General features: G+C 67.9%; 49 protein-coding genes, 4 tRNA genes and 1 pseudogene (1 of these 54 cut by a window edge). 6 read left to right on the forward strand and 48 right to left on the reverse strand.

Going from position 1 to position 45712, the window contains the following annotated elements:
• The 31 genes from rpsH to DY245_RS14180 all read right to left on the reverse strand — a co-directional run.
• Nucleotides 1-208: the 5' portion of a 30S ribosomal protein S8 gene (rpsH, locus tag DY245_RS14020; RefSeq protein ID WP_006604885.1), read on the reverse strand. Its footprint begins 191 nt before the window's first position; 208 of the gene's 399 nt are visible here — the first part of the coding sequence; its start codon is at nucleotides 206-208; the stop codon falls past the left edge of the window.
• Between the two features lie 238 nt (nucleotides 209-446).
• Nucleotides 447-632 (reverse strand): type Z 30S ribosomal protein S14, encoded by a 186-nt coding sequence (locus tag DY245_RS14030; protein ID WP_004571834.1) that lies wholly within the window; start codon nucleotides 630-632, stop codon nucleotides 447-449.
• A gap of 2 nt (nucleotides 633-634) precedes the next feature.
• Entirely contained in the window at nucleotides 635-1195 is a 561-nt protein-coding gene (rplE, locus tag DY245_RS14035) for a 50S ribosomal protein L5 (protein ID WP_033269703.1), read from the reverse strand.
• The gene (rplX, locus tag DY245_RS14040) at nucleotides 1195-1518 is read right to left on the reverse strand and encodes a 50S ribosomal protein L24 (RefSeq protein ID WP_006604883.1); all 324 of its coding nucleotides are present in this window, start codon (nucleotides 1516-1518) and stop codon (nucleotides 1195-1197) included. Before rplX ends, rplE begins: the two co-directional genes overlap by 1 nt.
• A gap of 3 nt (nucleotides 1519-1521) precedes the next feature.
• A complete protein-coding gene (rplN, locus tag DY245_RS14045) occupies nucleotides 1522-1890 on the reverse strand; it encodes a 50S ribosomal protein L14 (protein ID WP_003998823.1) in 369 nt (122 codons plus the stop codon).
• A gap of 107 nt (nucleotides 1891-1997) precedes the next feature.
• Nucleotides 1998-2279: a 30S ribosomal protein S17 gene (gene rpsQ / locus DY245_RS14050; RefSeq protein ID WP_006604882.1), complete on the reverse strand. Its 282-nt coding sequence runs from the start codon at nucleotides 2277-2279 to the stop codon at nucleotides 1998-2000.
• On the reverse strand, nucleotides 2279-2503 hold the full coding sequence (gene rpmC / locus DY245_RS14055; RefSeq protein WP_030062893.1) for a 50S ribosomal protein L29: 225 nt from the start codon (nucleotides 2501-2503) through the stop codon (nucleotides 2279-2281). The genes rpsQ and rpmC overlap by 1 nt, the downstream gene beginning before the upstream one ends.
• Nucleotides 2503-2922 (reverse strand): 50S ribosomal protein L16, encoded by a 420-nt coding sequence (rplP, locus tag DY245_RS14060; RefSeq protein ID WP_006604880.1) that lies wholly within the window; start codon nucleotides 2920-2922, stop codon nucleotides 2503-2505. The genes rpmC and rplP overlap by 1 nt, the downstream gene beginning before the upstream one ends.
• 5 nt (nucleotides 2923-2927) lie before the next feature.
• Nucleotides 2928-3752 (reverse strand): 30S ribosomal protein S3, encoded by an 825-nt coding sequence (gene rpsC, locus DY245_RS14065; protein WP_128507204.1) that lies wholly within the window; start codon nucleotides 3750-3752, stop codon nucleotides 2928-2930.
• The gene (rplV, locus tag DY245_RS14070; RefSeq protein WP_128507281.1) at nucleotides 3752-4099 is read right to left on the reverse strand and encodes a 50S ribosomal protein L22; all 348 of its coding nucleotides are present in this window, start codon (nucleotides 4097-4099) and stop codon (nucleotides 3752-3754) included. Before rplV ends, rpsC begins: the two co-directional genes overlap by 1 nt.
• Nucleotides 4100-4143: 44 nt before the next feature.
• The gene (gene rpsS, locus DY245_RS14075) at nucleotides 4144-4425 is read right to left on the reverse strand and encodes a 30S ribosomal protein S19 (protein WP_018090899.1); all 282 of its coding nucleotides are present in this window, start codon (nucleotides 4423-4425) and stop codon (nucleotides 4144-4146) included.
• Nucleotides 4426-4437: 12 nt separating this feature from the next.
• Complete coding sequence (gene rplB, locus DY245_RS14080; RefSeq protein ID WP_128507206.1) at nucleotides 4438-5274, reverse strand: 50S ribosomal protein L2; 837 nt, start codon at nucleotides 5272-5274, stop codon at nucleotides 4438-4440.
• 39 nt (nucleotides 5275-5313) lie between these two features.
• Nucleotides 5314-5637 (reverse strand): 50S ribosomal protein L23, encoded by a 324-nt coding sequence (gene rplW / locus DY245_RS14085; protein WP_128507208.1) that lies wholly within the window; start codon nucleotides 5635-5637, stop codon nucleotides 5314-5316.
• Nucleotides 5637-6287, reverse strand: coding sequence for a 50S ribosomal protein L4 (gene rplD / locus DY245_RS14090; RefSeq protein ID WP_128507210.1), 651 nt, complete (start codon nucleotides 6285-6287; stop codon nucleotides 5637-5639). The genes rplW and rplD overlap by 1 nt, the downstream gene beginning before the upstream one ends.
• Nucleotides 6288-6295: 8 nt before the next feature.
• On the reverse strand, nucleotides 6296-6940 hold the full coding sequence (gene rplC / locus DY245_RS14095; RefSeq protein WP_018090903.1) for a 50S ribosomal protein L3: 645 nt from the start codon (nucleotides 6938-6940) through the stop codon (nucleotides 6296-6298).
• Nucleotides 6941-6954: 14 nt separating this feature from the next.
• Nucleotides 6955-7263, reverse strand: coding sequence for a 30S ribosomal protein S10 (gene rpsJ, locus DY245_RS14100; RefSeq protein WP_003948644.1), 309 nt, complete (start codon nucleotides 7261-7263; stop codon nucleotides 6955-6957).
• 481 nt (nucleotides 7264-7744) lie between these two features.
• Complete coding sequence (gene tuf, locus DY245_RS14105; protein WP_128507212.1) at nucleotides 7745-8938, reverse strand: elongation factor Tu; 1194 nt, start codon at nucleotides 8936-8938, stop codon at nucleotides 7745-7747.
• A 158-nt stretch (nucleotides 8939-9096) separates the two neighbouring features.
• On the reverse strand, nucleotides 9097-11217 hold the full coding sequence (fusA, locus tag DY245_RS14110) for an elongation factor G (RefSeq protein ID WP_128507215.1): 2121 nt from the start codon (nucleotides 11215-11217) through the stop codon (nucleotides 9097-9099).
• Between the two features lie 39 nt (nucleotides 11218-11256).
• Nucleotides 11257-11727 (reverse strand): 30S ribosomal protein S7, encoded by a 471-nt coding sequence (gene rpsG, locus DY245_RS14115; protein ID WP_030986135.1) that lies wholly within the window; start codon nucleotides 11725-11727, stop codon nucleotides 11257-11259.
• A gap of 2 nt (nucleotides 11728-11729) precedes the next feature.
• A complete protein-coding gene (gene rpsL, locus DY245_RS14120; RefSeq protein ID WP_003948652.1) occupies nucleotides 11730-12101 on the reverse strand; it encodes a 30S ribosomal protein S12 in 372 nt (123 codons plus the stop codon).
• A 421-nt stretch (nucleotides 12102-12522) separates the two neighbouring features.
• The gene (locus DY245_RS14125) at nucleotides 12523-13008 is read right to left on the reverse strand and encodes a DUF1707 and DUF4190 domain-containing protein (RefSeq protein ID WP_128507282.1); all 486 of its coding nucleotides are present in this window, start codon (nucleotides 13006-13008) and stop codon (nucleotides 12523-12525) included.
• A gap of 258 nt (nucleotides 13009-13266) precedes the next feature.
• Nucleotides 13267-17166, reverse strand: coding sequence for a DNA-directed RNA polymerase subunit beta' (locus DY245_RS14130; protein WP_128507217.1), 3900 nt, complete (start codon nucleotides 17164-17166; stop codon nucleotides 13267-13269).
• A gap of 106 nt (nucleotides 17167-17272) precedes the next feature.
• Nucleotides 17273-20758, reverse strand: a complete 3486-nt coding sequence (gene rpoB, locus DY245_RS14135) for a DNA-directed RNA polymerase subunit beta (protein WP_128507219.1) — start codon at nucleotides 20756-20758, stop codon at nucleotides 17273-17275.
• A 620-nt stretch (nucleotides 20759-21378) separates the two neighbouring features.
• On the reverse strand, nucleotides 21379-21762 hold the full coding sequence (gene rplL, locus DY245_RS14145; RefSeq protein ID WP_128507221.1) for a 50S ribosomal protein L7/L12: 384 nt from the start codon (nucleotides 21760-21762) through the stop codon (nucleotides 21379-21381).
• A gap of 110 nt (nucleotides 21763-21872) precedes the next feature.
• The gene (rplJ, locus tag DY245_RS14150) at nucleotides 21873-22403 is read right to left on the reverse strand and encodes a 50S ribosomal protein L10 (RefSeq protein WP_128507223.1); all 531 of its coding nucleotides are present in this window, start codon (nucleotides 22401-22403) and stop codon (nucleotides 21873-21875) included.
• 325 nt (nucleotides 22404-22728) lie between these two features.
• A complete protein-coding gene (locus DY245_RS14155) occupies nucleotides 22729-23589 on the reverse strand; it encodes an SCO4651 family lipoprotein (protein WP_342354190.1) in 861 nt (286 codons plus the stop codon).
• Between the two features lie 147 nt (nucleotides 23590-23736).
• Nucleotides 23737-24453, reverse strand: a complete 717-nt coding sequence (rplA, locus tag DY245_RS14160; RefSeq protein WP_128507225.1) for a 50S ribosomal protein L1 — start codon at nucleotides 24451-24453, stop codon at nucleotides 23737-23739.
• A gap of 80 nt (nucleotides 24454-24533) precedes the next feature.
• Nucleotides 24534-24968 (reverse strand): 50S ribosomal protein L11, encoded by a 435-nt coding sequence (gene rplK / locus DY245_RS14165; protein WP_128507227.1) that lies wholly within the window; start codon nucleotides 24966-24968, stop codon nucleotides 24534-24536.
• A gap of 168 nt (nucleotides 24969-25136) precedes the next feature.
• Complete coding sequence (gene nusG, locus DY245_RS14170; RefSeq protein ID WP_128507229.1) at nucleotides 25137-26036, reverse strand: transcription termination/antitermination protein NusG; 900 nt, start codon at nucleotides 26034-26036, stop codon at nucleotides 25137-25139.
• Between the two features lie 73 nt (nucleotides 26037-26109).
• On the reverse strand, nucleotides 26110-26406 hold the full coding sequence (secE, locus tag DY245_RS14175) for a preprotein translocase subunit SecE (protein ID WP_128507231.1): 297 nt from the start codon (nucleotides 26404-26406) through the stop codon (nucleotides 26110-26112).
• Between the two features lie 107 nt (nucleotides 26407-26513).
• Nucleotides 26514-26586: transfer RNA gene (locus tag DY245_RS14180), tRNA-Trp, on the reverse strand.
• A 183-nt stretch (nucleotides 26587-26769) separates the two neighbouring features.
• On the opposite strand from DY245_RS14180, the gene DY245_RS14185 reads away from it, so the two are divergent.
• Nucleotides 26770-28005, forward strand: a complete 1236-nt coding sequence (locus DY245_RS14185) for a pyridoxal phosphate-dependent aminotransferase (protein WP_128507233.1) — start codon at nucleotides 26770-26772, stop codon at nucleotides 28003-28005.
• A gap of 105 nt (nucleotides 28006-28110) precedes the next feature.
• A complete protein-coding gene (locus DY245_RS14190; protein ID WP_425329382.1) occupies nucleotides 28111-29172 on the forward strand; it encodes an adenosine deaminase in 1062 nt (353 codons plus the stop codon).
• Between the two features lie 30 nt (nucleotides 29173-29202).
• Here DY245_RS14190 and DY245_RS14195 read toward each other — a convergent pair whose 3' ends face one another.
• The 6 genes from DY245_RS14195 to DY245_RS14220 form a co-directional block, all read right to left on the reverse strand.
• Nucleotides 29203-30258: a UDP-N-acetylmuramate dehydrogenase gene (locus DY245_RS14195; protein WP_128507237.1), complete on the reverse strand. Its 1056-nt coding sequence runs from the start codon at nucleotides 30256-30258 to the stop codon at nucleotides 29203-29205.
• A 60-nt stretch (nucleotides 30259-30318) separates the two neighbouring features.
• Entirely contained in the window at nucleotides 30319-30753 is a 435-nt protein-coding gene (locus DY245_RS14200; protein WP_128507239.1) for a MaoC family dehydratase, read from the reverse strand.
• A gap of 1 nt (nucleotide 30754) precedes the next feature.
• Nucleotides 30755-31207, reverse strand: coding sequence for a MaoC family dehydratase N-terminal domain-containing protein (locus tag DY245_RS14205; RefSeq protein WP_128507241.1), 453 nt, complete (start codon nucleotides 31205-31207; stop codon nucleotides 30755-30757).
• An 84-nt stretch (nucleotides 31208-31291) separates the two neighbouring features.
• On the reverse strand, nucleotides 31292-31456 hold the full coding sequence (gene rpmG, locus DY245_RS14210) for a 50S ribosomal protein L33 (RefSeq protein ID WP_006604855.1): 165 nt from the start codon (nucleotides 31454-31456) through the stop codon (nucleotides 31292-31294).
• Between the two features lie 89 nt (nucleotides 31457-31545).
• Nucleotides 31546-31618 (reverse strand) — tRNA-Met (locus DY245_RS14215).
• Between the two features lie 46 nt (nucleotides 31619-31664).
• Nucleotides 31665-31737, reverse strand: a tRNA-Thr gene (locus DY245_RS14220).
• 181 nt (nucleotides 31738-31918) lie between these two features.
• Here DY245_RS14220 and DY245_RS14225 point away from each other — a divergent pair.
• The gene (locus DY245_RS14225) at nucleotides 31919-33187 is read left to right on the forward strand and encodes an amidohydrolase family protein (protein ID WP_128507245.1); all 1269 of its coding nucleotides are present in this window, start codon (nucleotides 31919-31921) and stop codon (nucleotides 33185-33187) included.
• Nucleotides 33188-33291: 104 nt separating this feature from the next.
• Entirely contained in the window at nucleotides 33292-33954 is a 663-nt protein-coding gene (locus DY245_RS14230; RefSeq protein ID WP_128507247.1) for an NAD(P)H-binding protein, read from the forward strand.
• Between the two features lie 66 nt (nucleotides 33955-34020).
• Here the strand turns inward: DY245_RS14230 and DY245_RS14235 are convergent.
• Nucleotides 34021-34102 (reverse strand) — tRNA-Tyr (locus DY245_RS14235).
• Nucleotides 34103-34291: 189 nt separating this feature from the next.
• Here DY245_RS14235 and DY245_RS14240 point away from each other — a divergent pair.
• A complete protein-coding gene (locus DY245_RS14240; RefSeq protein ID WP_128507249.1) occupies nucleotides 34292-34780 on the forward strand; it encodes a YajQ family cyclic di-GMP-binding protein in 489 nt (162 codons plus the stop codon).
• Nucleotides 34781-34893: 113 nt separating this feature from the next.
• On the forward strand, nucleotides 34894-35634 hold the full coding sequence (locus DY245_RS14245; RefSeq protein ID WP_128507251.1) for an antibiotic biosynthesis monooxygenase: 741 nt from the start codon (nucleotides 34894-34896) through the stop codon (nucleotides 35632-35634).
• A 64-nt stretch (nucleotides 35635-35698) separates the two neighbouring features.
• Here the strand turns inward: DY245_RS14245 and DY245_RS14250 are convergent, their stop codons facing one another.
• From DY245_RS14250 to DY245_RS14295, 10 genes and pseudogenes are all read right to left on the reverse strand, one after another.
• Nucleotides 35699-36091 carry a YccF domain-containing protein gene (locus tag DY245_RS14250; RefSeq protein ID WP_128507253.1) on the reverse strand — a complete coding sequence of 131 codons (393 nt, stop codon included), beginning with the start codon at nucleotides 36089-36091 and terminating at the stop codon, nucleotides 35699-35701.
• A gap of 132 nt (nucleotides 36092-36223) precedes the next feature.
• The gene (gene htpX, locus DY245_RS14255; protein ID WP_128507255.1) at nucleotides 36224-37090 is read right to left on the reverse strand and encodes a zinc metalloprotease HtpX; all 867 of its coding nucleotides are present in this window, start codon (nucleotides 37088-37090) and stop codon (nucleotides 36224-36226) included.
• Between the two features lie 284 nt (nucleotides 37091-37374).
• On the reverse strand, nucleotides 37375-38940 hold the full coding sequence (locus tag DY245_RS14260) for an NADH-quinone oxidoreductase subunit N (RefSeq protein ID WP_128507258.1): 1566 nt from the start codon (nucleotides 38938-38940) through the stop codon (nucleotides 37375-37377).
• Complete coding sequence (locus DY245_RS14265; protein ID WP_128507286.1) at nucleotides 38940-40568, reverse strand: complex I subunit 4 family protein; 1629 nt, start codon at nucleotides 40566-40568, stop codon at nucleotides 38940-38942. Before DY245_RS14265 ends, DY245_RS14260 begins: the two co-directional genes overlap by 1 nt.
• A 114-nt stretch (nucleotides 40569-40682) precedes the next feature.
• Nucleotides 40683-42719: an NADH-quinone oxidoreductase subunit 5 family protein gene (locus tag DY245_RS14270; protein WP_128507260.1), complete on the reverse strand. Its 2037-nt coding sequence runs from the start codon at nucleotides 42717-42719 to the stop codon at nucleotides 40683-40685.
• Nucleotides 42716-43087, reverse strand: coding sequence for an NADH-quinone oxidoreductase subunit NuoK (gene nuoK / locus DY245_RS14275; protein WP_128507262.1), 372 nt, complete (start codon nucleotides 43085-43087; stop codon nucleotides 42716-42718). The genes DY245_RS14270 and nuoK overlap by 4 nt, the downstream gene beginning before the upstream one ends.
• On the reverse strand, nucleotides 43087-43698 hold the full coding sequence (locus DY245_RS14280) for an NADH-quinone oxidoreductase subunit J family protein (protein WP_128507264.1): 612 nt from the start codon (nucleotides 43696-43698) through the stop codon (nucleotides 43087-43089). Before DY245_RS14280 ends, nuoK begins: the two co-directional genes overlap by 1 nt.
• The gene (locus DY245_RS14285) at nucleotides 43695-44327 is read right to left on the reverse strand and encodes a NuoI/complex I 23 kDa subunit family protein (RefSeq protein ID WP_128507266.1); all 633 of its coding nucleotides are present in this window, start codon (nucleotides 44325-44327) and stop codon (nucleotides 43695-43697) included. The genes DY245_RS14280 and DY245_RS14285 overlap by 4 nt, the downstream gene beginning before the upstream one ends.
• Complete coding sequence (locus DY245_RS14290) at nucleotides 44327-45292, reverse strand: complex I subunit 1/NuoH family protein (protein WP_128507268.1); 966 nt, start codon at nucleotides 45290-45292, stop codon at nucleotides 44327-44329. The genes DY245_RS14285 and DY245_RS14290 overlap by 1 nt, the downstream gene beginning before the upstream one ends.
• Nucleotides 45289-45712 (reverse strand): annotated as a pseudogene (locus DY245_RS14295) (NADH-quinone oxidoreductase subunit C); the annotation flags it as partial. The pseudogene DY245_RS14295 and the gene DY245_RS14290, both read right to left, overlap by 4 nt.

Below are 45712 nucleotides of genomic sequence, written 5' to 3' on the forward strand. Positions count from 1 at the left end.
GGTTCGGGCCGAACTTCAGCTCGAGGACGAGGTTCTTGCCAACCTCGGCGTCCTCGACGCGCCAGCCGGTGATGTAACCCTCCTGCTGGAGGATCTCCGCGATGTGCGACTTGATCTTGCTGTGCGGCATCACGACAGTGTCGTGGTACGCCGAGTTCGCGTTCCGCAGACGGGTCAGCATGTCTGCGATGGGGTCAGTCATGGTCATGAATTGGCCTTCGGCCTCTCTCGCCGGGGTTTCCTATGTGCGCCATCCCTCTCCCCGATCAGAGTCGGGACGGGTGCGGTGCGGGGACCTACGGCGTAGTAAGCGACTTTATGCGGGCTCGGCCCGCGGTCGGTCTCGGGCGGCGGGGCGCCCAAACCCTTCTACCCTAAGGGACAAAGGGAGGGGCGCCCGCCGACCGAATGCTTACCGAGAGCTTCTGGTCATCCCAACTAAGGGATTACCAGGAGCTCTTGGTCACGCCCGGCAGCTCGCCACGGTGAGCCATCTCACGAAGGCACACGCGGCACAGGCCGAACTTGCGGTAAACGGAGTGCGGACGGCCGCAGCGCTGGCAACGCGTGTACGCGCGGACAGCAAACTTCGGCTTACGAGCCGCCTTAGCGATCAGAGCCTTCTTCGCCACGGTCAGTTCTCCTTGAACGGGAAGCCGAGGTGACGAAGCAGGGCGCGGCCCTCATCGTCGTTGGACGCCGTGGTGACCACGGTGATGTCCATGCCCCGCGTCCGGTCGATCTTGTCCTGGTCGATCTCGTGGAACATGACCTGCTCCGTGAGACCGAAGGTGTAGTTGCCCCGACCGTCGAACTGCTTCGGGGACAGACCACGGAAGTCGCGGATGCGCGGCAGCGCGAGCGACAGCAGGCGGTCCAGGAACTCCCACATGCGGTCACCACGGAGGGTGACGTGGGCACCGATCGGCTGGCCCTCACGCAGCTTGAACTGCGCGATGGACTTACGGGCCTTGGTGACGGCCGGCTTCTGGCCGGTGATCGTGGTGAGGTCGCGGATGGCGCCCTCGATCAGCTTGGAGTCGCGGGCGGCGTCGCCCACACCCATGTTGACCACGATCTTGGTCAGACCGGGGATCTGCATGACGTTCTCGAACGAGAACTCGTCCTTCAGCTTCCCGGCGATCTCTTCGCGGTAGCGCGTCTTCAGACGCGGCGCGTTGGTGGTGGCAGTCATCAGATGTCCTCACCGGTCCGCTTGGCAACGCGGATCTTGTTGCCCTCGTCGTCGAAGCGGTACCCGACGCGGGTAACGACCTTGTTGCCGTCCTTCTCCACAACCAGCTGAACGTTGCTGACGTGGACGGGGGCCTCGGTCGTTACGATGCCGCCGGTCTTCGACCCACGAGCGGTCTGTCCGGCCTTGGTGTGCTTCTTGACCCGGTTGACACCCTCGACCAGGACGCGGTCCTCGCGAGGGAAGGCCTGGATGACCTTGCCCTGCTTGCCCTTGTCCTTACCGGTGATGACCTGGACCAGGTCGCCCTTCTTGATCTTCATCGGTTACAGCACCTCCGGCGCGAGCGAGATGATCTTCATGAACTTCTTCTCGCGCAGCTCCCGGCCCACCGGGCCGAAGATGCGGGTGCCGCGGGGGTCGCCATCGTTCTTGAGGATGACGGCCGCGTTCTCGTCGAAGCGGATGTACGAGCCGTCCGGACGGCGGCGCTCCTTGACGGTGCGAACGATGACCGCCTTGACGACGTCACCCTTCTTCACGTTGCCACCGGGGATCGCGTCCTTCACGGTGGCGACAATGACGTCACCGATGCCCGCGTAGCGGCGACCGGAACCACCGAGAACACGGATGCAAAGGATCTCCTTCGCACCAGTGTTGTCGGCGACACGCAGTCGCGACTCCTGCTGGATCACGTCTATCTCCTGTTTGTCTGCCGGTTCCCGGCAGGGGCTTTCCTCTGATGAGGCGAGCCCCTGCCGAGCCTGGCGGAACTGTTCCTAGGGGGTCCCCCTAGGAGGGATTACTTGGCCTTCTCGAGGATCTCGACGATGCGCCAGCGCTTGGTGGCGGACAGCGGCCGGGTCTCCATCAGGAGGACGCGGTCGCCGACACCGGCAGCGTTCTGCTCGTCGTGCGCCTTGAGCTTGTTGGTACGGCGGATGACCTTGCCGTACAGCGCGTGCTTGACACGGTCCTCGACAGCGACGACGACGGTCTTGTCCATCTTGTCGCTGACGACGAGACCCTCACGGGTCTTGCGGAAACCGCGCTCGTTCGTCTCAGTCACATTCTTCTCGCTCATCAGGCGCTCTCCACCGTCTCGATGCCCAGCTCGCGCTCACGCATCAGGGTGTAGATCCGGGCGATGTCCTTGCGGACGGCCTTCAGCCGGCCGTGGTTCTCGAGCTGTCCGGTCGCCGCCTGGAAGCGGAGGTTGAACAGTTCTTCCTTGGCCTCACGGAGCTTGGCGACGAGGTCCTCGTCGTTCAGCTCGCGCAGCTCGGACGCCTTGGTAACGGCCGACATCACGATTCACCTGCCTCGCGCCGAACGATGCGGCACTTCATCGGAAGCTTGTGGGCGGCGCGGGTCAGCGCCTCCTTAGCAACCTTCTCGTTCGGGAAGGACAGCTCGAACATCACCCGACCGGGCTTGACGTTCGCGACCCACCACTCCGGAGAACCCTTACCGGAACCCATGCGGGTTTCGGCCGGCTTCTTCGTGAGCGGGCGGTCCGGGTAAATGTTGATCCAGACCTTGCCGCCACGCTTGATGTGACGGGTCATCGCGATACGAGCGGACTCGATCTGACGGTTCGTCACGTAGGCCGGGGTGACGGCCTGGATTCCGTACTCACCGAAGGCCAGCTCGGTGCCACCCTTGGCCATACCACTGCGCTTCGGGTGGTGCTGCTTGCGGTGCTTGACCCTGCGAGGGATCAGCATGTCGGTCAGGCCTCCGTTCCGGGGGTCTCCGCCGGAGCAGCGGCAGCGGCCTCGGCCTTGGGGGCCTCGGCAGCGGCGCTCTGCTGCGGCTTGCGGCCGCCACGGCCGCCACGCTCGCCACCGCGACGCGGGCGGTCGTTGCCGCCACCGCGAGCCGGGCGGTTACCCGCACGGGCGGCAGCGTTCTCGGCGCGCACCTCGGCGATGTTCTTGACGTCGCCCTTGTAGATCCAGACCTTCACGCCGATACGGCCGAAGGTGGTCTTGGCCTCGAAGAAGCCGTAGTCGACGTTCGCACGGAGCGTGTGCAGGGGCACACGGCCCTCACGGTAGAACTCCGAGCGGGACATCTCGGCGCCGCCGAGACGACCGCCGCACTGGATCTTGATGCCCTTGGCGCCGGCCTTCATCGTCGACTGCATGCTCTTACGCATGGCGCGACGGAAGGAGACGCGGGACGAGAGCTGCTCGGCAACGGCCTGGGCCACCAGCTGAGCATCGGTCTCGGGGTTCTTGACCTCGAGGATGTTCAGCTGGACCTGCTTGCCGGTCAGCTTCTCCAGCTCGCCGCGGATGCGGTCCGCCTCGGCGCCGCGGCGGCCGATGACGATGCCCGGACGAGCGGTGTGGATGTCAACGCGGACGCGCTCACGGGTGCGCTCGATCTCCACCTTGGAGATACCGGCGCGCTCCATGCCCTTCGTCATCATGCGACGAATGGCGACGTCTTCCTTGACGTAGTCCTTGTACAGCTTGTCGGCGTACCAACGCGACTTGAAGTCGGTGGTGATGCCGAGCCGGAACCCGTGCGGGTTAACCTTCTGGCCCATTACCGGGTTCCTTCCTTGCTGCTGACGACCACGGTGATGTGGCTGGTCCGCTTGCGGATCCGGTAGGCACGGCCCTGGGCACGCGGACGGAACCGCTTCAGGGTCGGGCCTTCGTCGACGTATGCCTCAGTGATGACGAGGCTGCCGGCGTCGGTGTGGTCGTAGTTGTGCGCGGCGTTGGCAATGGCGCTGTCCAGCACCTTGCCCACCGGCACGCTCGCGGCCTGCGGGGCGAAACGCAGGACCGCCTGAGCCTCCGTGGCATTCATGCCACGGATAAGGTCCACCACGCGGCGGGCCTTCATGGGCGTGACGCGGATGTACCGCGCCTGGGCCCTGGCTTCCATGGTTGTCCCTTCGGTGTCAGTCATAGTCTTCGCACTCCGGTCGATCAGCGACGACGCGACTTGCGGTCGTCCTTCTCGTGGCCACGGAAGGTGCGGGTCGGCGCAAACTCGCCGAGCTTGTGGCCGACCATCGACTCGGTGACGAACACCGGGACGTGCTTGCGGCCATCGTGCACCGCGATCGTGTGGCCGAGCATGGCCGGGACGATCATGGAGCGGCGGGACCAGGTCTTGATGACGTTCTTGGTGCCTGCATCGTTCTGTACGTCCACCTTCTTGGAAAGGTGGTCGTCGACGAAGGGCCCCTTCTTGAGACTGCGCGGCATCTAAACCCGCTCCTAGCGCTTCTTGTTCGTCTTGCGGCGGCGGACGATGTACTTGTTGCTGGCCTTCTTCGGCGAGCGAGTACGACCCTCCTTCTGGCCCCAGGGCGAGACCGGGTGGCGACCACCGGAGGTCTTGCCCTCACCACCACCGTGCGGGTGGTCAACCGGGTTCATCACGACACCACGCACGGTCGGGCGGACGCCCTTCCAGCGCATACGGCCGGCCTTACCCCAGTTGATGTTCGACTGCTCGGCGTTGCCGACCTCGCCAACAGTGGCGCGGCAGCGGACGTCGACCAGGCGGATCTCACCGGACGGCATACGAAGGTGGGCCATCGAGCCCTCCCTCGCCAGCAGCTGCACGGAGGCACCGGCCGAGCGGGCGAACTTCGCACCGCCGCCCGGACGCAGCTCGATCGCGTGGATCGTCGTACCCACGGGGATGTGGCGCAGCGGCAGGTTGTTGCCGGGCTTGATGTCGGCGCCAGCGCCGTTCTCAATCCGGTCACCCTGGCTCAGGCCACGGGGCGCGATGATGTAGCGCTTCTCGCCGTCTGCGTAGTGCAGCAGCGCGATGCGCGCGGTGCGGTTCGGGTCGTACTCGATGTGCGCGACCTTGGCCGGCACGCCGTCCTTGTCGTGACGACGGAAGTCGATCACTCGGTAGGCGCGCTTGTGGCCACCGCCCTGGTGGCGAACGGTCACACGACCGGCGTTGTTACGGCCGCCCTTGCTGTGCAGCGGGCGGACCAGCGACTTCTCCGGCGTGGACCGCGTGATCTCGACAAAGTCGGCGACGCTGGAGCCACGACGGCCCGGGGTCGTCGGCTTGTACTTGCGGATACCCATTTCTCAGTCCTCGTCCGATTCCGGACGACTCGGACTCCGTTAGGAGACCGGGCCGCCGAAGATGTCGATACGGTCGCCCTCGGCGAGGGTCACGATGGCGCGCTTGGTGTTCGAGCGCTTGCCGAAACCGGTCTTGGTGCGCTTGCGCTTACCCTGCCGGTTGATCGTGTTGACCCCGGTGACCTTGACCGAGAAGACCGCCTCGACGGCCTGCTTGATCTGGGTCTTGTTCGAGCCCGGCGCGACGATGAACGTGTACTTGTTCTCGTCCAGCAGGGCGTAGCTCTTCTCCGAGACAACCGGCTTGACGAGAATGTCGCGCGGGTCCGAGAAGGTCTTGCTGGTGACGACGGCCTCAGTCATCAGGCGTCGCTCCCTTCGGTCTCAGCGGCCTTGGGGCCAGACACGAAGGACTCGAAAGCGGCCTTGGTGAAGACCACGTCGTCGGAGACGAGCACGTCGTACGTGTTCAGCTGGCCCGGCTCCAGGATGTGAACCTGGGGCAGGTTGCGGGCGGACAGCCACGCGGCCTCGTCGCTACGCTCGGCGACCAGGAGCACGTTCTTGCGCTCGCTGACCTTGCCGAGGAGGTCCTTGGCGGCCTTGGTGGAGATCGCGCCCTCGACCACGCCGGAAACGACGTGGATGCGGCTGTTGCGGGCCCGGTCGGTGAGGGCACCGCGCAGAGCGGCAACCTTCATCTTCTTCGGGGTCCGCTGCGAGTAGTCACGCGGCACGGGGCCGTGGACGACGCCACCGCCGGCGAACTGCGGCGCACGGGTCGAACCCTGGCGCGCGCGGCCGGTGCCCTTCTGGCGGTAAGGCTTCCTGCCACCGCCGCGGACCTCGCCGCGAGTCTTGGTCTTGTGCGTGCCCTGACGGGCAGCGGCCAGCTGTGCGACAACGACCTGGTGGATCAGCGGAACGCTGACCTTGGCGTCGAAGATCTCCGTGGGGAGCTCGACGGTCCCGGCCTTGTCGCCTGCCGGCGAAAGGATGTCAATGGTGCTCATCGGTTACCTCAGGCCCCCTTGGCCGCGGTACGGACCAGGACGAGGCCGCCGTTCGGACCAGGAACTGCGCCCTTGATGAGCAGCAGACCCTTCTCCGCGTCAACGGCATGGACGGTCAGGTTCTGGGTGGTGACCCGCTCATTGCCCATACGGCCGGCCATCCGCATGCCCTTGAACACGCGGCCCGGGGTGGCGCAGCCACCGATGGAGCCAGGCTTACGGTGCACGCGGTGGGCACCGTGGGACGCCTTGCCGCCGTGGAAGCCGTGACGCTTCATGACGCCGGCGAAGCCCTTGCCCTTGCTCTTGCCGGTCACGTCCACCTTGACGCCGGACTCGAAGGTCTCAGCGGTCAGCTCCTGGCCGAGGGTGTACTCACCGGCGTCGGTGGTACGGACCTCGACGAGGTGACGACGGGGGGTGACGTCGGCCTTCGCGAAGTGGCCCTTGAGGGGCTTGTTCACCTTGCGCGGGTCGATCTCGCCGAAGGCGATCTGGACGGAGTCGTAACCGTCCTGGTCATTGGTGCGCACCTGGGTAACGACGCAGGGGCCGGCCTTCACCACGGTCACCGGGACGACACGGTTGTTCTCGTCCCAGACCTGGGTCATGCCGAGCTTCTCGCCCAGGATGCCCTTGATCTGCTTAGCCATCTGTTCCGCGCCTCTCAGAGCTTGATCTCGATGTCAACGCCGGCCGGAAGGTCCAGGCGCATCAGCGAGTCAACGGTCTTGGGCGTCGGGTCGAGGATGTCGATCAAGCGCTTGTGCGTGCGCATCTCGAAGTGCTCGCGCGAGTCCTTGTACTTGTGCGGCGACTTGATGACGCAGTACACGTTCTTCTCAGTGGGCAGCGGCACCGGGCCCGCGACCGACGCACCAGTACGGGTCACCGTCTCGACGATCTTCTTCGCCGAAGAGTCGATGACCTCGTGGTCGTAGGCCTTGAGCCGGATGCGGATCTTCTGTCCCGCCATGGCTACTTCGTAGTCCTGTCTCTCGTAACGCTCTGGGACCCGGTGCGCTGCGCTTCGTCGGAAGCGCCGCTCTTCTCCGACCCACGCGGTCGGGCGTGTCGCACCCCTTCCCGTAAATCTCCGCAAGGGAGATCCTTCAAGAAGGAGATAGTGGGGGAAGAACACCCACCGGGCGCCTGGCCGAGGCACCCCGCTGACGCTTCCCGGAAGATTCCCGTATTTCCGGCCCTGAGAAGGGACGACGAATACCTGGGACTCGCTTCCAGTCCTCCCGGCGAGAGGCGCGCAGCATCGGCACTCAACCGAGCAACCTGGACAGTGTGCCACACGTGGGACGCGTAAGGCCAATCGGAGCCCAACTGTCAAGGAGCCCCGCCCACCTGATGGCGGACGGGGCTCCCTGCCGTTCATTCCCGGGGGCTCTCCCCCCGGACTCCCGGTCCGAAGACCGGGAGCTTTACCGGGTCTCCCCGATCAACAATTACTTGTTGATCTTGGTGACCTGGCCGGCGCCGACGGTCCGGCCACCCTCACGGATGGCGAACTTCAGGCCCTCCTCCATGGCGACCGGCTGGATCAGCTCGACCGTCATCTCGGTGTTGTCGCCCGGCATGACCATCTCGGTGCCCTCGGGGAGGGTCACGACGCCGGTCACGTCCGTGGTACGGAAGTAGAACTGCGGGCGGTAGTTGTTGAAGAACGGGGTGTGACGGCCACCCTCGTCCTTCGACAGGATGTACGCCTGAGCCTCGAACGAGGTGTGCGGCGTGACCGAGCCCGGCTTGATGATGACCTGGCCGCGCTCGACGTCCTCGCGCTTGATGCCACGGAGGAGCAGACCGACGTTCTCACCGGCCTGGCCCTCGTCGAGGAGCTTGCGGAACATCTCGATGCCGGTGACCGTGGTGGTGGTCTTCTCGGTCTTGATGCCGATGATGTCGACGGTCTCGTTGACCTTGAGGACACCACGCTCGATACGACCGGTGACAACGGTGCCACGGCCGGTGATCGTGAAGACGTCCTCGATCGGCATCAGGAACGGCTTGTCGACGTCGCGCTCGGGCTGCGGGATCGACTCGTCGACGGCCTTCATCAGGTCGAGGACGGACTTGCCCCACTCGGCGTCGCCCTCGAGCGCCTTGAGCGCCGAGACCTTGACGACCGGGACGTCGTCGCCGGGGAACTCGTACTCGGAGAGGAGCTCACGGACCTCGAGCTCGACGAGCTCCAGGATCTCCTCGTCGTCCACCATGTCGGCCTTGTTCAGCGCGACAACGATGTACGGCACGCCGACCTGGCGGGCCAGGAGCACGTGCTCCTTGGTCTGCGGCATCGGACCATCGGTCGCGGCGACCACGAGGATCGCGCCGTCCATCTGGGCGGCACCGGTGATCATGTTCTTGATGTAGTCCGCGTGACCGGGGCAGTCAACGTGCGCGTAGTGACGCGACTCGGTCTGGTACTCGACGTGCGCGATGGAGATGGTGATACCGCGCTGGCGCTCCTCGGGCGCCTTGTCGATCTGGTCGAAGGCCGAGGCCTCGTTCAGGTCCGGGAACGCGTCGTGCAGCACCTTGGTAATGGCGGCCGTGAGGGTCGTCTTACCGTGGTCAATGTGACCGATGGTGCCGATGTTGACGTGCGGCTTAGTCCGCTCGAACTTCGCCTTCGCCACTGGGGTCCTCCTGTGGAGTGGTTCTGTACGCCTTACTCATCGGCGCCAGGTGATCTTTGCTGGGGTGCCGGCTGACGGGGCAATCCTCACGGTTTGCGGGGATTACCCCATCAGACGGTGTCAAGCCTAAAGCGTGTTCCGACTCTCGGGAGACGGAGCTACTCGCCCTTGGCCTTCGCGATGATCTCCTCGGCGACGTTCCGCGGAACCTCGGCGTAGGAGTCGAACTGCATCGAGTAGCTTGCGCGACCCGACGTCTTGCTGCGGAGGTCTCCGACGTAGCCGAACATCTCCGAGAGCGGAACCAGGCCCGTGACGAGCTTGGCGCCGCTGCGTTCCTCCATGGACTGAATCTGACCACGGCGGGAGTTGATGTCGCCGATCACATCGCCCATGTAGTCCTCGGGCGTGGTGACCTCGACCTTCATCATCGGCTCGAGCAGGGCCGGGGAGGCCTTGCGGGCGGCCTCCTTGAAGGCCATCGAACCGGCGATCTTGAAGGCCATTTCCGACGAGTCGACCTCGTGGAACGCACCGTCGAGAAGCGTGACCTTGACACCGGTCAGCGGGTAGCCGGCGAGAACACCGAACTCCATGGCCTCCTGGCAGCCCGCGTCCACGGACGGGATGTACTCCCGCGGGATACGGCCACCGGTGACCTTGTTCTCGAACTCGTACCCGTCGCCCTCGAGAGGCGCGATCGCGATCTGCACCTTCGCGAACTGGCCGGAACCACCAGTCTGCTTCTTGTGCGTGTAGTCGAGACGGTCGACAGCCTTGCGCAGGGTCTCGCGGTACGCGACCTGCGGCTTGCCGACGTTGGCCTCGACCCGGAACTCACGCTTCATACGGTCGACCAGCACGTCGAGGTGCAGCTCGCCCATACCCGCGATGATGGTCTGGCCGGTCTCCTCGTCGGTGTGAACCTGGAACGAGGGGTCCTCTTCGGCGAGACGCTGGATGGCGACACCCAGCTTCTCCTGGTCGCCCTTGGACTTGGGCTCAATGGCGACCTGGATGACCGGGGCCGGGAACTCCATCGACTCCAGGATGACCTGGTTGGCGGAGTCACAGAGGGTCTCACCGGTGGTGGTCTGCTTCAGACCCATGACGGCGACGATGTCACCGGCACCCACCGACTCGATCTCCTCACGCTTGTTCGCGTGCATCCGGTAGATCTTGCCGATGCGCTCCTTCTTGCCCTTCACCGAGTTCTGCACCTGCGAGCCGGCCTCAAGGCGACCCGAGTACACCCGGATGAAGGTGAGCTTGCCCAGGTGGGGGTCGCTCGCAATCTTGAACGCCAGGGCGGACAGCGGCTCGTCCACGGACGGCTTGCGCTTGACGACCTGCTCCGGGTCGTTGACCGCGTGGCCCTCAATGGCCTCGACGTCCAACGGGGAGGGGAGGTAGCGCACGACCGCGTCGAGCAGCGGCTGGACACCCTTGTTCTTGAACGCGGTACCGCAGAACACCGGCGTGACAGTGGTGGTGTCAGCCTTGCCGGAGGCAATGGTGATCCGGCGGATCGCCGCGTAGAGCTGCTCCTCGGTGGGCTCCTGGCCCTCCAGGTACAGCTCCATGATCTCTTCGTCGTTCTCGGCAACGACCTCGAGGAGCTTGCCGCGCCATTCGTCGGCGGCCTCGATGTGCGTGTCGGGGATGTCGACGACGTCGTACATCTCGCCCTTGGCGGCCTCGGCCGACCAGACCAGGGCCTTCATCTTCACGAGGTCGACGACGCCCTTGAAGTCCATCTCGGTACCGATCGGCAGCTGCATGACGATCGGGGTCGCGCCCAGGCGATCCGAGATCATGTCGACACAGCGGTGGAACTCGGCACCCGTACGGTCGAGCTTGTTGACGAAGCAGATACGCGGCACGCCGTAGCGGTCCGCCTGACGCCAAACGGTCTCGGACTGGGGCTCGACACCGGCAACGCCGTCGAACACCGTCACCGCACCGTCCAGGACGCGCAGCGAGCGCTCCACCTCGACCGTGAAGTCGACGTGGCCCGGGGTGTCGATGATGTTGATGGTGTGGTCGACGTCTTCCAGCGGCCAGTGGCAGGTCGTCGCGGCAGACGTGATCGTGATGCCGCGCTCCTGCTCCTGCTCCATCCAGTCCATCGTGGCAGCGCCGTCGTGGACTTCACCGATCTTGTACGAAACACCGGTGTAGAACAGGATCCGCTCGGTGGTGGTCGTCTTGCCCGCGTCGATGTGGGCCATGATCCCGATGTTGCGGACCTTGGCCAGGTCAAGCGAAGTGGTGGCCATAGTGGCTCAATCTTCTCTCGGTCTCGATGTGGGTTGCGACTACCAGCGGTAGTGCGCGAAGGCCTTGTTGGACTCGGCCATCTTGTGCGTGTCCTCACGCTTCTTGACCGAAGCGCCGAGGCCGTTGGAGGCGTCGAGCAGTTCGTTCATGAGGCGCTCGGTCATGGTCTTCTCGCGGCGGGCGCGGGAGTAGCCCACGAGCCAGCGGAGCGAGAGGGTCGCGGCGCGGCCGGGCTTGACCTCGATCGGGACCTGGTAGGTCGCGCCACCGACACGGCGGGACTTGACCTCAAGGGTCGGCTTGATGTTCTCGAGCGCGCGCTTGAGCGTGATGACCGGGTCGTTACCGGTCTTCTCGCGCAGACCCTCCATGGCGCCGTAAACGATGCGCTCGGCGGTGGAGCGCTTGCCGTTCAGCAGAACCTTGTTGATGAGGGAGGTCACCAGAGGAGAACCGTAGACCGGGTCGATGATGACCGGGCGCTTCGGGGCGGGGCCCTTACGAGGCATTCTTACTTCTCCTTCTTGGCGCCGTAGCGGCTGCGAGCCTGCTTGCGGTTCTTGACGCCCTGCGTGTCGAGGGAGCCGCGGATGATCTTGTACCGAACACCCGGCAGGTCCTTCACACGGCCGCCACGCACGAGCACGATCGAGTGCTCCTGCAGGTTGTGGCCCTCACCCGGAATGTAAGCGGTGACCTCGATCCCGCTGGTCAGACGCACACGCGCGACCTTACGCAGGGCCGAGTTCGGCTTCTTCGGGGTGGTCGTGAAAACACGCGTGCAGACGCCACGGCGCTGGGGGGAACCCTCAAGCGCGGGCGTCTTGTTCTTCTCGACCTTGTCCTGCCGGCCCTTGCGGACCAGCTGCTGGATCGTAGGCACCGTTTCTCCGGTTTCTGTGTGCCAGTCTCGGTAAAGCTAACCTGGAACATCCCCGACCCACGCGGTCGGGTGTGTCGAATACTGCAGTCCGATCCCTCGCTGGAACGAGTGAGGCGGCAGATTGCGGTGTCAAAACCTGGCTTCCGTGCTGATGGCCTCCCCGGCCGTAGCTGGGGCGGATTGCGCGCACGGCAGCCCAGGGACACCCCAGGCACAAGGTCAGAGCGTACCTACCGCATTGGCTGCGGTCAAAACAAATGCACACGCGAAGGACACGCCGGACTCCTCACGGCGTTGCGGCCACCGTAGTGCGATCTACGGCCGTACGGAAGAAGGCGCAACGCCCGTGCAACACACCTCGGCCACCGGCACGGCAACCGCCGGCGCGGCGCGCAATCCCCTGGGCCGGCCGGAGCCGCGCTCAGAGATTGACCGCGGCCGAGAGGATGAACACCAGGAGGAACAGCGCCCAGCCGCCGATCGCCAGCCAGCCCAGCACCAGCCCCGTGATCGCCTGGCCGTCCCCACGCTCCCCGGTCCTGCGGATCTCGGCGCGCGCCTTGTGGCCGAGAATCACGGCCGGAATCGCCGTCAGCCCCCAGGTCACCGGGGTCATGATCCCGCAGACCAGCGAACCCGTCGCCGAGCTGTTCGTATGCACCGGCATCGGCATCTGCATGGGCATCGGCATGAACGTCGCCGGCATCGGCCGCTGCGGAATGAACTGCGCCTGCGGCACCGGCCCCTGCGGAAGATCCGCGACCAGCATCTGCAGCTCGGCATGGGTCTGCGCCTTGTAGGCACGCCCGATCCGCTGCTCGTACTCCGGCTGCTGCAGCCGTCCCTCGGCGAAACCCGCCTTGAGCACATCGACCGCCCGCTCACGATCGGCGTGCGAGGCACGCATGGCAGGCACCTGATTCTGCGGCTGAGCAGGCTGCCCACCCTGCCACGGCTGGAATGCCACTTCGCGAACCTCCCCCCGCTCGACAGTTCTCCCCATCTTCTCATCACAGACGCAGCAATGGGGAGACAAGTTCCCCCGCACGGCCCCCCAACACAGCTGAACGGGGCCGCAGTGTGTGCCACAACGCCGCAGGGCGGCCATCCCGTGGGGGATGACCGCCCTGTTGCTGTCGTACGTCTCGCTGTCGTACGTCCAGGATTACTGGTTGTACGGACCGTAGTCGTAGTCCTCCAGCGGGACCGCCTGGCCGGAGCCGGTGCCGAAGGGCGAGTAGTCGATGTCGTCGTAACCGACGGCCGAGTACATCGCGGCCTTGGCTTCCTCGGTGGGCTCGACCCGGATGTTGCGGTAGCGGGACAGGCCCGTACCGGCCGGGATGAGCTTACCGATGATGACGTTCTCCTTGAGGCCGATCAGGGAGTCCGACTTGGCGTTGATCGCCGCGTCGGTCAGAACCCGGGTCGTCTCCTGGAAGGACGCCGCCGACAGCCAGGACTCGGTGGCCAGCGAAGCCTTGGTGATACCCATCAGCTGCGGACGGCCGGAGGCCGGGTGGCCACCCTCCGCCACGACCCGACGGTTCTCACCCTCGAACTTCGTGCGCTCCACCAGCTCGCCCGGCAGCAGCTCCGCGTCGCCGGACTCGATGATCGTCACACGGCGCAGCATCTGCCGGATGATGATCTCGATGTGCTTGTCGTGGATCGCCACGCCCTGGCTGTTGTAGACCTTCTGGACCTCGCCGACCAGGTGGACCTGGACGGCACGCTGGCCGAGGATCCGCAGCACGTCGTGCGGGTTGACGGCACCCACGGTCAGCGGCTGGCCGACCGTGACGTGGTCGCCCTCGCCCACCAGGAGACGGGCACGCTTGGAGACGCCGTAAGCGGTCTCGTCGCTGCCGTCGTCCGGGGTGACGACGAGCTTCTTGGTCTTCTCGGTCTCCTCGATCCGGACGCGGCCGGCCGCCTCCGAGATCGGGGCGACACCCTTGGGCGTACGGGCCTCGAAGAGCTCGACGACACGCGGCAGACCCAGGGTGATGTCGTCACCGGCCACACCACCGGTGTGGAAGGTACGCATCGTCAGCTGGGTGCCGGGCTCACCGATGGACTGGGCGGCGATGATGCCGACCGCCTCACCGATGTCGACCAGCTTGCCGGTGGCCAGCGAACGGCCGTAGCAGAAGGCACAGGTGCCGACCGCGGACTCACAGGTCAGGACCGAGCGGGTCTTGACCTCCTCGACGCCCGCGTTGACCAGCGCATCGATGAGCACGTCACCGAGGTCGACGTTGGCCGGCGCGACAACCTTGCCGTCCACGACGACGTCCTCGGCCAGCATGCGTGCGTAGACGCTGGACTCGACGTCGTCCGCCTTGCGCAGGACGCCGTCCGCACCCTTCGAGGCGATCCGCAGCTTGAGGCCACGCTCCGTGCCGCAGTCCTCCTCGCGAATGATGACGTCCTGGGAGACGTCGACCAGACGACGGGTGAGGTAACCGGAGTCGGCGGTACGAAGGGCGGTGTCCGCCAGACCCTTACGGGCACCGTGCGTGGAGATGAAGTACTCCAGCACGGACAGACCCTCGCGGAACGACGCCTTAATCGGACGCGGGATGGTCTCGTTCTTCGCGTTCGACACCAGACCACGCATACCGGCGATCTGCCGCATCTGCATCATGTTTCCTCGGGCACCCGAGTCAACCATCATGAAGATGGGGTTCGTCTTGGGGAAGTTCGCGTTCATCGCCTCGGCAACCTCGTTGGTCGCCTTGGTCCAGATGTTGATCAGTTCCTGAGTGCGCTCGTCCTTGGTGATCAGACCGCGCTCGTACTGCTTCTGGACCTTCTCGTCCTGGGCCTCGTAGCCCGCGACGATGGCCTTCTTGGCCTCCGGCACGACGATGTCCGAGACGGCGACGGTGACGCCGGAACGGGTCGCCCAGTGGAAGCCGGCCGCCTTCAGGTTGTCGAGCGTCGCCGCCACGATGACCTTCGGGTAGCGCTCGGCCAGGTCGTTGACGATCGCGGAGAGCTGCTTCTTGCCCACCGAGTAGTCGACGAACGGGTAGTCCTCGGGCAGCAGCTCGTTGAAGAGCGCGCGGCCCAGGGTCGTACGCAGCCGGAAGCTGTCACCCTGCTGCCACTCGGGCTCGCCCTCCTCCGGAACCGGCGGGGTCCAGCCACGCGGCGGGACGGTGCCGATCGGGAAGCGGATGTCGACCTTCGCCTGGAGCGAGAGCTCCTTGGCGTCGAACGCCATGATCGCCTCGGCGGTCGAGCCGAACGCCCGGCCCTCGCCGATGACCTTGCGCTCCTCTTCATCCGTGGTGAGGAAGAAGAGGCCGAGCACCATGTCCTGGGTCGGCATGGTGACCGGACGGCCGTCGGCCGGCTTGAGGATGTTGTTCGAGGACAGCATCAGGATGCGGGCCTCGGCCTGGGCCTCCGCGGACAGCGGGAGGTGGACGGCCATCTGGTCACCGTCGAAGTCCGCGTTGAACGCGGTGCAGACGAGCGGGTGAATCTGAATGGCCTTGCCCTCGACCAGCTGCGGCTCGAAGGCCTGGATGCCCAGACGGTGCAGCGTGGGCGCACGGTTCAGCAGCACCGGGTGCTCGGCGATGACCTCTTCGAGCACGTCGTAGACGACCGTGCGGCCGCGCTCGACCATGCGCTTGGCCGACTTGATGTTCTGCGCGTGGTTCAGGTCCACCAGGCGCTTCATCACGAACGGCTTGAAGAGCTCCAGCGCCATGGCCTTGGGCAGACCGCACTGGTGCAGCTTGAGCTGCGGGCCGACGACGATGACGGAACGCGCCGAGTAGTCGACTCGCTTACCGAGCAGGTTCTGACGGAAACGACCCTGCTTGCCCTTGAGCATGTCGCTCAGGGACTTCAGCGGGCGGTTACCGGGACCGGTGACCGGGCGACCGCGGCGGCCGTTGTCGAACAGCGCGTCGACGGCCTCCTGCAGCATCCGCTTCTCGTTGTTCACGATGATCTCGGGGGCACCGAGGTCAAGGAGACGCTTGAGGCGGTTGTTGCGGTTGATCACACGGCGGTACAGGTCGTTCAGGTCGGAGGTCGCGAAGCGGCCACCGTCCAGCTGCACCATCGGACGCAGGTCCGGCGGGATCACCGGGATGCAGTCCAGCACCATGCCCTTGGGGCTGTTGCGGGTCTGCAGGAAGGCGGAGACGACCTTGAGGCGCTTGAGCGCACGGGTCTTCTTCTGGCCCTTGCCGGTACGGATGATCTCGCGGAGGCGCTCGGCCTCCTCCTCGAGGTCGAAGGTCTCCAGGCGCTTCTGCAGGGCAGCGGCACCCATGGAGCCGTCGAAGTACGTGCCGAAGCGGTCACGCAGCTCGCGGTAGAGCAGCTCGTCGCCCTCCAGGTCCTGGACCTTGAGGTTCTTGAAGCGGTTCCAGACCTCGTCGAGACGGTCGATCTCGCGCTGCGCACGGTCGCGCAGCTGCTTCATCTCACGCTCGGCACCCTCGCGCACCTTGCGGCGCACATCGGCCTTGGCGCCCTCGGCCTCCAGCTCGGCCAGGTCGGTCTCGAGCTTCTTGGCACGGGCCTCCAGGTCGGAGTCGCGGCGCTGCTCGATCTGCTGACGCTCGACGGAGACATGGGCCTCCAGCGAGGGCAGGTCGCGCGTACGGCGCTCCTCGTCCACCCACGTGATCATGTAGGCGGCGAAGTAGATGACCTTCTCGAGGTCCTTGGGCGCGAGGTCCAGCAGGTAGCCCAGCCGGCTCGGCACACCCTTGAAGTACCAGATGTGGGTAACGGGAGCGGCCAGCTCGATGTGGCCCATCCGCTCACGTCGCACCTTGGCGCGAGTGACCTCGACGCCGCAGCGCTCGCAGATGATGCCCTTGAAGCGGACGCGCTTGTACTTACCGCAGTAGCACTCCCAGTCCCGGGTCGGACCGAAGATCTTCTCGCAGAAGAGTCCGTCCTTTTCAGGCTTGAGGGTGCGGTAGTTGATGGTCTCAGGCTTCTTGACCTCGCCGTGGCTCCACTGACGGATGTCGTCAGCGGTAGCCAGACCGATCCGGAGCTCATCGAAGAAGTTGACGTCGAGCACTATGCGTCAATCCCTCTCAGGGTTGTAAGTCTTGGGGTCTGAAACGGGGGTCCTGGGGCCGGCCGGGGGACTCAACTCATCGCTGAGTCCCCGGACCGGACTCCCGTCAGACCTCTTCGACGCTGCTCGGCTCGCGCCGGGACAGGTCGATGCCGAGCTCCTCCGCAGCGCGGAAGACGTCCTCGTCGGTGTCGCGCATCTCGATGGACATGCCGTCCGAGGACAGCACCTCCACGTTGAGGCACAGGGACTGCATTTCCTTGATGAGCACCTTGAAGGACTCGGGAATGCCGGGCTCGGGGATGTTCTCGCCCTTGACGATGGCCTCGTAGACCTTCACGCGGCCGGTCACGTCGTCGGACTTGATGGTCAGCAGCTCCTGGAGGGCGTATGCGGCGCCGTAAGCCTCCAGCGCCCACACCTCCATCTCGCCGAATCGCTGGCCACCGAACTGAGCCTTACCACCCAGCGGCTGCTGGGTGATCATCGAGTACGGACCGGTCGAACGCGCGTGCAGCTTGTCGTCGACCAGGTGGTGCAGCTTGAGGATGTACATGTACCCGATCGAGATCGGGTCCGGGAACGGCTCACCGGAGCGGCCGTCGAACAGCCGCGCCTTGCCGGAGCCCTTGACCATGCGCTCGCCGTCGCGGTTCGGGATCGTCGACTCGAAGAGACCGGAGATCTCGTCCTCGCGCGCACCGTCGAACACCGGGGTGGCGACGTTGGAACCGGCGGCGACCTCGTCGGCGCCGATGGCGTGGAGACGCTTCTTCCACTCCTCCTCGACACCCTCGACCTTCCAGCCCTGGCTGGCGAGCCAGCCGAGGTGGATCTCCAGGACCTGTCCCGGGTTCATTCGGGACGGGACACCCAGCGGGTTGAGGATGATGTCGACCGGGGTGCCGTCCTCAAGGAACGGCATGTCCTCGACCGGCAGGATCTTCGAGATGACGCCCTTGTTGCCGTGACGGCCGGCGAGCTTGTCACCGTCGGTGATCTTGCGCTTCTGGGCGACGTAGACGCGGACCAGCTGGTTCACGCCCGGGGGCAGCTCGTCGCCCTCTTCACGGTCGAAGACGCGGACGCCGATGACCTTGCCGATCTCACCGTGCGGCACCTTCAGCGAGGTGTCGCGCACCTCGCGCGCCTTCTCACCGAAGATCGCGCGGAGCAGGCGCTCCTCGGGGGTCAGCTCGGTCTCACCCTTGGGCGTGACCTTGCCGACGAGGATGTCGCCGGCGACGACCTCGGCACCGATACGGATGATGCCGCGCTCGTCGAGGTCGGACAGGACCTCCTCGGAGACGTTCGGGATGTCCCGGGTGATCTCCTCGGGGCCGAGCTTGGTGTCACGGGCGTCGACCTCGTGCTCCTCGATGTGGATCGAGGAGAGGACGTCGTCCTGCACGAGGCGCTGCGACAGGATGATCGCGTCCTCGTAGTTGTGACCCTCCCACGGCATGAACGCCACGAGCAGGTTCTTGCCGAGGGCCATCTCGCCCTCTTCGGTGGACGGACCGTCGGCGAGGACCTGGCCCTCGATGACGCGCGCGCCCTCGTCCACGACGACCTTCTGGTTGAAGGAGGTGCCCTGGTTGGAGCGGGTGAACTTGGCGACGCGGTACGTGGTGTACGTGCCGTCGTCGTTGGCGACGGTGATGTAGTCCGCGGAGACCTCCTGGACCACACCGTCCTTCTCCGCCTTGATGACGTCACCGGCGTCGACCGCACAGCGGTACTCCATGCCGGTGCCGACCAGCGGGGACTCCGCCTTGATCAGCGGAACGGCCTGGCGCATCATGTTCGATCCCATGAGCGCGCGGTTGGCGTCGTCGTGCTCGAGGAACGGGATCATGGCGGTCGCGGCCGACACCATCTGGCGCGGCGAGACGTCCATGAAGTCGACCTCGTCGGCGGGGACCAGGTCGACCTCGCCGCCACGGCGGCGGACCAGCACACGCTGCTCGGAGAACCGCATGTCGTCGGAGAGCTTCGCGTTGGCCTGGGCGATCAGGAAGCGGTCCTCCTCATCAGCGGTGAGGTAGTCCACCTCCTCGGTGACCTGGCCGTCGACGACCTTGCGGTACGGCGTCTCGATGAAGCCGAAGACGTTGACGCGACCGTAGGAGGCCAGCGAACCGATCAGACCGATGTTGGGACCTTCAGGGGTCTCAATCGGGCACATACGGCCGTAGTGCGAGGGGTGCACGTCACGGACGTCCAGGCCGGCCCGCTCACGGGAGAGACCACCCGGGCCAAGCGCCGACAGACGACGCTTGTGGGTCAGACCCGACAGCGGGTTGGTCTGGTCCATGAACTGGGACAGCTGGCTGGTGCCGAAGAACTCCTTGATGGAGGCGACGACCGGCCGGATGTTGATCAGGGTCTGCGGCGTGATCGCCTCGACGTCCTGGGTGGTCATGCGCTCACGCACGACGCGCTCCATACGAGCCAGACCCGTACGGACCTGGTTCTGGATGAGCTCGCCGACGTTGCGCAGACGACGGTTGCCGAAGTGGTCGATGTCGTCGGTCTCGACGACGATCGACCGGCCGGACTCGCCGATCGTCTCGGTCTCGCCCGCGTGCAGCTTGACCAGGTACTTGATCGTCGCGATGACGTCGTCGGTGGTCAGCACACCGGCGTCGAGCGGCTCGTCGCCACCGAGCTTCTTGTTGACCTTGTAGCGGCCGACCTTCGCGAGGTCGTAGCGCTTGGGGTTGAAGTAGAGGTTCTCCAGCAGCGTCTGCGCGGCCTCACGGGTCGGCGGCTCGCCCGGACGCAGCTTGCGGTAGATGTCGAGCAGTGCGTCGTCCTGGCCCTGGGTGTGGTCCTTCTCCAGGGTGGCGCGCATCGACTCGTACTCGCCGAACTCCTCGAGGATCTGCTCGGTGGTCCAACCGAGAGCCTTGAGCAGGACGGTCACGGACTGCTTGCGCTTGCGGTCGATGCGCACACCGACCATGTCGCGCTTGTCGATCTCCATCTCCAGCCAGGCACCCCGGGAGGGGATGATCTTGGCGGAGAAGATGTCCTTGTCGGACGTCTTGTCGATGGAGCTGTCGAAGTAGACGCCCGGCGAGCGGACCAGCTGCGAGACGACGACACGCTCGGTGCCGTTGATGCAGAAGGTGCCCTTGTTGGTCATGAGCGGGAAGTCGCCCATGAAGACCGTCTGGGACTTGATCTCGCCGGTCTCGTTGTTGGTGAACTCGGCGGTGACGAAGAGCGGAGCCGCGTACGTGAAGTCGCGCTCCTTGCACTCGTCGATGGAGTTCTTCGGGGGCTCGAAGCGGTGGTCGCGGAACGTCAGCGACATCGACCCGGAGAAGTCTTCGATCGGGGAGATCTCTTCGAAGATCTCTTCGAGACCGGACTTGGTGGGGACTTCCTGCCCACTCTCCAGCGCAGCCTCGACGCGACCCTTCCATGCGGCATTGCCGAGCAGCCAGTCGAAGCTTTCGGTCTGCAGCGCAAGGAGGTTCGGAACCCCGAGGGGCTCCTTGATCTTCGCAAAAGAGATGCGCAGCGGGGCGGTGCTGTCGCCGTTGTTCGTATTGGCAGTCGAGGCGTTGCGCGAGGCGGCCAAGAGGGGGTCCTTCCGAGGGCTCGGACTCACTACGCGCGTACCGGTCCCGAATCGAGCAGACTGAGGAAAAGCCCAGGTCAGGGCGGATCATCCAGCTATGCTCGGGCTCGGATATGCCCCTGGTGACGGGCAGGGAGCAGCTAACAGGCAGCGCAAAGGGTCAGTGTAGCCACTTGGCACACTGATGTCCAGAGCGAGTTTCCGGAGACCGGTTCAGCACCGTGATACCGATCTTCTCCCTCCGGGAGGTCGCGCCCCCCGTGCCGGAGGAAGCCCTCGTTGTTCTTCTCAATGCCCTGCGCCTGCCGAAAGCCCTGCGCCAGTGGCGCACACCGATGCTTCCCTCTTCGTCGGCGATCCATGCCTCGAACCCTGGATCGCTTCTGCGTCGCGTCCCGAGAATTGCGCGCCGCGTCCGGTTCGTCAAGGCCCCCCACCTCAGGGAGATCGTCACATGGGGGCAGGTCCGGGCAACGAAGATCACCATACTCGCACTCCGGCCCGAGGCAATGCAGCCGTGGCGAGCACGCCGAAGGGCGACCACCCGCATGGGTGATCGCCCTTGGCTGTCGTCCGTTACGCCTCAGGCGCTCAGGACGTGAGTCAGAGACTCAGTGGGGTCACTTGACCTCGACGGAGGCGCCGGCGCCCTTGAGGGCCTCGGCAGCCTTCTCCGCGGCGGCCTTGTCGACCTTCTCGACGACAGCCTTCGGGGTGCCGTCGACGAGGTCCTTGGCCTCCTTCAGGCCCAGGGAGGTCAGCTCACGCACGACCTTGATGACCTGGATCTTCTTGTCGCCGGCACCGGTGAGGATGACGTCGAACTCGTCCTGCTCCTCAACCTCGGCGGCCGGGGCACCCGGGGCACCGGCAACGGCAACGGCGGCCGGGGCGGCGGCGGTGACGTCGAACTTGTCCTCGAACGCCTTCACGAACTCGGAGAGCTCGATGAGGGTCATCTCCTCGAACTGCGCGAGCAGGTCTTCCTGGCTGAGCTTCGCCATGATGGGCGATCCTTCCACTAAATCGGCTGGTGCCGGGATGTACATGTCGGCGGGCGTACGTTTGGCCCGCGTGACCGTCGCCTCAGGCGGAGGTCAATGTGCGAGCCGAATTACTCGGCACCGCCCTGCTCGGCCTGCTTGGCACGAAGCGCCTCCGCGGTGCGGACGAACTTCGAGGGAAGCGCCTGGAAGAGCGCGGCAGCCTGGGACTGCTTGCCCTTCATGGCGCCCGCCAGCTTGGCGAGCAGAACCTCGCGGGACTCGAGGTCCGCAAGCTTCTTGATCTCGTCGGCGGACAGGCCCTTACCGTCAAGGACACCGCCCTTGATGACGAGAGCGGGGTTCTCCTTGGCGAAGTCACGAAGACCCTTCGCCGCCTCGACCGGGTCACCGGTAACGAAGGCGACGGCCGTCGAGCCACTGAGGTGCTCGTCCAGCACGGAGATCCCGGCCTCCTGGGCCGCGATCTTGGTCAGCGTGTTCTTCACCACACGGTACTGAGCGTTCTCGCCGAGAGAACGACGCAGCTCCTTGAGCTGCGCCACAGTCAGTCCGGTGTAAGACGTCACAACAGCTGCGTTGGAGTCGCGGAGCTTCCCCGCGATCTCAGCAACTGCTGCGTTCTTTTCAGACGTCGCCATGAGCCTCGGCCTCCTTCCGGGTGATGAGGACCGCGCAGAAGGGGCTGGGCAAAACAAACGCCCCGGCGCAGGCGCACGGGGCGTGACTCAACCGGATGGAATCCGGGAGCTCAACCTCATTCACCTGCGCAGGCCGTCCGCAGCTAGCGGATCCTTCGGCCACCACACGCCCGAGAGACGGACGCGCAGAGACAACCAGCGGTCTTTGGCTTCTCGGATAAGGTACGGGAGAGGCCTGCGTCAGGCAAATCGGCCGACAGAGGGCGCCGGTTGCGCCCCCTGCCCGCCGTTCACTGCAAGAGTCTGCTGCTGCCGGAGCGTGTCGCTACTGGCCGATCTTGTCGAAGTCCACGGTCTCGCCGGCCGGCGGCACCTCGACCGAGACCTTGGTGCCGTAGTCCGAGTAGTACACCGTGGAGTCGTACGGGGCGCTCGCGCTGTCGGTCCGCTCGCGCTTCTTGACCAGCAGGTTGTCCGAGCCGATCCACAGATCGATGGTCTCGGTCTTCGTGCCGGCCACCTCCATCTGCTTCTGGAGGGCGTTCAGGTCCGCCTCGCTGAGGCTCTTGGACTGCATACGGGTCAGCTCGGACACCGAGAGGGTGCCGGTGTAGTGGGTCGCCTGGACGCCGCGGACGTCCTCCTTGCCGGCTTCCTTGACCTTGCCCGAGGCGATCAGCAGCTGCATCGCGCGGTTCGGGTTGTTGTTCTGCATCTGGTCCTTGAGCAGCGCGCCCGCCGGACCCATCTTCTTCGCCAGGGCGTCGTAGTCGTACTTCACCCAGTTCTTGCCGCCCATGGGCAGACCGGCCGCGCCCATGTTCAAGAACATCGCGGTGGGCGTGTACAGCGCCTTCATGGGCTTGCCGGCCACCGGGGACTGCCCGCCGGACTGGGTGATGTCGACGTTCATCTGCATGCCCTGCGACCAGTCCATCGCGCCCTTGAGCGTCTGGGTGGCGGGGCCGTTCTTGACCGTGCCGTCGACCTTCGCGGACTTCTTGCCGTCCGTCTGCTCCGCGGCGGTCTTCAGCGAGGCCAGCGCCGCCTGCAGAGGAGACTGCTTCTCCCCCGAGCCGCCGCCGCTGCTGCCGGCACCGTTGTCGCTCTTGGCGCCGTTACAGGCGGTGAGACCGGCCATCATGACAACTCCCGCCACGACGGCGGCTATACGCGTGCTACGCACTTGAGGCTCCCCCTTTAGTTCTCCCTTATGGACCTCGGGGGTGACTGTAGTGCAGGACGCCGACACGGAACGCGTCAGGCCCCGTTCTCCTCGCGGGAGAACGGGGCCTGACGGCAGCTACGCGCTACGAGGCGTCGATCAGGGAGATCAGACGGCCTCGTCCTCGACGAGGAGGTTGCGGGTGCGGTTGGCGTCCAGCGGGATGCCAGGGCCCATCGTGGTGCTGATGGTGGCCTTCTTGATGTAGCGGCCCTTGGCGGCGGACGGCTTGAGGCGGTTGATCTCCTCGAGCGCCGCGGCGTAGTTCTCCACCAGCTTGGTCTCGTCGAAGGAGACCTTGCCGATGATGAAGTGGAGGTTCGCGTGCTTGTCCACGCGGAACTCGATCTTGCCACCCTTGATCTCGGTGACAGCCTTGGCGACATCGGGGGTGACGGTGCCGGTCTTCGGGTTCGGCATCAGACCACGGGGACCGAGCACGCGGCCGAGGCGGCCGACCTTGCCCATGAGGTCCGGGGTGGCGACGACGGCGTCGAAGTCCAGACGGCCCTTGGAGACCTCGTCGATCAGTTCGTCCGAGCCGACGATGTCGGCGCCGGCGGCTTCCGCGGCCGCAGCACGGTCACCGGTCGCGAAGACCAGGACCCGGGCGGTCTTACCGGTGCCGTGCGGGAGGTTCACGGTGCCACGGACCATCTGGTCGGCCTTGCGCGGGTCGACACCCAGACGCATGGCAACCTCGACGGTCGCGTCGAACTTGGTCGGGGAGGTGTCCTTGGCGAGACGGACGGCCTCGAGCGGGGCGTACTGACGCTCCCGGTCGATCTTCGCGTCCGCGTTGCGAAGAGTCTTGCTGCGCTTCACTTCTGCTCCTGATGCAGTGGGATGGAGTCGTGGTGCGGACCAGCGCCTGGTCCTGCCACGTGGTGCCTGAGGGGCTGAGATCAGCCCTCGACCGTGATGCCCATGGAACGGGCGGTGCCGGCGATGATCTTCGACGCGGCGTCCAGGTCGTTGGCGTTCAGGTCGGGCATCTTGGTGGTGGCGATCTCGCGGACCTGCGCCTCGGTGATCTTGGCGACCTTGGTCTTGTGCGGCTCGCCGGAGCCCTTCTCCACGCCCGCGGCCTTCAGGATGAGCTTCGCGGCCGGCGGAGTCTTGGTGACGAAGGTGAAGGAACGGTCTTCGTAGACCGTGATCTCCACCGGCACGACCATGCCACGCTGCGACTCGGTCGCGGCGTTGTAGGCCTTGCAGAACTCCATGATGTTGACGCCGTGCTGGCCCAGCGCGGGGCCGACCGGCGGAGCCGGGTTTGCGGCGCCGGCGCTGATCTGGAGCTTGATAAGCCCCGTGACCTTCTTCTTCTTGGGAGGCATGCTCTCTCCGGGTCCTAGTGAGAGGTGTTTCGCCCCGCAATCCGGTCATCCGGATGGAGGCATACCGCACAACGATAACGGGTATAGTCGCGCGGCCAAAAACCGAGCAGGTCAGACTGGCTCTGGGAGCCCGTCTGACCTGGTCGGTGGCTGGTGGTCCGGAAGAACCTAGTTCTTCTGGATCTGGTCGAAGCTGAGCTCGACCGGGGTCTCGCGGCCGAAGATCTCGACGAGGCCCTTGACCTTCTTCGAGTCGGCGTTGATCTCGTTGATCGTGGCCTGCAGCGTCGCGAACGGACCGTCGGTGACGGTGACGGAGTCGCCCACCTCGAAGTCCAGCACCTGGACCTCGACCTTGCGGGACGGCGCCGGCCTGCCCTCGGCCGCGGCGGCCTCCTTGGCGGCCTTCTCCTCGGCCTCCGGGGCGAGCATCTTGACGATCTCGTCCAGCGTCAGCGGGTAGGGGTCGTAGGCGTTGCCGACGAAGCCGGTGACACCCGGAGTGTTACGGACGACACCCCAGGACTCGTTCGTCAGGTCCATACGCACCAGCACATAGCCCGGGAGCTTGTTCTGGCGGATGGTCTTGCGCTCGCCGTTCTTGATCTGGGCGACCTCTTCCTGCGGCACCTCGGCCTGGAAGATGAAGTCCTCGACGTTCAGCGAAACGGCGCGCTGCTCAAGGTTGGTCTTCACGCGGTTCTCGTAACCCGCGTAGGTGTGGATGACGTACCACTCGCCGGGGAGACCACGCAGCTCGTCGCGGAGGGCGGTCACCGGGTCGACCGGCTCCTGCTCCTCGTCCTCGTCGGCCTCGGCAGTGGCCTCGGCCTCCTCTTCGGCGTGCTCCTCGGCCTCTTCGGCGGGTTCACCGGCGGCGGCGTCCTCGGCGTCGAGCTCGTCGGCGTCGAGCTCATCGACATCGTCGGCGTCCTCGACGACGTCGCGCACGCCCTCTTCGTCAATGGATGCAGCGTCGCCCTCGACCTCGGCCGAGGCAGCCGCGTCAACGTCGGCCGCTGCCGTCTCGGCGGAGTCGGCGGCGTCGTTCAGGTTCGGGTCAGACACGGTGGCTGCTTCTTCCTGGCTTCAAGGGGTTGAACATGCGAAATGGGCGCCCGCTGAGGCGCCCTCCGCGGGATCAGCCGAAGACGTACCCGACGACTCGGTTGATTCCCAAGTCAATCACGGTTACGAGACCGATGATGATGACAACGAAGACGATCACCACACTGGTGTACGTCGACAGCTGGCTACGCGATGGCCAGACGACCTTGCGGAGCTCCGCCACGACCTGGCGGTAGAAAAGCGCGAGACGCGCGAAGGGGCCCTTCTTGCCGCGCTTGCCGCCGCGACGGGGCTTCTTCTGGGACTCCGCGGTTTCGTCCTCGGAACGACCGCGCTCAGGCATGTCGATGGAGCCCAGGGCGTCCGTCACTCGTCCTCACCTGAATCCGGGTCGTGGCCGTGCCGCGCCCGGTTGAGCCGCACGGCGGTGCATTTCATACGTACGCGTGCACGCACTGTGGTGGAGAGTGCGTGTAGCAGGGCCGGAGGGACTTGAACCCCCAACCGCTGGTTTTGGAGACCAGTGCTCTACCAATTGAGCTACGACCCTTTGTGGTTCCCCCAACCTACCGCATGCGGCCGACTGCACTAAGTGCGTGCGGCGCGGCGACCTGTTAGGAGCCAACGGTCAGCGAGTGTACGTGGTTCAGAGCCGGGCGTCGAACAGGATCCTTCCGAGTGGTGCCCGCAAACCCCTGTGCCGGGCTCGTGAGGGGTCTGCAACGATGCATGTATGAGCGCTGCTACCCCTTCCGCAACGTCCCCCACCGACCGCCGGGTCTCGGCCCGCGTCGGTTCGATCTCCGAGTCCGCGACCCTCGCCGTCGACGCCAAGGCGAAGGCCCTCAAGGCCGCCGGACGCCCGGTGATCGGCTTCGGCGCCGGTGAGCCCGACTTCCCCACGCCCGACTACATCGTCGAGGCGGCGATCGAGGCCTGCCGCAACCCGAAGTACCACCGCTACACCCCTGCCGGCGGCCTCCCCGAGCTGAAGACCGCGATCGTCGCGAAGACGCTGCGCGACTCCGGCTACGAGATCGAGGCCGCGAACGTGCTGGTGACGAACGGCGGCAAGCAGGCCATTTACGAGGCGTTCGCAGCCATCCTCGACCCGGGTGACGAGGTCATCGTCCCGGCGCCGTACTGGACCACCTACCCCGAGTCGATCCGGCTCGCGGGCGGCGTGCCGGTCGATGTGATCGCGGACGAGACCACCGGCTACCGCGTGAGCGTCGAGCAGCTGGAGGCGGCCCGTACGGACCGCACCAAGGTGCTGCTGTTCGTCTCGCCGTCGAACCCGACCGGCGCGGTCTACACCCGCGAGCAGGTCGAGGCGGTCGGCCGCTGGGCCGCCGAGCACGGTCTGTGGGTGCTGACCGACGAGATCTACGAGCATCTGGTCTACGGCGACGCCGAGTTCTCGTCACTGCCGGTGGTCGTGCCCGAGCTGCGTGACAAGTGCATCGTCGTCAACGGCGTGGCGAAGACGTACGCGATGACCGGCTGGCGGGTGGGCTGGGCGATCGGCCCCAAGGACGTCATCAAGGCGGCCGCGAACCTCCAGTCGCACGCCACGTCCAACGTCTCCAACGTCGCGCAGGCCGCGGCCATCGCGGCGGTCTCCGGCGACCTCACGGCCGTCGAGGAGATGAAGGTCTCCTTCGACCGGCGCCGTAAGACCATCGTGCGGATGCTCAACGAGATCGACGGTGTGCTGTGCCCGGAGCCGGAGGGCGCGTTCTACGCGTACCCGTCGGTGAAGGAGCTCCTGGGCAAGGAGATCCGCGGCAAGCGCCCGCAGACCAGCGTCGAGCTGGCCGAGCTGATCCTGGAGGAGGCGGAGGTCGCCGTCGTCCCGGGCGAGGCCTTCGGCACCCCCGGCTACCTGCGGCTTTCGTACGCGCTGGGCGACGAGGACCTGGTCGAGGGCGTGTCCCGGCTCCAGAAGCTGCTGGCCGAGGCCAAGTAGGACTCCAGCCACGGACCGATTGCGAACGGGCCCTGATGTTCCGGGGCCCGTTCGCACGTTCTCCCGGACACCCCTTCGGGAAAGGCCCTACCGGCGCGCCGGTGGATGCGGCAAGATCTTGGGATGGAGAGCACTCGTGCCCGCGGCGGAGCCGCCATCCGAGACCTGCGCCGATTGCCGAAGGCCCACCTTCACCTGCATTTCACCGGTTCGATGCGGGCCACGACGCTGCTGGATCTTGCCGACAAGCACGGCGTCCATCTGCCGGAGGTGCTCCGGAGCGGTGAGCCGCCCCAGCTGAGAGCCACCGACGAGCGCGGCTGGTTCCGCTTCCAGCGGCTGTACGACATCGCACGGTCGTGTCTGCGCAGTCCCGAGGACATCCAGCGGCTGGTGCGCGAGGCCGCCGAGGAGGACGTCCGCGACGGGTCGCGCTGGCTGGAGATCCAGGTCGACCCGACCTCGTACGCACCGCGGCTGGGCGGTCTGATCCCGGCTCTGGAGATCATTCTGGACGCGGTCGACCGCGCCTCCCGCGACACCGGCCTGGGTATCCGCGTCCTGGTCGCCGCGAACCGCATGAAGCACCCGCTGGACGCCCGGACGCTGGCACGGCTGGCGGTGCGCTACGCCGACCGGGGCGTGGTCGGCTTCGGGCTGTCCAACGACGAACGCCGGGGTTTCGCCCGGGACTTCGACCGTGCCTTCGCCATCGCACGGGAGGGCGGTCTGCTGGCGGCGCCGCACGGCGGTGAGCTGTCGGGGCCGGCCAGCGTGCGGGACTGCCTGGACGATCTGCATGCCGGCCGCGTGGGGCACGGCGTACGGGCGGCGGAGGATCCCGCGCTGCTGCGCCGGCTGGCCTCGCGCGGGGTGACCTGCGAGGTGTGCCCGACGTCGAACGTGGCGCTGGGCGTCTACGAGAAGCCGGAGGATGTGCCGCTGCGGACGCTCTTCGAGGCGGGCGTGCCGATGGCGCTGGGCGCGGACGACCCGCTGCTGTTCGGTGCGCGGCTGGCCGCGCAGTACGAGATCGCCCGCACCGCGCACGGCTTCACCGACACCGAACTGGCCGAACTGGCCCGGCAGTCGGTCCGCGGCTCCCGCGCCCCGCAGGACGAGCAGCAGCGGCTGCTGACGGAGATCGACGCCTGGCTGGCGACGTAGCGCCTGCCAGGAGCCCTCCAGGGCGTGTCCCTAGAGGCTGACGCCGACCGTCACGGGTTCGTTGACGAGCGTGACGCCGAAGGCTTCCCGTACGCCGTCGCGGACCTCGCGGGCGAGTGCGAGCAGGTCCTCGGTGGTGGCCGCGCCGCGGTTGGTGAGGGCGAGCGTGTGCTTGGTGGAGATACGGGCCGGGCCCGCGCCGTAGCCCTTCGTGAAGCCGGCCCGGTCGATGAGCCAGGCCGCGGAGGTCTTCACCAGGCCGTCGCCGGCCGGGAAGGCGGGTGGTGCGACGTCGGGGCCGAGGCGGTCCTGGACGCGGCTCAGGAACGCGGCGTGCTCGGCCTCGGTGAGGATCGGGTTGGTGAAGAAGGAGCCGGCCGACCAGGTGTCGTGGTCCGCGTCGTCCAGCACCATGCCCTTGCCGGCGCGCAGGGCCAGGACGGTCTCCCTGGCGATGGCGGCCGGGACCCGGTCACCGGCCTCGACGCCGAGGGCGCGGGCCGTCTCGGGGTACTTCAGGGGCGCGGAGAGGCCACCGGCGTCCTCCAGGGCGAAGCGCACCCGCAGCACCACGAACCGGTCGGGGTGCTGCTTGAAACGGCTGTGGCGGTAGGAGAAGCCGCACTCCTCGCCCGGGATCGTGACGGTCTCGCCGGCCCGGCGGTCGTAGGCGACGACCTCGGTGATCGTGGTGGAGACCTCCTGGCCGTACGCGCCCACGTTCTGGATCGGGGTGGCGCCCGCCGAGCCGGGGATACCGGCCAGGCACTCGATGCCGGCCAGTCCCGCCTCGACCGTGCGGGCGACCGCGTCGGACCAGTTCTCGCCCGCGGCGAGCGTGAGGGTCGTGCCCTCAAGCGCGAAACCGCGGATGGCGAGGCGCAGGGCCGTGCCCTCGAAGCCCTTGTCGCCGATGACGAGATTGCTGCCGCCGCCGATGATCAGCAGCGGGGTCCCGGCCTCGTCGGCGGCGCGGACGGCGGCGATCACCTCGTCGTCCGTGGTGGCCGTGACGAGGCGGGTCGCCGGGCCGCCGAGGCGGAAGGTGGTCAGCGGGGCGAGGGGGGCGTCATGGAGTTCCTGCACGCGCCCAAGGGTACGGGGGCGGTCCGACAGCCCTCGGCCGGCCGCCCCTGCCGTACCGGTTCAGGCCAGGCGGACCACGGCGCGGGACATGCCCAGCACCTTCTGGCCTGCGCTCATCGCGACGAGGTCGACCCGGACCGTACGGTCGTCGTCGTCCAGCTTGGCCGCGACCTTGGCGCTGACCTCGATCAGCGCGCCGGTCTCGTCATTGGGGACGACGACGGGCTTGGTGAAGCGCACGCCGTACTCGGCGACCGCGCCCGGGTCGCCGGCCCAGTCGGTGACCACACGGATCGCCGAGGCCATGGTGAACATGCCGTGGGCGATGACGTCCGGCAGTCCGACCTCCTTGGCGAACTTCTCGTTCCAGTGGATGGGGTTGAAGTCGCCGGAGGCGCCCGCGTACTGGACGAGCGTGGCGCGGCTCACGGGGAAGGTCTGCGCCGGGAGTTCGGTGCCGACCTCGACCTCGTCGTAAGAGATCTTCGCGGTCATCTCAGGCCTCCTCGGCGCGACGGGACACCAGCTTGGTGAAGGCGGTCACGACGTGTTCGCCCGCCTCGTCGTGCACCTCGCCGCGGATATCGATGATGTCGTTGCCGGCCATGGTCTTGACCGCCTCGATGGTGGAGGTGACGCTCAGCCGGTCGCCGGCGCGCACCGGCCGGGTGTAGGCGAACTTCTGGTCGCCGTGCACCACCCGGCTGTAATCCAGGCCCAGTTGCGGGTCCTCGATGACCTGCCCGGCGGCCTTGAAAGTGATCGCGAACACAAAGGTCGGCGGCGCGATCACATCGGAGTGACCGAGCGCCTTGGCCGCTTCGGCGTCCGTGTAGGCCGGGTTGGTGTCACCGATGGCCTCGGCGAATTCGCGGATCTTTTCCCGGCCGACCTCGTACGGGTCGGTGGGCGGGTACGTGCGTCCGACAAAAGACTGGTCGAGCGCCATGGGCTCGCAACCTCCGTGTACTGATGGTGATAACGCCGCGAGGCCGCCCCCAGAAAAGGGGACGGCCTCACGGACGAGCCTGTGTTATCGCGTTTCGCGGTGCGCGGTGTGCGAGTTGCAACGAGGGCAGTGCTTCTTCATCTCAAGACGGTCCGGGTCGTTACGCCGGTTCTTCTTGGTGATGTAGTTCCGCTCCTTGCACTCCACGCAGGCCAGCGTGATCTTCGGGCGGACGTCGGTGGCAGCCACGTGAGTGCTCCTTGGACGGACTAATGGACGGATGAACGCATAAAAGAGTAGCCGATCGAAGGACCGACCCCACAATCGGCTACTGTCAGTAGCGGTGACCGGACTTGAACCGGTGACACAGCGATTATGAGCCGCTTGCTCTACCGACTGAGCTACACCGCTGTGATGCGAGGGGACCCCGCCCGAAGGCGGGAACCTCACACATCAGAGCCCCAATACGGAATCGAACCGTAGACCTTCTCCTTACCATGGAGACGCTCTGCCGACTGAGCTATTGGGGCGAGCGATGAAGACATTACACGGCCCGCCGCCAAACGTGAAATCCGTATCCGGGTCGCGCCCCAACGGCCCCGCGCACCACACCGGTACGACTATTTCGCGCCTGCGCGAAGCTCTCCCGGCAGCCCCCTACGCTCGGACCACCGCTGCGTGATCTTGCACGCCGTGCCTTCGAGGAGCGCGATGTCCGACAGCAGTTCGCCGCAGCCGCAGCCGCAGCCGAATAAGCCCGGCGGCACCGGCCGGTACACCCGGTCGGACAGCGGCGCGCTGGTCCTGTGCGGCGCCCGGCTGGCCGACGGCCGCACCGTGGACGTACGGCTCGGCGGCGGACGCATCGAGGCCGTGGGGACGGCCGGCAGCCTCGCCCCGCAGGGCGCCCGCGTCGACCTCGCCGGCTATCTCCTGCTCCCCGCCCCCGCCGAGCCGCATGCGCACTGCGACACCGCCCTGACGGCGGACTCCGACGGCCCCGCCTCCGGCTCCCCCGAGGACGTCCAGCGGCGGACGACCGAGGCCGCGCTGCTGCAACTGGGGCACGGCGCCACCGCCTCCCGCAGCCACGTCAGGATCGGCGACGTACAGGGGCTGCGCTCGCTGGAGGCGGTGTTGCAGGCCCGCAGGTCGCTGCGCGGGCTGGCCGACCTGGCGGCGGTCGCGGTGCCGCGGGTGCTGACCGGGGTGGCCGGTGCGGACGGGCTGGCGATGCTGCGGGACGCGATGAAGATGGGCGCCTCGGTCATCGGCGGCTGCCCTGACCTGGACCCCGATCCGGCCGGGTATGTCGAGACGGTGCTGGAGCTGGCCGGCGAGCACGGCTGCCCGGTGGATCTGCACACCGACGGTGACGATCCGGCGCGGCTGGCGCGGTTCGCGGCGATGTCCGGCGGACTGCGGCCGGGCGTCGCCCTCGGGCCGTGCGCCGGGATGGCGCGGATGCCCCGCAGCGTGGCGGCACGGGTCGCCGAGCAGCTGGCGGCCGCCGATGTCGCCGTCGTCTGTCTGCCGCAGGGCGACTGCACGGGCCTGGAGCGGTACGGCTCTCGGGTGTCGCGGCCGGCTCCCGTACGGCTGCTGCGGGCGGCCGGGGTGCGGGTGGCGGCCGGCAGCGGGGCGCTGCGGGACGTGGCCAACCCGGTGGGGCGCGGCGACCCGTTGGAGGCCGCGTACCTCCTGGCGTCCCTGGGCGAGGCCACACCGGAGGCGGCGTACGAGACGGTGAGCTCGGCGGCCCGGGCGACGCTGGGCCTGCCGGAGGTACGCGTCGAGGCGGGCTTCCCCGCGGAGCTGCTGGCCGTGCGCGGCGAGCGGATCGCCGGGGTGCTCTCACTCGCCTACAGCCGGATCGTGATCCACCGGGGGCGGGTGGTCGCCCGCACCAGCGCGGTGCGCGAGTACTGCGACTCGGCGGCGGAGGTCGCGCTGGAACTGCCGCGGCAGTCGCAGCGCTAGGCCGGACCCGCCCTGGGCGCGTCCTGGGCCGCGGCGGCGACAAGGCGACCCTCGCCCGGCCGGTCCCGCGACCCGCCGGGTCCCTTCGGCGTACGGTCGGGATCATGCGCATTGTCATCGCAGGTGGACATGGTCAGATCGCGCTGCGGCTGGAGCGGTTGCTCGCCAAGCGCGGGGACGAGGTCGCGGGCATCATCCGCCGGCCGGAACAGGCCGGCGATCTGCTGGCCGCGGGCGCCGAGCCGGTGGTCTGCGACCTGGAGTCGGCGTCGGTGGAGGACGTCGCCCGGCACATGGAGGGCGCCGACGCAGCCGTCTTCGCGGCGGGCGCGGGACCGGGCAGCGGCATCGAACGCAAGGACACGGTGGACCGCGGCGCGGCGGCGCTCTTCGCGGACGCGGCCGAGGCTGCGGGCGTACGGCGCTTCCTCGTCGTCTCCTCCATGGGCGCGGACCGCGAGCCCCCCGAGGGCACCGACCCGGTCTTCGCGGCGTACCTGCGGGCGAAGGGCGCCGCGGACGACGACGTACGGGCCCGCGCCGGCCTGGACTGGACGATCCTGCGCCCGGGCCGGCTGACGGACGACCCCGGAACGGGCCTGGCGACCCTGGCCGATGCGACCGGCCGCGGCTCGGTACCCCGCGACGATGTGGCGGCCGTCCTGCTGGAGCTGCTCGACGAACCGGGCACCATCGGCCGGACGCTGGAACTGATCAGCGGGGATGTGCCGGTGGGGGATGCGGTGCGGGCGGTGGCGGCGCACTGAGGGGCAGGGAACACGAAAGAGGCCCCTGAACCGTATTTCTACAGTTCAGGGGCCTCTTCACACCTGTGGCGGCGCCAGGATTCGAACCTGGGAAGGCGAAGCCGGCAGATTTACAGTCTGCTCCCTTTGGCCGCTCGGGCACACCGCCAGGGTTTGTTGTCGGGAGACCCGCTTGGGGGCGGTGCTCCGTGGCAACGACGTAAACCATACCCGATGGCTGGGGGTGGTTCGCCACTCGATTCGGGAGCGCTGGATCTTGGCCGGGTGGCTAGGCTTGGCTGGCGGTCCGGGATGGGCCGCGCCCCTGACGGATCTACGTACGAGGAGCCAACTCAACATGGCCGACTCCAGTTTCGACATCGTCTCGAAGGTAGAGCGGCAGGAGGTCGACAACGCCCTCAACCAGGCCGCCAAGGAGATCTCGCAGCGCTACGACTTCAAGGGCGTGGGCGCGTCGATCGAGTGGTCGGGCGAGAAGATCGAGATGCGGGCCAACGCCGAAGAGCGGGCCAAGGCCGTGCTCGACATCTTCCAGTCCAAGCTGGTCAAGCGCGGGATCTCGCTGAAGGCGCTGGACGCCGGCGAGCCGCAGGCGTCGGGCAAGGACTACAAGATCATCGCCTCGATCGAGGAGGGGATCTCGCAGGACAACGCGAAGAAGGTCGCCAAGATCATCCGCGACGAGGGCCCGAAGGGCGTCAAGGCGCAGGTGCAGGGTGACGAGCTGCGGGTCAGCTCGAAGAGCCGGGACGATCTGCAGGCGGTCCAGCAGCTGCTGAAGGGCAAGGACCTGGACTTCGCCATCCAGTTCGTGAACTACCGGTAGGAGCCCGGCTTTCGGGTGCCACGGGATGGGGCGGTGCGCTTCGGCGTGCCGCCCCACCGGCGTTGTACGGGGACGCTTGACCTCAACTGCGGTTGAGATCACAGGGTTGCGGCATGACTTCATCCGATGACGCCGCGCAGAGCAGCCGTGGTGCCGACGCCGGCGCCGGGTTTCTTGTTGATGTGTTTCCCGAGATCCGGCGGCCGGACGCCGGCGCCGTACTGATCAGCGAGTGGGACGCGGGCAGCCCCGAGGGGCAGCGGGCCGTCCTGGACGGTGTCGCCCGCGCCTGGGAGCGGACGCCGCTGCCGGCGGGCCTTCTGTCGCGGGTGCTGTTCGCCGGAACGGACGGGCGCAGTGTGCTCCATTACGCGCAGTGGACGAGCGATGCGGCGCACCGGGAGTTCGTACGGACCGAGGACACCGGGCTGCGCGAGCGGATCGCGGCGGCGCCGGCGGGCGTCGGGGACGTCGGCAATTCCGGTCCCACCCGGTTCCGGCTGTACCGCAGCATGCTGCCCCAGGGGGAGCCGAGGACGCCGGGCTGCGTCGTACGCGTCGCCTTCCGGACGACGGGGCACGAAGCGGCCCGGGAGCTCGTCGACGGCCTGCTGGACATGCTCGGCGAGCGGCAGGGGGGCCAGGGCGGGATCGCCTCGCACTTCCACCTCAGCGAGGACGGCACCCAGGTCGTCAACTACAGCGAGTGGACGGATCCGGAGTCGCACGAGCGGGAGGTCGGCGCCAAACTGCAGCGCGGTGGGCAGGTGATGGCCTTCATCGAGAGCCTGCCGGGGGTCGAACCGCTGGGGTTCCGGCGCTATGTGGCCCCTCGGGGGCTCGTACGGGCCTGAGTTGGCGGTGCGTACGGGCCTGAGGGGCCGGGAGCGTCGACGAGTGTGCCGGCAGGTCGCGCGGTCAGCGCGTCGCGAAGGGCTGGTCCGTGGGGACGATGTCGCGGCCGAGGGGCATCAGGGAGATCGGGATCATCTTGAAGTTGGCGATGCCGAAGGGGATGCCGATGATCGTCACGCACAGGGCGATGCCGGTGATGATGTGGCCCAGGGTCAGCCACCAGCCCGCGAAGATGATCCAGATGACATTGCCGATCGCCGAGCCGACGCCGGCGTCATGGCGCTGGACGGTCGTACGGCCGAAGGGCCACAGGGCGTAGCCGGCGATCCGGAAGGACGCGATGCCGAACGGGATGGTGATGATCAGGATGCAGCAGATGATGCCCGCTATGACATAGCCGATCGCCAGCCAGAGGCCGCTGAGGACCAGCCAGAGGACGTTGAGGATGAACTTCATGATCAGCAGCCTTCCACGGGCACGGCCAAGAACGTATCTGCTGTGCTAGACGCACTGGGCCCGGTGAATCGTTGCACTCATGATGCGACGGGCCCGGCCCGGCGGCCACCGTTGCCGGCGGGCCTGGCGGCTTCAGGGGCGGTGGTGGCCCGCCATCTGTTCGAGGCGGGTGATGCGTTCGCGCATCGGGGGGTGGGTGGAGAACATCCGGGACATGCCCTCGCCGGCCCGGAAGGGGTTGGCGATCATCATGTGGCTGGCGGTTTCCAGGCGCGGCTCGGGCGGGAGCGGGAGCTGTTGGGTGCCGGCTTCGAGCTTGCGCAGGGCGGAGGCCAGGGCCAGTGGGTCGCCGGTGAGCTGGGCGCCCGAGGCGTCGGCCTGGTACTCGCGGGAGCGGCTGACGGCCAGCTGGATCAGTGACGCGGCGATGGGGCCGAGGATCATGATCAGGAGCATGCCGAGGATGCCGGGGCCCTCGTCGTCGTCCGAGCGGCCTATGGGAATCAGCCAGGCGAAGTTGACGAGGAACATCACGACGGAGGCCAGCGCGCCCGCGACGGAGGAGATGAGGATGTCGCGGTTGTAGACGTGGCTGAGTTCATGGCCGATGACGCCGCGCAGTTCGCGTTCGTCGAGGAGCTGGAGGATGCCGTCGGTGCAGCAGACCGCGGCGTTGCGGGGGTTGCGGCCGGTGGCGAAGGCGTTGGGCGCCTGGGTCGGGGAGATGTACAGGCGCGGCATGGGCTGGCGGGCCGCCGTGGAGAGCTCGCGGACCATCCGGTAGAGCTGTGGCGCCTCGAACTCGCTGACGGGGCGCGCCCGCATGGCCCGCAGCGCCAGCTTGTCGCTGTTCCAGTAGGCGTAGGCGTTGGTGCCCAGGGCGACGACGACGGCGATGATCAGGCCCGTACGGCCGAACAGGCTGCCGATGACGATGATGAGTGCGGACAGTCCCCCGAGGAGTACGGCGGTCCTGAGCCCGTTGTGCCGGCGGTGCACGGTACGCCCTCCAGGTGGTGCGGCAGGGGAACCCTGTACTTCGTTCTCCACTCTCCAGTGGACCCTTACGCACTGGTCAACGCCAGATGAGGGGGGCTGGTTCCCTTGTGCACGAGCGGCGGCGCCGGGTGGGGCTTCGGGGCGCGGCCGGAGGGGTGTGCCGCCATACGGGTGGGACGCTGCCCGTTGGGGCCCGTATGGGGCCGGTTGGGTGTTCAAGTCCCCTACGGGGCCCGGCGGTCCGTCGGGCCCCGCGGCCGCCCGTCGGGCCCCTCGGTGACCTGTTAGAGCAGCGCCCCGGAGGCGAAGCGCAGGACGAGCTGCGGGGCGCCGGAGAGGGCGATGCCGAGGACGGTGGCGAGCGCGATGGCGGTGGCGAGGGGGGCCGGGATCGGGGCGTGGGGCGGCCGCGCTCCCGTGGGCGCGGCCTGGGGAGCGCCGGCTTCCCTGGTCTCCCCGGCTTCCTCGGCTTCCTCGGCTCCCCGGAAGAGCACCGCGGTCCACTGCAGGTAGTAGTAGAGCGCGATCACGACATTGACGGCCATGACGACGGCGAGCCAGGCCAGGCCCGCGTCGACGGCCACGGAGAAGACCGTGACCTTGGCGAACAGACCGATGATGCCCGGCGGCAGACCGGCGAGGCAGAGGAGGAAGAAGCCGAGGGCGAGCGCTACCAGGGGGCGCCGGGCGTACAGGCCCCGGTAGTCGGTGAGGCGGTTGGCCGGGCTCGTACGGGCCACCAGGGCGGCGACGGCGAACGCGCCCAGGTTCACGGCCGCGTACATCAGGGCGTAGGCGACGGTGGAGCCGATGGCGTGCGCCGGGTTGTGGGCGTAGCCGGCCGCCGCGATGGGGACCAGGAGGTAGCCGGCCTGGCCGACCGACGACCAGGCGAGCAGGCGGACGGCGCTGTGCGCGCGGCGCGGGTCCTGGCGGAGGGCCGCGGCATTGCCGACGGTCATGGTGAGCGCGGCCAGGACGGCCAGCGCCGGACCCCAGACGTCGGCGTACGAGGGAAAGCCCTGGACCGTGACGAGGATCAGGCCGGAGAAGCCGACGGCCTTGCCGACGACGGAGAGGTATCCGGCGATCGGGAGCGGCGCGCCGACGTAGGTGTCCGGCACCCAGAAGTGGAACGGGGCGGCCGCGGTCTTGAAGGCGAAGCCGACCAGGGTGAGCGCGACGCCGGCGCTCGCCAGGGTGGCCAGCCGGGGGTCGGGGAGGGCGGTGAGGGCGTGCGCCACCCGGGAGAGGTGCAGATTGCCGGTGGCCGCGTACAGGAAGCTCACGCCGAGCAGCATCACGGCGGTGGCGGCCACCGAGGACAGGAAGAACTTGAGGGCGGCCTCGGAGGAGAGCCGGTCGCCGCGCCGCAGTCCGACGAGTGCGAAGGCGGGCAGCGAGGCCACTTCGAGGGCGATGACGAGGGTGGCGAGGTCCCTGGAGGCGGGCAGCAGGGCGGCGCCGGACGCCGAGGAGAGCAGCAGGAACCAGTACTCGCCGGTGGGCAGGTCGTGGTCCTTGATGGTGTCGATGGACAGCAGGGCGGTCAGCAGCGCCCCGCCGAGCACCAGGAACTGGATGACCAGCGTGAACGGGTCGGCCACGTAGCTGCACGCATCGGGGTGGCCCGGGAGGCAGAAGGTGCGGCGGTCGCCGTCCAGGAGGGGCAGCAGAAAGAGCGCGGCGAGCGCGAGTCCCGCCGTGGAGACCCAGCCCAGCAGCGGCTTGCGGGCCGCCGGGAGGAAGAGGTCGGCGACGAGCACCGCCAGGGCGACGGCCGCGGCGATGGTGGGCGGTGCGATGGCGAGCCAGTCGACGGACTGGACCAAAGAGGTGATCGAGCTCATCACTTACCGCCTCCGAGGAGCTGCTGGACGGCCGGGTCGGTGAGGCCGAGGAGGGCCGCCGGCCACAGTCCGGCGAGGACGGTGAGGACGGCCAGGGGGGTCCAGGCCGCGTACTCGTAGTGCGCGATGTCGGGGATGGCGGGGGCCGGTGCGGGCGTTTCGGCCGCGGGCCCGGGGTCCGGGTCGGCCGGGTCGGCCGCGCCGAGCGGGGCGATCGCTGCGAGGTGCGGGGTGCCGCCCATGCAGACACGGCGGACGACGAGCAGCAGATAGGCGGCGGTCAGCAGGGTGCCGAGGCCGGCCAGCACCATGAACGTCAGGAAGGCGGGGCGGCTGAGGCCCGCGGCCGGCCGGAAGGCGCCGAACATCGCGAGCATCTCGCCCCAGAAACCGGCCAGCCCGGGGATGCCCAGCGAGGCGACGGCCCCGAAGGCGAGCAGGCCGCCGAAGCGGGGGGCCTTGCCGTACAGGGCGGCGCCGGTGCTGCCGGCCAGGGCGTCGAGGTCGCTGGTGCCGTAGCGGTCCTTGAGGGCGCCGACGAGGAAGAAGAGCAGGCCGGTGATCAGGCCGTGCGCGATGTTGGCGAACAGTGCGCCGTTGACGCCGGTGGGGGTCATGCTGGCGATGCCGAGCAGGACGAAGCCCATGTGGCCGACGGAGCTGTAGGCGATCAGGCGCTTGAGGTCGCCCTTGGCGCCCTGGCGTACCAGGGCGAGGCAGGCGAGCGATCCGTAGATGATGCCGATGGCGGCCAGCGCGGCGAGGTACGGCGCGAAGGTGTGCATGCCCTCGGGCGTGATGGGCAGCGCGATCCGGACGAAGCCGTACGTGCCCATCTTCAGCAGCACACCGGCCAGCAGCACCGAGCCGACGGTGGGCGCGGCGGTGTGGGCGTCCGGCAGCCAGCTGTGCAGCGGCCACATGGGGGATTTGACGGCCAGTCCGATGCCGACGGCGAGCACCGCGAGCACCTGAACAACGTGGCTGAGCTGGGCTTTCGGGCCGTTGTCAGTGGCGAGTGCCACCATGTCGAACGTGCCGGATTTCAGGCCGATGAGGAGGAGGCCCAGCAGCATCACGACCGAACCGAGCAGCGTGAAGAGGATGAACTTCCAAGCCGCCGCCTGCTTTTCCGCACCGCCCCAGCGGGCGATGAGGAAGTACATCGGGATGAGGACCATCTCGAAGGCGAGGAAGAAGAGCATCAGGTCCAGGACGGCGAAGGTGGCGAGGGTGCCGGCCTCCAGGACGAGCAGCAGGGCCACAAATGCCTTGGGAGACGGGCCCGTCGGCATGTGGAAGTAGCTGTAGAGCGCGCAGAGGAAGGTCAGCAGCGCGGTCAGGACGACAAGGGGGAGCGAGATGCCGTCGACGCCCAGGTGGATGCGGATGTCGAGCGCCGGGATCCAGCTGATGTCGGTGGTGGCCTGCATACGGGCCGGGTGGTCGTGGTCGAAGCCGACGGCCAGCGCGAGGGCTGCGGCGAGCACGACGCCGGTGACGGTCACGCCATGGCGCAGTACGGCCTGGTCGGGGTTGCGGCCCCGTAGACCGGGCGGGGCCGGCAGCAGGGCGCCGACCGCGCCCAGAAGGGGGAGGACGACGACCGCCGCGAGGAGGTACTGCAAAGCGGTGGGGTTCACGGGTCAGGCCCTCCTTTGGGTTTCGGCTCCGGCGAGCCCGGCCGCGAGGGGCGTCGGCTGGGGGTGCGGGGTGCGTGCACCGGGGGTTTGCGGCATCGGTCAGGCTCCCGTGCCCGTAGCGACGAGGACGGCGGCGATGGCCAGGACGAGCGAGCCCGCGAGCAGCGCGCCGAGGTAGGTCTGCACGTTTCCGGTCTGGGCGCGGCGGACGGCGGCGCCCAGCCAGCGGGGGGCGGCGCCGGCGCCGCGGACGTAGGTGTCGACGACCTCGCGGTCCAGGAAGCGGACGAGCGTGGCGGCGGCGCGGACGGGCCGGACGAACAGCGCGGAGTAGACGGCGTCGACGTGGAAGCCGACGGCCGCGTGGCGGTGCAGCGGGCCGAGGAGAAGGCGGCCGGGGTCGGCGGGATCGGCGGCGCCGGCGACGTCCCCGTAGACCGGGGCGTGGGTGGCCATGGCTGTCTCCTCGGCGACCGCGGGGCTGGCGTCCGGGTCGACGACGACCGCACCGATCGGGGTGCGGGCGGCGAGCGCGGTGGTGTGGCGCCAGGTGGCGTAGGTGACCAGGCCGCCGACGAGGGCGATACCGGTGCCCAGGACGGAGGTGGTCAGGGTCGGCGCGAGCGAGCGTCCGTCGAACCACCCGGGCAGGAGGGGGGCGGCGAGGCCGAGCGCGACGGTCGGCAGGAAGAGCACCCACAGGACGGCGTTCATGACGACCGGCTGCGGGATTGGGGTCTCCCCTGCTCGAACGGAGTTGAGAGCTTGGGGAAGGTCGGGGGCTTCGATGCCCTTGCCCTTGAAGGCCAGCAGCCACAGGCGGGCGGCGTAGGCCGCGGTGAGGAGGGCGGTGAGCAGTCCGGAGATCAGTACGGTCCAGCCGGCGGCGCCGGGGATGCCGTGCGCCGCACCGCCGGCGGCGTGCTCGGCGGCGCCCAGGACGGCTTCCTTGGAGAAGAAGCCGGCGAACGGCGGGATCGCGGCGAGCGCGAGCAGCGCGACGGTGACGGTCCAGTAGGCGTCCGGGATGCGCCGGGCCAGGCCGCTCATCCGGGACATGGCGGCCAGCGAGTTGGTGCCGGCGGCGTGGATGATCACGCCCGCGCCGAGGAAGAGGAGGGCCTTGAACGCACCGTGGGAGATGAGGTGGAAGACGGCGGCACCGCGGTCGCCGACGGCCAGCGCGCCCAGCATGTAGCCGAGCTGACCGACCGTCGAATAGGCCAGGACGCGCTTGATGTCGTCCTGGGCGAGCGCCGCCAGACCGGAGCCGACCATGGTGATCGCGGCCATGACGGCCATCACGATCAGCGCGGCCGCTGAGGCGGCGAAGACCGGGAGGAGACGGGCCACGACATAGATACCGGCCGCCACCATCGTCGCGGCGTGGATCAGCGCCGACACGGGCGTCGGGCCGGCCATCGCGTCCGGGAGCCAGGTGTGCAGCGGGAACTGCGCCGACTTGCCCGCGACACCGGCGAGCAGCAGCAGCGCGATCAGCGTCGGGTGGTCCAGGCCGCCATTGGCGACGGAGCCGAGGATGCCGGTGATGCGGAAGGTGCCGGTGTCGGCGGCCAGCGCGAAGATGCCGAAGAGGAAGGGGACATCGCCGAGCTTGGTGACGAGGAATGCCTTGAGGGAGGCGGCGCGGGCGGTCTCGGTCTCCCAGTAGTGGCCGACGAGGAAGTAGGAGCAGATGCCCATGACTTCCCAGCCGACCAGCAGCACCATCAGATCGCCGGTGTAGACGACCAGCAGCATCGCGGCGGTGAAGAGGGAGACCAGCGCGGCGTAGGAGGGGTAGCGCGGGTCGTCGCGCAGATAGCCGGTGGAGTAGATCTGCACACAGCTCGCCACGACACCGACCAGCACGGCGATCAGCGCGGCGAAGCCGTCGATGTGCAGGGCCAGGTCGATGGGGATCGAGCCGGTCGGGGTGAGCCGGGTGGCGACGTCGGTGGCCGGGCCGCCGCCCTGTCCGACGGCGACGGTCACGGTGAGCGCGGCCGCGGCGAGCGTGGGCAGCACGGCCAGCGGCCGTACGAACCCGGGCATACGGCGCCCCAGGAGGAGGCCGGCGACGGCCCCTAGGAAAGGCAGGAGAGGAACGAGAACGGCGGTGGTCGTGAGCGTCACGCGGTGGCCTCCGCCTTGGTGTCCGGCTGCGGGGTGCCGTCCGCCGCGTCCGCCTCACCCGTCTTCTCGGCGAGGTCGCGGAGCCGGTCGATGTCGGAGCTGCCGCGGTTGCGGTAGACGAGCAGCACGATCGCCAGACCGATGCCGATCTCGGCGGCGGCGATGGCGATGGTGAAGAGGGTGAGCGCCTGGCCGGCGTGCAGGGTGTCGCGCAGCCAGACGTCGAAGGCGACGAGGTTGAGGTTGACGGCGTTGAGCATCAGCTCGACGGACATCAGCACCAGGATCGCGTTGCGGCGGGCCAGCACGCCGTACAGACCGGTGCAGAAGAGGAGGACGGCGAGGACGGCCGGATAAGCGAGATGCATCAGCGCTGCTCCTCTCGCGGGGCGGGGGCACGGGAGGCGCTGTTGTCGAGGGCCGCCACCGAGGCCTTGCCCCCGTCGGCCTTGCGGGACAGCACGATCGCCCCGACGAGCGCGGCGAGCAGCAGTACGGAGAGCGCTTCGAAGGGCAGCACCCAGTACTGGAAGAGGCTGCGCCCGGAGACCTCGGTGGAGCCCTGGGCGGGGCCGTCGAGGTTGATCCAGGTGGCGCGGAAGGCGTCCACGACGACCCAGACCAGGGACGCGGCCGAGGCCAGGGCCACCGCGAGCGCGGCCCAGCGGTTGCCCGAATCGGCGTCCGGGGAGCGGCCGATGGGCGCCTTGGTGAGCATCAGCCCGAAGAGCAGAAGGACGACGACGGAACCGACGTAGATCAGCACCTGCACCCAGGCGATGAACTCGGCCGTGAGGAGGAGGTAGGCGACGGCGACCCCGCCGAGCGTGACGACCAGCCAGAGGGCGGCGTGCACCAACTGCCGGGTGGTGACGGTGATGACGGCCGCGCCGAGGGTGGCGATACCGACGAGAACGAAGGCGATCTCGACACCGGTGGGTGAGAGGAAGCCGTGGCCGGCGGTGGCGGCGAGCGTCACGTGCCCTCCTCTGAGGTGTCCGGTCGGTCCTGGGCCTGAACCTGGCCCCGGTCCTGTTCCTGGGCCTCGGCCTGTTCTGCTTCTGCCTGCTGCTGGGCCGCGAACTTGTCCGCGGTCTTACGGGCGGCGGCGATCTCCTTCGGCTCCTCGGCCGCCGGGTCGAGCGCCGGCGGCTCGGGCACCGTCCACATCCACTCGCGCAGCTTGTCGCGCTCATGGGTCAGATCGCGGATGTCCGTCTCGGCGTACTCGAATTCCGGCGACCAGAAGAGCGCGTCGAAGGGGCAGACCTCGATGCAGATACCGCAGTACATGCACAGCGCGAAGTCGATCGCGAAGCGGTCCAGCACATTGCGGCTGCGCTCCCGTCCTCCGGGCGCGGCCGGCGGCACCGTCTCCTTGTGGGAGTCGATATAGATGCACCAGTCCGGGCACTCACGGGCGCACAGCATGCAGACCGTGCAGTTCTCCTCGAACAGCCCGATGACACCGCGGGTACGGGGCGCGAGGTCGGGCTGGACGTCCGGGTACTGCGCGGTGACCGACCGCTTCGTCATCGTCCGCAGGGTGACGGCCAGGCCCTTGGCGAGGCCGCTTCCGGGCCAGCCTGTCTTCTTTTCCAGGGCCATTACGAGATCACCACCTTGATGACGCCGGTGAGGGCGATCTGGGCGAGAGCGAGCGGGATGAGAACCGTCCAGGCGAGCTTTTGCAGCTGGTCCTCGCGCAGCCGCGGGTAGGTCACCCGCAGCCAGATGACGCCGAAGGCGAGGATCGCCGTCTTGAGCAGCGTCCACAGCCAGCCCAGGCCGTCGGCGCCGAACGGGCCGTGCCAGCCGCCCAGGAAGAGCACCGAGGTCAGCGCGCAGAGCACGACGATGCCGGCGTACTCGGCCAGGAGGAAGAGGGCGAAGCGCAGTCCGGTGTACTCGGTGTATGCGCCGAAGATGATCTCCGAGTCGGCGACCGGCATGTCGAACGGCGGCCGCTGGAGCTCGGCGAGCCCCGCGGTGAAGAAGACCACCCCGCCGACGATCTGCCACGGCACCCACCACCAGTGGAAGGCCTCGACGATGCCGGGCAGCGAGAGCGTGCCGGCCGCCATCGCGACGGAGGCCGCGGCGAGCAGCATCGGCAGCTCGTACGCGAGCAGCTGCGCGGCCGTCCGCAGACCGCCGAGCAGCGAGAACTTGTTCGCCGAGGCCCAGCCGGCCATCAGCGAGCCGAGCACACCGACGCCCATGACGGCGAGGACGAAGAAGATCCCCGCGTCCAGGTTCTGCCCCACGGCGTTGTGCGGGCCTATCGGGATGGCGACCAGGACCAGGAGGTACGGCAGCAGGGCGACGGCGGGCGCGAGCTGGAAGATCCGCCGGTCGGCGCCCGCCGGAACGATGTCTTCCTTCTGCGCGAACTTCACACCGTCGGCGACCAGCTGTGCCCAGCCGTGGAACCCACCCGCGTACATGGGGCCGAGCCGGCCCTGCATATGGGCCATGACCTTGTGCTCGGTCTGCCCGATGACCAGGGGGAAGACCAGGAAGGCGACGAAGACGGCGATGAGGCGCAGCGCGATGTCGAGAGCGTCGCTCATGGGGTGTCGCCTCCTGCCGGGTCTTGGGGCTCGTCCTGTTCGGGCTGCGGCTTCGGTTCGGGCTGTGGCTCCGGCTCCGCCTGCTGCTCCGGTTCGTCGAAGGCCGGGCGCGCGTGGTGCCACGGTGCGTCGGCGGAGCGCGGGGCCGCCGCCTTCGGGGCCGCCGCCGGGGTCTCCTCGGGCGCGGCCGCTTCCGCCGCCGCCTGCTGCTGGCTGGCCGAACCCTCGCTCACCGAGCGCGTACGACGTGCCGGACGCTCCGGTCGCTCGGCAGGCGCCGCAGCTGCTGGGGCTGCCGGGCCTGCTGGGGCAGCCGGAGTTCCGGTCCCCTCCCCCGCCGCCTGCTGGCTGGCCGAGCCCGCGCTCGCGGTCCGGGTACGCCGCGCCGGACGCTCGCCCGCGGCGGCGCCCGCGGCACCC

This window comes from Streptomyces inhibens, assembly GCF_003389455.1.
Lineage (GTDB): Bacteria > Actinomycetota > Actinomycetes > Streptomycetales > Streptomycetaceae > Streptomyces > Streptomyces inhibens.

Coding starts and splice junctions, on each gene's coding strand:
- rplV (WP_128507281.1), bottom strand. CDS start 4,099: ATGGAAGCCAGGGCCCAGGCGCGGTACATCCGCGTCACGCCCATGAAG.
- rplE (WP_033269703.1), bottom strand. CDS start 1,195: ATGACTGCCACCACCAACGCGCCGCGTCTGAAGACGCGCTACCGCGAA.
- rplB (WP_128507206.1), bottom strand. CDS start 5,274: ATGGGTATCCGCAAGTACAAGCCGACGACCCCGGGCCGTCGTGGCTCC.
- DY245_RS14245 (WP_128507251.1), top strand. CDS start 34,894: ATGACTTCATCCGATGACGCCGCGCAGAGCAGCCGTGGTGCCGACGCC.
- DY245_RS14290 (WP_128507268.1), bottom strand. CDS start 45,292: ATGAGCGACGCTCTCGACATCGCGCTGCGCCTCATCGCCGTCTTCGTC.
- rplP (WP_006604880.1), bottom strand. CDS start 2,922: ATGCTGATCCCTCGCAGGGTCAAGCACCGCAAGCAGCACCACCCGAAG.
- rpsC (WP_128507204.1), bottom strand. CDS start 3,752: ATGGGCCAGAAGGTTAACCCGCACGGGTTCCGGCTCGGCATCACCACC.
- rpsS (WP_018090899.1), bottom strand. CDS start 4,425: ATGCCGCGCAGTCTCAAGAAGGGGCCCTTCGTCGACGACCACCTTTCC.
- DY245_RS14285 (WP_128507266.1), bottom strand. CDS start 44,327: ATGGCCCTGGAAAAGAAGACAGGCTGGCCCGGAAGCGGCCTCGCCAAG.
- fusA (WP_128507215.1), bottom strand. CDS start 11,217: ATGGCCACCACTTCGCTTGACCTGGCCAAGGTCCGCAACATCGGGATC.
- DY245_RS14200 (WP_128507239.1), bottom strand. CDS start 30,753: ATGACCGCGAAGATCTCTTACGACGAGGTCGAGGTCGGCACCGAACTC.
- rpmC (WP_030062893.1), bottom strand. CDS start 2,503: ATGTCGGCCGTTACCAAGGCGTCCGAGCTGCGCGAGCTGAACGACGAG.
- rpsJ (WP_003948644.1), bottom strand. CDS start 7,263: ATGGCGGGACAGAAGATCCGCATCCGGCTCAAGGCCTACGACCACGAG.
- DY245_RS14225 (WP_128507245.1), top strand. CDS start 31,919: ATGTCCGACAGCAGTTCGCCGCAGCCGCAGCCGCAGCCGAATAAGCCC.
- rpsQ (WP_006604882.1), bottom strand. CDS start 2,279: ATGAGCGAGAAGAATGTGACTGAGACGAACGAGCGCGGTTTCCGCAAG.
- DY245_RS14205 (WP_128507241.1), bottom strand. CDS start 31,207: ATGGCGCTCGACCAGTCTTTTGTCGGACGCACGTACCCGCCCACCGAC.
- rplK (WP_128507227.1), bottom strand. CDS start 24,968: ATGCCTCCCAAGAAGAAGAAGGTCACGGGGCTTATCAAGCTCCAGATC.
- nuoK (WP_128507262.1), bottom strand. CDS start 43,087: ATGCATCTCGCTTATCCGGCCGTCCTCGCCGTCCTCCTCTTCTGCACC.
- rplC (WP_018090903.1), bottom strand. CDS start 6,940: ATGGCTAAGCAGATCAAGGGCATCCTGGGCGAGAAGCTCGGCATGACC.
- DY245_RS14125 (WP_128507282.1), bottom strand. CDS start 13,008: ATGCGTGCCTCGCACGCCGATCGTGAGCGGGCGGTCGATGTGCTCAAG.
- DY245_RS14185 (WP_128507233.1), top strand. CDS start 26,770: ATGAGCGCTGCTACCCCTTCCGCAACGTCCCCCACCGACCGCCGGGTC.
- DY245_RS14250 (WP_128507253.1), bottom strand. CDS start 36,091: ATGAAGTTCATCCTCAACGTCCTCTGGCTGGTCCTCAGCGGCCTCTGG.
- DY245_RS14190 (WP_425329382.1), top strand. CDS start 28,111: ATGCGGCAAGATCTTGGGATGGAGAGCACTCGTGCCCGCGGCGGAGCC.
- DY245_RS14260 (WP_128507258.1), bottom strand. CDS start 38,940: ATGAGCTCGATCACCTCTTTGGTCCAGTCCGTCGACTGGCTCGCCATC.
- rplJ (WP_128507223.1), bottom strand. CDS start 22,403: ATGGCGACGTCTGAAAAGAACGCAGCAGTTGCTGAGATCGCGGGGAAG.
- rplL (WP_128507221.1), bottom strand. CDS start 21,762: ATGGCGAAGCTCAGCCAGGAAGACCTGCTCGCGCAGTTCGAGGAGATG.
- rpsG (WP_030986135.1), bottom strand. CDS start 11,727: ATGCCTCGTAAGGGCCCCGCCCCGAAGCGCCCGGTCATCATCGACCCG.
- rplX (WP_006604883.1), bottom strand. CDS start 1,518: ATGAAGATCAAGAAGGGCGACCTGGTCCAGGTCATCACCGGTAAGGAC.
- DY245_RS14240 (WP_128507249.1), top strand. CDS start 34,292: ATGGCCGACTCCAGTTTCGACATCGTCTCGAAGGTAGAGCGGCAGGAG.
- rplD (WP_128507210.1), bottom strand. CDS start 6,287: ATGAGCACCATTGACATCCTTTCGCCGGCAGGCGACAAGGCCGGGACC.
- DY245_RS14230 (WP_128507247.1), top strand. CDS start 33,292: ATGCGCATTGTCATCGCAGGTGGACATGGTCAGATCGCGCTGCGGCTG.
- rplW (WP_128507208.1), bottom strand. CDS start 5,637: ATGACTGAGGCCGTCGTCACCAGCAAGACCTTCTCGGACCCGCGCGAC.